This window comes from Telluria sp. ZB2R32 (assembly GCF_059685715.1).
In genome coordinates, this window is sequence record NZ_JCASIG010000002.1 from 1 (window position 1) to 57,387 (window position 57,387).

Genomic DNA, 57,387 nt, shown 5'->3' on the forward strand with positions numbered 1-57,387 from the left:
CGAGACCGGCGGCAGGCCGAAGGTGGCCGGCAGCAGCATGGCGATGGTGGCGACCGGACCCAGGCCCGGCAGCACGCCGACGGCGGTGCCGACGAACACGCCGATCAGGCAGTAGGCAAGGTTGGTGAGGGTGAAGGCGGTTTCGAGACCCAGCCCGAGATTAGCAAAGATTTCCATGATGTCTTCTTAAAAACCGAACCAGGGGCCGAGGATGGGCATCGGCAAGCCGAGCAGCTTGACGAACATGAGGACCGAGAACGCCGCCAGGCCGACGGCCAGCGCGATCGAGGCGCCCCAGCTGAACTTAGGGCTGGCATAGGCCGACAGCAGCACCAGCACCAGCGTGGCGGGAATCAGGCCGGCAGTGCGCATCAGGAACCCGAACAGCAGCACGGCCACCAGCACGATCACGAGTTCCTTGATGTGGAACTTGCCGATCGCTTCGCCATTGCGCAGGAAGGAGCGGATCACGCCGACCAGGCCGACCAGGCTCAGCATGGCGCCGAGGACGGCCGGGAAATAGGCCGGACCCATGCGGCCGGCCGAGCCCATCGGGTAATCGAGGCCGATGATGATGGCGGCCAGCCCGAAGAAAAGGAAGATGATGCCGGTCCAAAAATCTTTGGGGTGGCGGATGAAAGATGGCACGACGCGCTCCTCGATGAACGTGTGGAAGGACAAGGGCCTGCGCACAGGCCCCGACCTCCAGGCACTGGCGCAGGCCGGCAGTTCAGAAAGTGTGCCGGATGCCGAGCGCGATGCTGTCGCCGGCGTCGAATCCGGTCTGCTTGTCGCGCAAATAGATGGCGTAGACGTCGGTGCGCTTCGACAGGAAATGGTCGTAGCCGAAGGAGGCGGTCCTGCGCACGTTCTCCGGCAGCGGATCGCGCGTGCGTTTGGTGTGCGCGAACTCGGCCAGGAACGCGCCGCTCGCCGTGACGGGCACCTTGACGCCGAGGTCCCATGTCCTGGTTTCGTTGACGGTGCCGTCGGCATCCGAGCCCGATAGCGAGCCGAAGACTTTCACGACTTGCCAGTCGTAGGCCGCGCCGAGCATGTAGCCCTTCTGCTGGGTGAGCGGCGCGGTGACCGGCACGCGGAAGCGCTGCGCCGAGAACGCCGCGGTGAACGGACCGTTGACGTAGTTGGCATGCAGGCCGAGGTTGGCCGTTCCGGTGCTGCCGGGCGTCTCGCCCAGGCCGTAGATCAGGTTGCCCGCCAGGCCCTTGACGCGCGGCGTGCTGTACTGGACGGCGTTGTTCCAGACCGTGTCGCCGATCAGGGCGCCGTTGTAGCCCGCCACGAAGGAGTGCAGCGTCAGCGGCGAGAACACGACCGAATTGCCGAAGGGGCTGAGCAGGCTCATGTTCAGGTAGGTGGGATTGGTCTGGCGACCCACCGTCAGCTTGCCGAACCCGCCTTCGAAGCCGACATACGCATTGCGCGAAAACAGCGGATCGGTTGCGTTGCGGCCCTGCCCGCCGGTATCGGCCTGGAAAAAGCTGTCCAGCGCAAAGATGACCTTGTTGCCGCCGCCCAGTTCTTCCGCGCCGCGAATGCCCCAGAACGAGGTGGTCAGGCCGCCGTGGCCGATCTGGGTCACCGCTGCGGGGCCGCCGCTGCGCTCCATCTTGCCGGCATAGGCGCCGATCAGGCCATACAGTTGAATCGAGGAGCCGCCCTGGGCGCAGGCCCCGAACGATGCGGCGGCCATGGCCAGGCCTGCGCAGTAACGCGCACATGCAATGTGTCTCATTGTTTTATATTTGTGGTGAGGAATGGATGACCGGCGTTTCCACGCCGGCCCGCTTGCTGCGCTTTACTGCTTTTCGATCTTGGCCTTGGTGATCACGACGCCCCATTTGGCGATATCGTTGGCCAGCAGCTGTTTGGTCGACTCCGGCGTACCGCCTTGCGCGGCGATGCCGAGTTCGAGCAGGCGCGCCTTGATTTCCGGGCTGGCGACGGCGGCATTGATTTCCTTGTTCAGGCGATCGATGATGGGCCGCGGCGTCGCGGCCGGCGCGGCGAGCGCGTTCCAGCTGGTCGCCTGGTAGGTGGGCAGGCCGCTCTCGGCCACGGTCGGCACGTTCGGCAAGCCGGCGAAGCGCTTCGAGGACGTCACCGCCAGCGCGCGGAAATTGCCGGCCTTGATTTGCGGGAGCGCCGGGCTGAGGATTTCGACGGCGGCGTTGATTTCGCCCGTAGCGGCCGCGGTCAGCACTTCCGGCGAACCGCGGTAAGGGACGATCAGCGCGTCGATGCCCGCCATCGAGGTGAACAGCTCGGCCGCCAGGTTCTGCGTGCTGCCGCGGTTGATGGTGCCGATGCTGAGCTTGCCGGGATTGGCCTTGCCGTAGGCGATCAGCTCGCTTACCGACTTGACCGGCAGCTTGTTGTTCACCAGGACGGCCAGGTCGAAGTAGCCGAGCGTGGAAATGGGTGCGAAGTCCTTGATCGTATCGTAGGGCAGCTTCTTGAACAGGTTGGCGCTGACCGCGGTGCCGTTACTCATCAGGAACAAGGTATAGCCGTCGGGACGGGCCCGGGCGACCGTGCTGGCTGCGACAACGCCACCCGCGCCGGGACGATTCTCGACAATGATGGGCTGCTTCATCGAGACCGACATTTTCTGCGCCACCAGGCGCACGGTCAGGTCGGCAACACCACCGGCACCGAAGGGAACGACGATCGTGATCAGTTTGGCGGGATACTCCTGCGCGCCGACGGACATCGACACGGCCAGCGAACATGCCGCCACTGCGTACTGCAGACACTTCAATTTGTTGATAGTCATTCGGTTGCCTCGGTAATGTTCATCAGCGCTCGCGGCGGCGCCTGGAATGGAAAGAAGCCGGCCGCCAGTAAAACCGGCCAACGTGAACTGATTATCGAGGAGGGATTTCCGAACGGCTATCCCGTAACGCGCCTAGCAGGTATCGCAAAATGGCATAGCTTGTACATACCTGTACTCATTCTTCTACTTTGCGCAGTACCTCCTTGGTGATACGTTCGAGCAGCTCGCGCGTCGCCTGCTGCGTGCTGGTGGCGGGCCGGGCGGCGCCGGTGGCCACCGACAGCAATGGGAACAAACCAGGGTTGACGATCCTGCGGGTGCTAAAACGCTCCGGCTGCGCCGCCGTCAGTACTGCGTGGCGCGACAGGACCGCATTGCCGATGCCATTTGCGACCAGGTCGAGGATCGTGGCCACGCCATCGACCTCCATCGCGATGCGCGGCTGGACGCCGATATTGAGCAGGGCCGTCTCGACGTGCATGCGCACGGCATTCGGACGGCCCGGAATGATCAGGGGATAGTCGGCGATGGCCTTGAGGTCGACCGGTCCGGCTCCGACAGCGTCCGCCCTGCCCTGCACCAGCACGAGTTCGTCCTGCAGCAGCGGCAGCAGTTCGATGCCCGGCGCCGGAAACGCGTTATACAGCAGCGCTATGTCGAGCTGGCCGGTCAGCAGCGCTTCCTGCATGGTCTTCGACAGGCCCTCGGTGATCGACAGGGTGGCGTCGGGCATCAGCCGCTTGAATTCGCGCGTGAGCGGCACCGCCAGCATGCGCCCCAGGGTCGGCGGCAGCCCGATGGCGACGCTGCCGGCCAGCGAACCGCGCACCTTCGACAATTCCTCGCGCAGCCGCTCCATCTGGTGCAGCACGCCGCGGCTGTGCTCGAGCAAGGTCTTGCCGGCCTCGGTCAGGGTGATCCCGCGGCCGTTGCGCACCAGCAGGTTCTGGCGCAGCTCCACCTCCAGCAGGCGCACCTGGCGGCTCAGCGCCGGCTGTGCGATGTCCAGCACGATCGATGCGCGCGTAAAACTGCCGAGTTCGGCCACCCTGACAAAGTACGACAGCTGCCTGATGTCCATTCATCCTCCAAAAATAAGATGCGATCCGCGCATGATATAGCAACTTGCTATAGCTGCTAGCCGCCCGGCGCTCTGGCTAATGCGCCACAGGCGACGCACAATCGACGCCATGCAAACACCCATTCCTACCCTGTTCATGCGCGGCGGCACCTCGCGTGGCCCCTTCTTCCTCGAAGCGGACCTGCCGGCGGATACCGCCACGCGCGACCGCGTACTGCTGGCCATCCTCGGTTCGCCCGACCGCCGCCAGATCGATGGCCTGGGCGGCGCCCATCCGCTCACCAGCAAGGCCGGCATCGTGCGCAAGAGCGCGGTGCCGGGCGTCGACGTCGACTTCCTGTTCGTGCAAGTGCAGCCGGCCGGCGACAGTGTCGACAGCACCGCCAACTGCGGCAACATGCTGGCGGCGGTGGTGCCGTTCGCCCTGGAGAGAGGCCTGGCCGTGGCCGGCACGGGCACGACCACCCTGCGCGTGCTGACCCTGAACACCGGCATGCAGTGCGACATCACCGTGCAGACGCCGGACGGACGGGTGAGCTATGAAGGCGACGCCCGGATCGACGGCGTGCCCGGCACCTCGGCGCCGGTCGAGATCAGCTTTCTCGACACCGCGGGCTCGGTGTGCGCCGGCCTGCTGCCCACCGGGGCCGTCAAGGACGTGATCGACGGCGTGGAAGTCACCTGCATCGACAACGGCATGCCGCTGGTGCTGCTGCGCGCCGACGCGATGGGCCGCAGCGGCTACGAAAGCGTGGCCGAACTGAACGCCGACAGCGCGCTCAAGGCGCGCATCGAAACCTTGCGCATCGCCTGCGGCCACGCCATGGGACTGGGCGACGTCAGCACGAAAAACTATCCGAAGATGACCCTGGTCGCCGCGCCGCGCGCGGGCGGCAGCATCGCCACCCGCAGCTTCATTCCCCACGTCTGCCATGACGCGATCGGGGTGCTGGCCGCAGTGACGGTGGCCACCGCCTGCGTGCTCGACGGTTCGGTTGCCGCCGGCCTGGCTCTCACCCGGGAAGGCGACGGCAGGATATCGGTCGAGCACCCGACCGGCGAGTTTTCGGTGACGCTCGAACTCGACCCGGCGCAGCCACAGAAGGTGCTGCGGGCGGCGCTGCTGCGCACCGCGCGCCTCATCATGCGCGGCGAAGCGATGGTGCCGGCCGCAACATGGAACAACGCGAAAGACAACCTGAATATCAACGCGAACACCGGAGAAACCGCATGATCATCGACATCCACGGCCACTACACGACGGCGCCACCGGCACTGGAAGCATGGCGCAAGCGCCAGGTCGCCGCCTTCGACGACGGCGCTGCGGCGCCGCCGGTGGCCGACCTGCGTATCGGCGACGATGAACTGCGCGCCTCGATCGAATCGAACCAGCTGCGCCTGATGAAGGAACGCGGGCTGGACCTGACGGTGTTTTCGCCGCGCGCCAGCTTCATGGCGCACCACATCGGCGACTTCCAGACCAGCGCCACCTGGGCGGCGGTGTGCAACGAGCTGTGCTACCGCGTGTCGCAGCTGTTCCCCGATCATTTCATCGGCGCCGCCATGCTGCCGCAGTCGCCGGGCGTCGACCCGGCAAGCTGCATTCCCGAACTGGAACGGTGCGTGCGCGAATACGGCATGGTCGGCATCAACCTGAATCCGGACCCGTCGGGCGGACACTGGACCTCGCCTCCCCTGTCGGACCGCCACTGGTACCCGATCTACGAGAAGATGGTCGAATACGACATCCCGGCGATGATCCACGTGAGCACCAGCTGCAACGCCTGCTTCCACACGACCGGCGCCCATTACCTGAACGCCGACACCACGGCTTTCATGCAATGCTTGAGCAGCGACTTGTTCAAGGATTTCCCGACGCTGAAATTCGTGATCCCGCATGGCGGCGGCGCCGTGCCCTACCACTGGGGACGCTTCCGCGGCCTGGCCCAGGAACTGAAGAAGCCGCTGTTGTCCGAGTACCTGCTCAACAATATTTTCTTCGACACCTGCGTGTACCACCAGCCCGGCATCGACCTGCTCACCCGTGTCATGCCCGTAAAAAACGTGCTGTTTGCCTCCGAGATGATCGGCGCCGTGCGCGGCATCGACCCGGAGACCGGCCACTATTTCGACGACACCAAACGCTATCTCGAGGCCGCCAACCTGACCGACGGCGAGCGCCACCAGATTTTCGAAGGCAATGCGCGCCGCGTCTACCCGCGCCTCGACGCCGTCCTGAAACAGAAAGGCCTGTGACCCACATGACCAACACCCTGATGAACCAGCTCGGCGTCGTCAAGCGCAACATCGTGCGCGCCGACCGCGCCGCCGTCGACCAGCTCGGCGACTACGGCAGCGCCACCGTGCACGAGGCGATGGGCCGGATGGGCCTGATGAAGCCCTACATGCGGCCGATCCACCCGGCGCGCGTGTCCGGCACCGCGGTAACGGTGCTGCTGCATCCCGGCGACAACTGGATGATGCACGTCGTGGCCGAACAGATCCAGCCCGGCGACATCGTCGTGGCCGCCCTTACCGCCGAATGCAGCGACGGCTATTTCGGCGACCTGCTGGCAACGAGTTTCATGGCGCGCGGTGCGCGTGCCCTGGTCATCGACGCCGGCGTGCGCGACGTGCGCGAACTGGGCGCAATGAACTTCCCGGTATGGAGCAAGGCGATCAGCGCCAAGGGCACGATCAAGGCCACGCTCGGTTCGGTCAACGTGCCGGTGGTGTGCGCCGGCGCCTTCGTCGCACCGGGCGACGCCATCGTGGCCGACGACGACGGCGTGGTCGTGGTGCCTGCCGCGGACGTGGTGCGCGTCGCCCAGGCCGCCGCCAAACGCGAGGCGCTCGAAGCCGACAAGCGCGCGAAACTGGCGTCGGGCGTGCTTGGCCTCGACATGTACGACATGCGCGGCGCGCTCGAAAAAGCCGGCCTGGTCTACATCGACTGAGGACATCCATGACGACGACCAAAACCCCGGGTTGGCTCGACTGGCATCCGGCGCCCTCGACACCCCGCTTCCAGCTGCCGGCCGGCGCAGTGGATGCGCATTGCCACGTGTTCGGTCCGGCCGCCGACTTCCCGTTCGCGCCTGAGCGCAAGTACACGCCCTGCGACGCCGGCAAGGATGCGCTGTTCGCCCTGCGCGACCATCTCGGCTTTGCCCGCAACGTGATCGTGCAGGCCACCTGCCATGGCGCCGACAACCGCGCCATGGTCGATGCCTGCCTGGCATCGAACGGCCGCGCACGCGGCGTGGCGACGGTCCGGCGCGACGTCGGCGACGACGAGCTGCGGCGCCTGCATGCGGCCGGCGTGCGCGGTGTGCGCTTCAACTTCGTCAAGCGCCTGGTCGACTTCACGCCCAAGGAAGAACTGCTGGACATCGCCGGCCGCATCAAGGAACTGGGCTGGCACGTGGTGATCTATTTCGAGGCGCAGGACCTGCCTGAACTGTGGGACTTCTTCACCGCCCTGCCGACGGCCGTCGTGGTCGATCACATGGGCCGGCCGGACGTCGCCAAGCCGGTCGACGGCCCCGAGTTCACGCTCTTCCTCGATTTCATGCGCCAGCATGCGAATGTCTGGTGCAAGGTCAGCTGCCCGGAACGCCTGTCGGTGACGGGACCGCGCGCGCTCGACGGCGAAACGGATGCCTACCGGGACGTGGTGCCGTTCGCGCGCCGCGTGGTCGAAGAATTCCCGGACCGCGTTTTGTGGGGAACCGACTGGCCCCATCCCAACCTGAAGGACCACATGCCCGACGACGGCTTGCTGGTCGATTTCATTCCCCACATCGCGCCGACGCCGGCATTGCAGCACAAGCTGCTGGTCGCTAATCCGATGCGCCTGTACTGGCCCGAGGAACAGTAAGGTCGCCGGGCGCGGCGGCCAGGCAACCGTACAGGTCACGCCCCTGGTGGTCGTTGGCGCCGATCCGGCGCAGGACCTCCTTCCCGGCCGGATCGCGCACCATGCAGAAGCGCGCCGTGTAGCGCAGCGGCGCCGCCCCGTTCCTGCCGGGACGGGTGTCGAGTTGCACCGTGTAGACGGTCCCGCTCGCCAGCGGCGCGGCCGGCGTTTGCGGCAGCGCCTGCACCCGGCCGCCATACGGAATGCACATGCTGGCGGCAAGCGCGAAGGTGCGCTCGCGCGGCATCGCCATGCGCCACATCGTGCGCGCGCCGGCCGTGACCGTCACCGCCTGGAAATCGGGACTGCCGCCGCGTTCCTCTTCGCGCTCCGCGATGGTAAAGCACGGCAGGTTGTTTTTCCCCGTGCGCACCTCCGCTTCGCCGATGCGCCGCGCCGCCGCTGCCGGGAGGGAGAGGAGGCTGGCAAGGCACAGGGTCAGAAGCAGCTTCATGGGGTCGGAAAACTGGAAGTGGCGAGGAGGAGTAAGCCTAATATGTTGCTGCACAGCAGCATTGAGGAAAATCAAAGCTGCGGATGGTGTAGCAGGAACGCGGCAGCACTGTAGGGTGGACGGGTCACCCGTCCACGCGTTCAGCGGCTCAGCGGCAAGCGCACCAGCTTGCGCGCAAGGCCCCGATGCAGGTTGTCGGGGTTCGCCGGATCACGCAGAAAGCCACCCAGCACCCGCTCGTACAAGGCAAGATCGTTCTCGTAGCGCCGCTGGCGCATCGCTTGCGGCCGTCCCAAAAACTTCAATACGAAGTAATCGGCCAGCAGGTCGCCCTGCGCTTCCATGTTGTAGTCGGCCAGCGTCGCGCCTTCGTGCAAATCGTAGTGGTACGGCAGGCCGATGCGCACCGCCCCGCGCAGGCGCACCGGATAGCCGAGCTGGTGTTGCCAGACGTGGACCATCTCGTGCATGAACCAGTGCTGCCCGGTGAGGTTGGCCTGGGAATAATCGTCGAGGAAGCAGGAGCCGTGGAAGTACATGCTGCCGTTCGGCGTCATGCAGCAGTTCTTCGGCTGGAAGGGCATGTAGCGGCGGCTGTGGATACGCACGCGTGTGTAATCGATGGCATCGCGAAACAGCAGCGTGGCCATGGCGATTTCGCCTGCGGTGAGGGGGCGCCGGCGTTGCGAACGCGGGCGACGAACAGGTACGGAATCCATCGGTTACTTTGGGAGAGTGCGAAGCACAGGAATCTTAATTCAGATTGCTCGAATACCGTTTAACCAGGCGAGTGCGCTGCAGTGCGAGCACTGCAAGCAGACAAGGACCACCGCGGCAAGCGCCGGTTCTGGCAGCCAAAAGCACATTTATTTCTGGGCAAGTACTTGGTTATGCAAGCAGCTGACAAATCTTCTACCGCAGTGCCCGGGAAGAAGTTATCTGTGCTCCGATCGAGCGGCAGAATGAAGGCGCACATCGGCCTGAAAGTCCTGCCAAAGAACCGAAAGGGATTGGCGATATACCTTGAATAATGCTGATTCAAAGCTTTGGCCAGCTTCGATACTGCGGATCAAGTCCTCAAATGCTTTCGGATCTCGCATCTCCAGGTACGAAACCAGCAGAGAGGCCTGACGGTAATACATTGCGCCGCTCAGGTGAAAGTCACTGGCGCTCGTGGGTGACAACAGCGATTCGGTATTGCGCGGTGTGAAATGCCGGCCATGGACGAGCGCGAAGATCGCTTGCTCCTGGCTGACCCCTCCAGCCCCGCCACCCTGTGACGTAAGCGTTGCCCAGCCTTCCGTGAACCAGTTCGGCAAGCGCATCATCGTCATCGGGCCGACGCGCTGGACAAAATGTAAATGCGACAGTTCGTGCGCCAGGAGTGCCGCATATTGCCTGGGAACGGTTTGCATCCGCGGCGCCAGGTGCACCTCGCCAAACGACGTGACGCCTGCGCCTCCCCGTGTACCGGAGTACAACGCATAGGTATCCAGGCGACTGTAAACGTAGATCCTCACTGGCTCCAGAAATGCGCCGTACTGTCCCCGTTCGACCTGGGCGACAGCTGCAGGGAGCAGGTTTGCGATGGCGTGGGCAAACGGTTCGGAACCGGGCTTGCAGAAAATGCGCGGATCATCCGTACAGTGACCGAACCGCTCTGCGGGCCACGCATGCGCAACCGCTGCGCGCGCAAGGCCGCTCGATGAGAGTGTGATCCCGATAACCAGTACGATGGTCGCCAGCGCAATGTTAGAGAAACGGTGCATGTATCGCTTTCATGGGACAGATAATAAAACCTATGTTGGACGCCACGCATATCCAAAGCTCAAGCACGATAATAACCAATGTAGACATTATTGTCTACATTTGATGGAAATTTTTGCGAGAGTGGACTCGGGTTGCGACCATCCCCATACGAAAACCCGGAAATTTTTCCTCTTTACACGACAGTGACGTCCGCTGTTGGCTCATCCCGGACGGACAGAATGATTCCACGTATGGCGACGTTATTCACGGGACAAGCATGCGCGCGTAATCGATGGCATCGCGAAACAGCAGCGTGGCCATGGCGATTTCGCCTGCAGTGAGGAGGCGCGGGTCTTGTGAATTCAGGCGCCGGGAAGGTACGGCATTCATCCTGACCTTTGAAGAATAAAAGACTCGGCAATCTTAATGTGGGTTGCTCGAATACGCTTCAACAACTCTTCGAGAGCAGCGTCGACCGACAGCCCCTCCCCTCACGCCTGCTTAAAACCGCTCCTGAAGCCATCTCCCGGAACTGGATAAGCAATAATAATTGCGATTAATTAGCAATTTTTATGCTAATCTCATTCCAACTTATTACCTCGTCGATGATGTAAGCGTTACCCAATCACCCGCGTGCCAAACCCAGAGGAAAACATGAACAAAAAATGGCTGGTCATATCGTCTTTGCTGGTGCTGCCCCTGACAAGAGCAATCGCTGCTCCCCTACCGACAATAGAGGTGAATCGCGCGACCCAAATGGCGGTCGTCGATACGCTGGTTGCCAAGTTAAATACCAACTACGTCTTTCCAGACAAGGCCAAACAAATCGAGACAGTCCTGCGCCAGCGCCAGCGCGAGGGCAAGTACGATGGCATCACGGATGGCAAACAGCTGGCCAAACAACTGTCGGACGATATCCAGGGCGTTGTCCAGGACAAGCATATGTCGGTCGATTTCAGCGCGCGCCCGGTGCCGTCCGAAGATACGATGCCACCGCCACCCCAGACGCGGGCGGAGTGGGAAAAGCAGGTGCCGCCTGCAGTGCTCGAAAGAGTTCTCGCGTCAAACCTTGGCGTCGAAAAGGTCGATCGCGTGAGCCCCAATATCGGCTACCTGCAGATTTCCTCGTTCGCGCCGGTTTTTCTCGTCTCCGACAAGTTCGCGGCGGCGATGAATGCACTCGCCGACACGGATGGCCTGATCATTGACCTGCGCAACAATGGCGGCGGCGGCGGCGATTCGGGAGCGCTACTGATCAGCTATTTTTTTGACGAACGCACCCGCCTCAACGACACCTGGGAGCGTGCGACCGGCATCACCATGCAGTACTGGACACAGGATAAGCTCGACGGCAAACGCTATGGTGGCAAGAAGCCGGTCCTTATCCTGGCAGGCCCCAATACGAAGTCCGCCGCCGAAGCATTCGTGTACACGATGCAAGCACTGAAACGCGCTACGGTGATCGGTGAGCGCACTTGGGGTGGCGCCCACGGCCCGCGCCTCTATCGGCTCGGCGAGCACTTTTTTGCCGCGATACCCAGCCGGCGCACCATCAGTCCAATTACGGGTACCAACTGGGAGGGAGTCGGCGTCATCCCGGATATCGCGGCGACGCCGGACAACGCGCTTGCGGTCGCCAAGGACCTGCTGCAGCGTCGGCTTCAAGAAACGGCTCTGCGCGGCGCCACAGGACATTGATGTCGCCGCCGTCGGCAGTCGCCAACGGCGGTTCAACGCACCCTACTTGCGCAGCGCCGCCGCCGCACGCGCCAGTTCCGTAATGCGCTCCCAGTCGCCGGCCATGATCGCATCCTTCGGCGTCAGCCACGAGCCGCCGACGCAGGCCACGTTCTTGCAGGCCAAAAAGGCCGGTGCGCTGTCGATCGAGATGCCGCCGGTCGGGCAGAAGGTCACGTCGGACAAGGGGCCGGCGATCGCGTTGAGCATGCCGACGCCGCCCGCCGGCACCGCCGGGAACAGCTTCAGCTCGCGGTAGCCCGCTTCGCGCGCGGCCATCACTTCGGAGGGGGTCATCACGCCCGGCAGCAGCGGCAGGCCGCTCGTCTTCGCCGCGTCGATCAGGCTCGGGGTCAGGCCCGGCGAGACGCCGAACACGGCGCCGGCGTCGCGTGCGGCGGCGAATTCCGCCGGCTGCGTCAGGGTGCCGACGCCGATGATGGCGCCTTCGACCTGAGCCATGTCGCGGATGGCCTGCAGACCGTGCGCGGTGCGCAGGGTCACTTCCAGCACGCGGATGCCGCCGGCAACCAGGGCGCGGGCCAGGGGCACGGCGTGCGCCGGGTCGTCGATGGCGATGACGGGAATCACGCTCGCCGAGCGCATGATGTCGAGTACGGTCATGGTCGTAGTCATAGTCATATTATTTCTGAGTCCTGAACAGGAAGTCTTCGTCGGAGCCGGGCATGATTTCGCCGCTGTCGGCGCCTTCATGCAGCGGCGTGGTGGTGTGGCGTGGCGAGGGCAGCGGGAAGGTGGCGGCGCCCTCTTCCGCCGCGCTGCTGGAGTTGCGGAACATCGAGAACAGTTCGCGGCCCATGCCGATGTGGCTCGACGAGATGTCGGCCGTGACCTGCTTGCGCGCTTCCCAGACTTCGGCCGGTACCAGGGCCTCCAGGGTGCCGGTGGCGGCGCAGACGCGGATGATGTCGCCGTCGCGCACGCGGCCGAGCGGACCGCCGGCCAGGATCTCCGGCGAGACGTGAATCGCCGCCGGCACCTTGCCGGATGCGCCCGACATGCGGCCGTCGGTCACCATCGCCACGCGGTGGCCGGCATCCTGCAGGTTCGACAGCGCCGGGGTCAGCGCATGCAGTTCCGGCATGCCGTTGGCGCGCGGGCCCTGGAAGCGGATCACGGCCACGAAGTCGCGGTTCAGGTGGCCCGCTTTGTAGGCGTGCATAAAGTCTTCCTGCGAATTGAAGGTCAGTGCAGGCGCTTCCACGGTCTGGTGCTCGATCTTGACGGCCGAGACTTTCATCACCGCGCGGCCGAGGTTCCCCTTGACCAGCACCATGCCGCCGTTGCTGCTGAACGGATTGGTGTGCGGGCGCAGCACCGATTCGTCGCCGGATTGCGCCGGCACGTCGCGGAACACGGCATTGCCGGCGTCGTCCAGGAACGGCTCCTTGCAGTGCTTGCGCAAGCCGTGGCCGAGGATGGTGTTGACGTCTTCGTGCGCCAGGCCCGCATCCAGCAGTTCGCGGATGACGAAGCCGGGGCCGCCGGCGGCCTGGAAGTGGTTGATGTCGGCGTCGCCGTTGGGGTAGATGCGGGTCAGCAGCGGCACGACTTTCGACAGTTCGTCGAAGTCGTTCCAGTCGATGACGATGCCGGCGGCGCGCGCAATGGCTACCAGGTGCAGCGTGTGGTTGGTCGAGCCGCCGGTCGCATGCAGTGCGGCGATGGCGTTGACGATGCTTTTCTCGTTGACGATATGTCCGACCGGCAGGTAGTTGCCACCCTGCTGGGAGATCGCCACCGCCTGCTGCGAGGAGGCGCGCGTGAGTGCGTCGCGCAGCGGCGTGCCCGGCGTGATGAAGGCGGCGCCCGGCAGGTGCAGGCCCATCATCTCCATCAGCATCTGGTTGCTGTTGGCGGTGCCGTAGAAGGTGCAGGTGCCGGCGCCGTGATACGACGCCGATTCGCATTCGAGCAGTTCCTCGCGCGTGGCTTTACCTTGCGCGTAGAGCTGGCGCACGCGCGCCTTTTCCTTGTTCGACAGGCCGGACGTCATCGGGCCGCCGGGCACGAACACGGCCGGGATATGGCCGAAGTGGAGCGCGCCGATCAGGAGGCCCGGCACGATCTTGTCGCAGATGCCGAGGTAGAGCGCGGCGTCGAACATGTTGTGCGAGAGCGCGACGGCGGTCGCCATGGCGATGGTGTCGCGCGAGAACAAGGAGAGCTCCATGCCCGGCTGGCCTTGCGTCACGCCGTCGCACATGGCCGGCACGCCGCCCGCGAACTGGGCCACGGCGCCGATGTCGCGCACGGCGTCCTTGATCACTTTCGGGAAGTACTCGAAGGGCTGGTGCGCGGAGAGCATGTCGTTGTACGACGAGACGATCGCCACCGACGGCTTCTTCTGTTCGCGCAGCTTGAGTTTGTCGTTCTGGGGGAAGGCGGCGAAACCGTGGGCCAGGTTGGTGCACGACAGCGCGCCGCGCTGCACACCCTGGATGCGTGCCGCCTCGAGGTGCGCGAGGTAGGCCGCGCGCGAGACGCGGCTGCGCTCGATGATCCGGTTCGTTACCTGTTCAACTACGGGGTGCAGCGCCATGATCGTTCCTTCGAAATTGGATTCTGAAATTTTACTACGAAATGGGAATGGGGGGGGGGTGGGTGGGGGTTTGGTTTTTCGACCCGGTGCCGTGCGTAACGCGTGGACTCGGGAGTCCACCCTACGATGCGCCCCTATCAAGATCCAAAACAATACTGCTGACTGCTGTGCACCGTAGGGTGGGCTCTCGAGCCCACGCGGATCACCAGTGGATCAGCGACAGCGTTTCGCCCGGACCTGGGTACTGCGCACGCCTCATCGTGTAGTGAATTTACGTGCTATTCCCTGTATGATTCGATAACCTGATTAAAACGACATCGCACAAGCTTATTTCATTATTTTATGACCACGCCACTCACCAGCACACCCAGCTTCCAGGCCCTCGAAACCCATGCCGTCGAGGCGGAAGACTGGGAGATGCGGCACCTGTTTGGAGCCGATCCGCAGCGCTTCGCGCGCATGTCGATCGAGGCCGCCGGCCTGTTTCTAGACTATTCAAAAAACCGTCTTGACGGGCGCACGCTTGAACTGCTCGCAGCGCTGGCGCGCGAGCGCGGCGTGGAAAGCCGGCGCGACGCCATGTTCGCCGGCGAGAAGATCAATAACACCGAACAGCGCGCCGTCCTGCACACCGCCCTGCGCGCCCCGCGCGACGCGGCGCTCGTCGTCGACGGCCAGGACGTCCCGGCCGACGTGCATGCCGTGCTGGCCCGCGTCAAGACCTTCACCGATGCGGTGCGCAGCGGCGACTGGCGCGGCCATACCGGCAAACCGATCAGCGACATCGTCAACATCGGCATCGGCGGCTCCGACCTGGGCCCGAAAATGGTTTGCCTGGCGCTGCGCCAGTACAGCCACCCGAGCCTGAGCATGCACTTCGTCTCGAACGTGGACGGCCACGACATGGACGCGGCGCTGGAAACGCTGAACCCGGAAACCACCCTGTTCATCGTCGCCTCGAAAACGTTCACCACGGCCGAGACCATGATGAACGCGCAGACCGCGCGCATGTGGTTCCTGGCCCATGCACAGGAAGAGGCGTTGGCAAAACACTTCGTCGCGGTGTCGACCAACGTGGAAGCCATCAAAACCTTCGGCATCGATCCGGCCAACATGTTCCCGTTCTGGGACTGGGTCGGCGGGCGCTATTCGGTGTGGTCAGCGATCGGCTTGCCGGTGGCGCTGGCCGTCGGCTTCGGCTACTTCTCGGACTTCCTGGCCGGCGCCCACGCCATGGACCAGCATTTCCGGACCGCGCCGGTGGAAGAAAACATGCCGATGCTCCTGGGACTGATCGGCTTCTGGAACCGCCAGTTCCTCGGCTGCACCTCGGTCTCGATCGCGCCCTACCACCAGGACCTGAACCGCTTCCCGGCCTACCTGCAGCAGCTCGACATGGAGAGCAACGGCAAGCGCGTGACGCGCGACGGCGAGCCCGTCGACACCCCGACCTGCCCCGCCATCTGGGGCGAGCCGGGTACCAATGGCCAGCACGCCTATTTCCAGCTGCTGCACCAGGGCACCGACGTAACGCCGATCGATTTCATCGCCGCGCTGCGTCCGGCGCATGAGCTGCAGAACCACCACACCGCCCTGCTGGCGAACTGCTTCGCCCAGTCCGAAGCCTTCATGAAGGGCAAGACGATCGACGAAGTGCGGCAAGACCTCCAGGGCCAGGGCCTGTCGCTGAGCGAGATCGAACGCCTGGCGCCGCATAAAACCTTCCCCGGCAACCGGCCGAGCAACACGATCCTGATGGAATACCTGACGCCGGCCACGCTGGGCGCCCTGATCGCGCTCTACGAACACAAGACTTTCGTGCAGGGCGTGCTGTGGGACCTGAACAGCTTCGACCAGTGGGGCGTCGAACTGGGCAAGGTGCTGGCCAAGCAGGTCGAGGCGGAGCTGAAAGGCGAACCGCGTCCGGAAGCGCACGACAGCTCCACCAACGGCCTGATCGCGCGCGCCAGGGCCGCCGTATGACGATGAACCATGCAGGTAGCGATATGAAAACGCTGAAATTCGATGTCGTCCACAACGATCCGATGCTGGTCGGCGAGTGCCCGCTCTGGCACGACGTGGAGTCGGCCCTGTACTGGGTCGACATCAACGGCCTGACCGTCAACCGCGTGCACCCGGCCAGCGGCAAGTTCACCAGCTGGAAGATGGGGTCGGAACCGTCGGCGATTGCCGCCGACGGCAACAACAACCTGGTCGTGGCAACCCGCAAGGGCTTCATCCGCCTGAACACGACCAGCGGCGAAATCACCGACATCTGCCCCGCCCCCTACGACACGGCGATCACCCGCTTCAACGACGGCCGCGTCGATCCGCAGGGACGCTTCTGGGTCGGCACCATGTACGAGCCGCGCGACAAGCCGGCCGCCGAAATGTACGTGCTCGAGCGCGACAAACTGCGTCTGGCCTGGTCGGGCGGCATGACCAACTCGAACGGCCTGGCCTGGACCCCGGACGGCGCCACCATGTTCCACGCCGATACCACCAGCCACCGTATCGACCGCTACGATTTCGACGCCACTGGCGGCACGGTCGCCAACGGCCGCAACCTGGTCACCTTCCCGAGCGACAAGACCTCGGCCGACTATGGCGGCCGTCCGGACGGCGCCGCGGTCGACGCCGACGGCAATTACTGGATCGCGATGTTCGAAGGCGGCCGCCTGCTGAAACTGTCGCCCACGGGCGAACTGCTGCGCGAAGTGCAACTGCCGCTGCGCTGTCCGACGGCGGTGGTGTTCGGTGGCAGCGACCTGCGCACCTTATACGTTACCAGCGCCAGCCATGGGCGCTCGGCTGAGGAGCTGACGCGGTATCCATTGAGCGGCAAGGTGTTGTGCATCAAGGTCGACGTGGCGGGGCTGGTGCAGCCGGAGTATCGGCGTTGATGTAGGGTGGGCGCCCCGTGCCCACGCGTAAACGTCGCATTGTGTTGGCTTCGTTTTATGAAAAACCCTGCCACCCGGGTGCTGGCTTTACGCGTGGGCACAGGGCGCCCACCCTACGTCCCTCTGGCAAGCAGCCCGGCATGGCGCTGACCCGAACGGTCTCTCCCTCTCGCTTGTGGCACCATCAAACCCGCCCATTCCCACCCACGTAGTAGAGTTTCTTGCCAACCGCATATTCGTGTAGTAAATTTACACAATCAGCAACTCTCTCCATTTGCGACTCCGAACCATGGCCCTTTCCGATTTCGACCTCGTCCTCTTTGGCGGCAGCGGCGACCTTGCGATGCGTAAACTCCTGCCCGCGATGTATGCGCGCGACGTTTGCAGCGACCTTCCCGCCACGGCGCGCATCATCTGCGTCGGCCGCGACGAGAGCGCGCAGGACGCATTCCTGGACTTCGTCGACACGCATTCGAAGCAGCACATCAAGGACCAGGACAGCGTCGAGGAAAGCCGCTGGCAGCGCTTCCGCGAGCGCATCACCTACGTGGCGCTGGACGCCACCAACGTCGATACCTTCGCCCCGCTGGTCGAGGTCTTGCGCGAGGATGAGGCGATCACGCGCGTGTATTACCTGGCCACGCCACCGCACCTGTTCGCCCGCATCTGCGACAACCTGAAAGCCACCGGCCTGGCCACGCCGGCCTCGCGCGTGGTGCTGGAAAAGCCGCTCGGGCGCGACCTCGATTCGGCCAAGCAGATCAATGCCGACGTGGGCAAGGTGTTCGCCGAGTCCCAGATCTACCGCATCGACCACTACCTCGGCAAGGAGACCGTGCAGAACCTGCTGGCGCTGCGCTTCGGGAACGTGCTGTTCGAACCGCTGTGGCGGCGCGAGTGGATCTCCGACGTGCAGATTACCATCGCCGAAAAGATCGGCGTCGGCAACCGCCTCGGCTACTACGACAATTCGGGCGCCTTGCGCGACATGCTGCAGAACCACCTGCTGCAACTGCTGTGCATCGTCGCCATGGAGCCGCCGACCTCGATCGCGCCGGACGCGGTGCGCGACGCCAAGCTGCAGGTGCTGCGCTCGCTGAAGCGTTTTACGCCGACCACGCTCAGCCAGAACATCGTGCGCGGCCAGTACCGCGCCGGTTTCGTCGACGGCCAGGCCGTGCCGAGCTACCGCGAAGAACCGGACGCGCCGAAGCAGTCGAAGACCGAAACCTTTGTCGCCATGAAGGCCGAGATCGACACCTGGCGCTGGGCCGGCGTGCCGTTCTATCTGCGCACCGGCAAGCGCATGGCCGACCGCCTGGCCGAGATCGTGGTGCGCTTCAAGCAGATCCCGCATTCGATCTTTAATCAACCGACGTCGAGCTTCCAGCCCAACAGCCTGGTGATCCGCCTGCAGCCCGACGAAGGCTTGTCGCTGAACCTGATGGCGAAGACGCCGGGCGACTCCATGCGCCTGAAGCAGGCCGAACTCGAACTCGATTTCCGTGAACAGTTCAAGGCGCCGCGCATGGAAGCCTACGAACGGCTGCTGCTCGACGTGCTGCGCGGCCAGCTGACGCTGTTCATGCGCGGCGACGAACTGGAAGCGGCCTGGGAATGGGTCGAACCGATCCTCGACCATTGGGAGCAGGACGACACCGCGCCGGTACCCTACGCCTCCGGCACCTGGGGCCCGGCCGCCTCGTCGGCGCTGATCGGGCGCGACGGCCTGCAGTGGCGCGAAGAAGCCTTGCCTGAGGATTAACCGGATGCTGCTCGACTCGATCCGCACCCAGCTCGACTCGCTCTCGAAGTCGGAGCGCAAGGTCGCGCTGGCGGTGCTGGAAGCCCCGAATGCCACGGTCAGCCAGAACATCACGGCGCTGGCGAAGAACGCGCAAGTATCGGAACCGACCGTCGTGCGCTTTTGCCGCACGCTCGGCTACGACGGCTGGCACGAATTCAAGCTGAAACTGGCGCAGGGCCTGGCGCTGGCGCTGCCCGCCGCGAACGAGCAGCCGGCCCAGGACGACCTGGCGGCGGACCTGGTCAATAAAATCTGCAGCCGCTCGATCAACACCCTGCTCGACCTGCGCAACAACCTCAATGCCGAGTCGGTGCAAAAGGCGCTCGACATCCTGTCGCGGGCCAATAAAATCGAGTTCTACGGCCAGGGCACCTCGGGCATCGTCGCCGCCGACGCCCAGCACAAGTTCTTCCGCTCGGGCGTGCCGACGGTCGCCTATGCCGACCCGGCGATCCACTCGATCGCCGCCGCCCTGCTGCGCGAAGGCGACGCGGTGGTGGCGATCTCGCAGCGCGGCAACAACCCGACCCTGGTGCGCTCGGCCAAGCTCGCGCGCCGCGGCGGCGCCGACGTGATCGTGCTGGCGCCGTCGGGCACCCCGCTGGCGGACATGGCCAGTGTGCTGATTCCGATCGACCTGGTCTTCAACATCGACCCCTACACCCCGATCTCGGCGCGCCTTGCCTACCTGGTCGTGATCGACGTGCTGGCCGTCGGTCTCGCCTTGCAGCGCGGGCCGGAGTTCCGCAAGAAGATGCAGAATGCGCAGAAGGCGCTGGAGGAATTCGATATGCAGTTCGATTCGTTTATTGGCTGAGCGACTCTTCCCCTGCTTGGCGGGACGAGGTTTCCGGCGATGGTTGGACGCGTGGGCGGCCTCGCCACCGCGAACGACCATACTGCAGGGTATAGCCGCCCACCCTACGTCCCTGCGCATATGTATGTAGCCTTTGCAGCAGGACGTAGGGTGGGCGGCTCCACCCGGCAGTGTGCCCCGACGCAGCGCATGCGCCGCCCACGCGTTCAACGCCCGCCGGAGACTTCGATGAAGCTGCCGGTAGTATAGGACGCCGCTTCCGACAGCAGCCACAGCACGGCGCGCGCCACTTCCTCCGGTTCGCCGCCGCGCCCCATCGGCACCGACGACTGCAGCCGCTCCACCCGCCCCGGCTCGCCGCCGTCGGCATGCATCGTCGTGTGGATCAGCCCCGGACGCACGCCGTTGACGCGGATGCCCTCGCCCGCCACCTCTTTCGACAGCCCGATCGTCAGCGCATCGAGCGCCGCCTTCGAGGCCGCGTAGTCGACGTATTCGTGCGGCGAACCCAGCACGGCCGCGCGCGACGACACGTTGACGATGGCGCCGCCGCTGCCGCCGTGCGCCGTCGACATGCGCCGCACCGCTTCGCGCGCGCACAGGAAGGGGCCGACCACATTGGTGTCCATGATGCGCCGGATGCGCGGCGCATCCATCTGCGCCACGCGCATTTGCCGCGCCAGCACGCCGGCATTGTTGACCAGGGCATCGAGCCGGCCGCAGCGCGCGTCGACTTCGGCAAACAGGCGTTCGACCTCGGCCTCGACAGCGACGTCGGCCCGCAGCGCCAGCGCTGCGCCACCCGCCTCCTCGATCGCATGCACGACCTGTGCGGCGGCGGCGGCGTCGCTGCGGTAATTGATGCAGACCCGGTAACCCTGTGCGGCTGCCAGCAGCGCGCAGGCGGCGCCGATGCCGCGTCCGCCGCCGGTGATGAGGATGTTTTTTTTCATGATCGGTTCGCTGCGGTGAAGAAGGATGACCGGGCAAGCATAGCCGGTCCATGTTCAACGTTTCAACATATAATGCTTTTTTACCAAAAAGCCACGCCATGCGGTCGCCCATCGGTTTTACCCTCTCGCTGCGGCGATTGCTCATCCTGCTCAGCGGGATCGGCCTGCTGCCCCTGGCCTTGCTGGGGCTGTGGTCGGTCCATACGGCCAGCCAGCACCAGCAGCGCGAACAGGAGCGCGCCATGCTCGACCTGGCGCGGGCGCTGTCGAGCGCGGTCGACGCGGAGCTCGACGGGGCGATCGCCACCCTCGCCAGCCTGGCGCGCTCGCCGGCCATCGGCGCCGGCGACGTGCGCACCTTCTACGACATCGCGCGCAGCCAGGTACAGGGCCAGCCCGAATGGCTGGCGATCATCCTCACCGACGCCGCCGGCAAGATCCTGTTTCGCACCACCACGCCGTTCGGCGAACCGGCCGGCCGCATCACCGATCCGGAAAGCCTGCGCCAGCTGCTGGCCGTGCAACGGCCGCTGGTCGGTCATGTGTCGCGCGGCCAGCGCGGCAAGGTCGCCTTTCCGGTGCGCGTGCCGATCCGCGACGAAGCCGGGCGCCTGTACGCGCTTACCGCCGTCATCAAGCCCGACCGCATCCTGGGCGTCGTCAAGCGCCAGGGCGTGCCGCCCGATTCGGTGATTGCCGTCATCGATGCCGCCGGTTCGATCGTGGCGCGTTCGAAGGACCATGACAGGCGAGTCGCCCGCCCGACCGGCCCGGCGCTGCAGCAACTCATGCGCGGCGAGTCGCCCGAGGGCGTCGGCGCCAGCGTCAACTTCGAAGGCGACAACATCACCAGCGCCTTTACCAAAGTATCGCGCCATGGCTGGACGGTGGCGGTGGGCGTGCCCAAGCCTGGCATCGGTCCCGCTTCGCTCAAGGGCATCACCCTGTATGGCTGGGGCCTGGCCGCCTCGCTGCTGGCCTGCGTCGGCCTGGCCTCGCTGCTGTCGCTGCGTATCGCGAAAAGCTTCGCCACCCTGCAGCAGGGCGCGGCGGCGCTGGGCGCCGGCAAGCCGGTCGAGGTCATGCCCTCGCGTATCCGCGAACTGGACCAGATGGGCCGGGCGCTGGAAGCGGCGGCCACGCAGCAGGCCACCTACGAGCAGGAACGTTCGCTGTTGCTGGCGTCGCTCGAAGAAGCTCTGAAAACCAGCCGCGAGGCCAGCGTCGTAAAAGACGAATTCCTGGCCGTGCTCGGCCACGAGCTGCGCAATCCCCTGAGCCCGATCGTCGCCTCGCTCGACCTGATGGACCTGCGTGCCGACGACAGCAGCCTGCGCGAGCGCACCATCATGCGGCGCCAGGTGAATCATTTAAAACGCCTGGTGGATGACCTGCTCGACGTGGCGCGCATCACCTCGGGCAAGATGCAGCTCGAGCTGCGTCCGCTGGACTTCGCCGAGGTCGTGCGCCATACGGTGGCCAGCCGTCCCGGCACGGCGATCACGCTGGCGGCGCCGGCCACGGCCTGGGTCGAGGGCGACGAGAGCCGGCTGGCCCAGGTGCTCAACAACCTGCTGTCGAATGCCGAGCGCTTCGGCGACGGCGCCATCGGCGTCACCCTGAGCGCCGACACGCACACGGTGCGGCTGGAAGTGGCCGACAAGGGCATCGGCATGGACCGCGAACTGCTGGCGCGCGTGTTCGACCCGTTCTACCAGGCGCCGCAACAGGCTGCGCGCATCACGGGCGGCCTCGGCCTGGGCCTGGCGATCGTGCGCAAGATCGTCGAACTGCACCATGGACGCGTGTCGGCCCGGAGCGACGGACCGGGCACCGGCAGCAGTTTCGTGGTCGAACTGCCGCTGGCCGCCGCCCAGGCGCCGCTGCCCCAGGCCGCGGCGCCTGCGCGGACCGGCGGCAAGCAGGTGCTGGTCGTCGACGACAACGTCGATGCCGCCACCATGACGGCGCTGGTACTGGAACAGTTCGGGCACGAAGTACGCATCGCCCACAGCGGCGCCGATGCGCTGGCCCTGCTCGAAGGCTATCGGCCCGCGGTCGCCATCCTCGACATCGGCCTGCCCGACATGGACGGCTATGCACTGGCCGCCGCGATCCGGAGAATGGGCACGACGGCGCGGCTGGTGGCGCTGACCGGCTATGGCCAGAAGGCCGACGTCGAACGCGCCGGCGGGGCCGGTTTCGATTTACATCTGACCAAGCCGGCTTCGCTGGATGACCTCGAGCGGGCGGTCGCCGATACGGAAACGACCACACCATGAAGCGGAAAAAACTGACCTTCTGGGGTGCGAACGAGGACGACGACAGCTTGGTGCGCGACGTGATCGCCGGGCACAAGACCGTCACCGCCGACACGGTCGAGGATTACTACAAGGGTTACGGAGAACTGGGCGACGGCGGCTACGTGGCCGGCGACCTGATCGACGTGCACGACCTGAAGGGCCGCCTGCGCTGCACGATCCGCGCGCGCGAGGTGCGCGTGATTACCTTCGGCGACATTCCGGAAGACGTCTGGCGCGGCGAGACGTTTACCAGTGCCCAGGAATTTCGCGACGTGCACGTGCGCTGCCTGCCGCACCTGGACCTGCACGACGGGTTCGAGTTCGTGACGCTGCATTTCGAGCTGGTCGACGTGGCAGCCTGACGAGATTTCAGCCCTGCGCCTGCTTCCACGCGCTGTAGCGTTGCTCGATCACCGGCGCCAGCAGATCGTACGTGTCCCAGGTATCCGGCACGTGATAGATCGAGTCGAGACCCTGGGCCACGGCGTTTTCGTAATCGACCGGATACGGCGACTGCTCGGGCGCGTAATAGAAAGCGGCGAACGCATTGCCCTCGGCGTTCAAGTCTTCGTCGGTGAACTTGGCGTCGCAGGTGTTGATGAACCACTCTCCCGGCGTGACCTGGCGTGCGCGCAGGCGTTCGAAGTCGTCCGCGCAATCCTCGGCATGGAGGGCGCCGCCCAGGCCATGCAGGAGGCACCAGGCGCTGAACATGGCGATGTGCGTGGCGCCGGCCGCGTTCTTCAGGTCCTTGGGAAACTGTCCGCCGTAATGCCAGGACGCGTCATCGTATTTCATGTCTTCTCCGGTTGCAGGCTGTTTGTAGTATTGCCCAGTGTAACGGGTTTGTTGTTCTTGTCGCAATGGTCATCAACTTGTCATCTGCCTTTCCTAGAATGCACGTCTTTCAAGGAGATCATCGATGCAGGTATTCAGCGGACACAAGGGATCGATTACAGCGGCGGTGGCGACGATGTTGATGTTGCAGGGTTGCGGCGGCGGTAGCAGCGACGGGGCGCAGGGGCTGGCGCTGCATGGCGTCGTTGCCGTCGGCGCGCCACTGGTCGGCGCCAGCGTCGCCTTGCAGTGCGCCGCCGGCACGCCGGCCGCCGTCAAGACCGAAGCCGATGGCTCCTGGGCGGTTCCCACCTCCGCCGAACTGGCCCTGCCGTGCGCGATCGAAGTCAGCGGCGGGCGCGTCGGCAGCAGCAGCGGCGCCGAGAACACCGGGCGCCTGCATGCGGTGGCCGTCGCCAAGGGCGTGGCCAACGTCACCACGCTCACCAGCCTGCAGACCGCCGTACTGACCGGCCAGGAACCGGCCGCCTGGTATGCGCGCCTGAAAGCCGACCCGTCCGGCCTGCGCAGCATCGACGCCGCCGCGGCCGCCGGCGCTACCAGCCGCCTCGCCAGCCAGTTGCCCGCCAGCGTCGCGCTGCCAAGCGGCTTCGACCCGGTGACGACCGTGTTTGCGGCGCGCACCGACAATCCCTTCGACCAGTTGCTGGTCAAGCTGCAAACCGCCCTCGCCGACAACGACAGCACATTTGCCGACGCGCTGGCGCAGGCAGCCGCCAAGCTGCCCGTGATCGAAGGAACACCGACGACCCTGACCCTGGCCCGTATCGGCGGCTTCGGCGGCGACGTGGTCGACGGCAAGCTGGTCGACACCCACGAGATCCCGGCCTATGATGCACTGACCAGGCGCCTGTTCGTGGTAAACGGTTCCGGCACCGGCACGGTGGAGGTGTGGAACATCGCCGATCCGCGCAACCCGGTGCAGGTGGGCACGCTGCGCACCGAATCCTTTGGCGCCAATCTTGGCGGCGTGAACAGCGTGGCGGTGCGCAACGGCATCGTGGCGCTGGCGATCCAGGCCAATCCGAAAACGGCGAACGGCAGCGTAGTGTTCGTGAACGCGGCGGACCTGGCGACGCTCTCGCAAGTGCAGGTCGGCGCCCTGCCCGACATGCTCACCTTTACGCCCAATGGCAGCCATGTGATCGTCGCCAACGAAGGAGAACCGAACAGCTATGGATTGAGCGATTCGGTCGATCCGGAAGGTTCGGTCAGCATCATCGACGTCGCCGACATCCGCAAGCCGGTCGAACGCAAGGCCACCTTCACCGCCTTTAACGGCCAGGCCGACAGCCTGCGCGCGAGCGGCGTGCGCATCTACGGTCCGGGCGCCAGCGTGGCGCAAGACCTGGAACCGGAATACGTCACGGTCAGCCTCGACAACAAGACCGCCTACGTCACCCTGCAGGAAAACAATGCGATCGCCGTGGTCGACATCGCCGGCGCCAGCGTCAGCGCCATCCACCCGCTCGGCTACAAGGACCACAGCCTGGCCGGCTTCGGCATGGACGTCAGCAACGAGGATGGCGGCACGAATACCAACAGCGGCACACCCCTGGTGAAAATCGCACCGGCGCCGGTGAAGGGCATGTACCTGCCGGACGGGATCGCCAACTACACGGTCGGTGGCGTGACTTACCTGGTGACGGCCAACGAAGGCGACGCCCGCGCCGACTGGCCGGGCTTTAACGAAGAAACCCGGGTGCGCGACTATTGCGGCACCCTGGGCCTGGACCCGACCAGCTTCACTGGCGACATCGCCAACCTGACGCGCGATTCGAACCTGGGCCGCCTGCGCATCACCACCACGCCGAACGGCGGCAGCACCGGCAAGAACAGCGCCGGCCAGTGCACCGAGCTGGTTGCCTTCGGCGGTCGTTCGTTCTCGATCTGGAACGCCGCCACCGGCGCGCGCGTCCACGATTCGGGCGACGCCTTCGAGCGCACCACGGCGCAGCTGGCGGGCACGCCCGGCTTCGACTTCCCGTTCAACACCGGCCACGACGAAGCCGACGCGCTCGACGCGCGCAGCCCGAACAAGGGTCCGGAACCGGAAAGCGTGGTGGTGCAGCGCTTCGGCCGCAAGACCTTCGCCTTCATCGGGCTGGAACGGGTCGGCGGCGTGATGGTGTACGACGTGACGACGGCCGCGGCGCCCAAGTACGTCACCTACATCAACACCCGCAAAGGTAGCGGCACCGTAATCAAGAACACAAATGGCGACAACGGCATCGTCAACGGCGGCGACCGCGGTCCGGAAGGCATGGTCGTACTCCCGGCGTCCAAGTCGCCGAACGGCAAACCGATGCTGATCGTGGCGAACGAGATCAGCGGGACGACCGCGATGTTCGAGATCGGGCTGAACTGACCATCGAGGCGTACTGCCTTGTCAGCCCAGTGCCAGCTGTCGTGCCGGCACTGGTGCGCGTCTGGATGCAACGAGCGAACGCGTCGGTCCGCTGCCATGAGCAGGAGCGCCGCTGTCGAGCGTGAAGGTACTCACCAGCCGGGCCAGGCTCGCCGCCTGGTCCTCGAGCGAGGTTGCCGCAGCCGCGGCCTCCTCGACCAGTGCGGCATTCTGCTGCGTTACGTCGTCCATCTGCGTGATCGCCGCATTGATCTGCTCGATGCCCAGGGTCTGCTCGGCGCTCGCGCCAGCGATCTCGGACATGATATCGGTCACGCGGGAAATGCCCTGCACGATCTCCTGCATCGTGGCGCCAGCCTCCCCGACGAGCTGCCCGCCGGTTTCCACTTTGCCGACGGAATCGGTGATCAGGCCCCGGATCTCCTTGGCTGCGGCCGCCGAACGCTGCGCCAGGTTGCGTACCTCCGACGCGACGACGGCGAAGCCGCGCCCCTGCTCGCCGGCGCGTGCTGCTTCTACCGCGGCATTGAGCGCGAGGATGTTGGTCTGGAAAGCGATACCATCGATCACCGCGATGATGTCGGCAATTTTCTTTGACGATTCATTAATCGACGCCATCGTCTCGACCACCTGCGAGACCACTTTGCCGCCACGCGTCGCCATCCCCGACGCGCTCTGCGCCAGCATATTTGCCTGGCGTGCATTGTCGGCATTCTGACGTACGGTACTGGTCAGCTCTTCCATCGACGAAGCGGTTTCTTCCAGTGAACTGGCTTGCTGTTCCGTGCGGGCCGACAAGTCCAGGTTGCCGGCAGCAATTTGCTGGGACGCCGTGACAATCGTATCGGTACCGGAACGCACTTCGGAAACGGTCTTCAGCAGGCTTGCATTCATGTCTTTCAGCGCGGAGAGCAGCATGCCGACCTCGTCGTGCGACGCAACTTGAATATTGGTGGACAGATCGCCGGAAGCAACCTGCTGCGCCAGGGTCACTGCGCGTGCCAGTGGGCGGGTGATGCTCCGCGTGAGCATCAGCCCCAGCACGATCCCGCAGGCCAGGGCGGCCAGGCCGAGTGCGAGCAATAATGTGCGCGAACTGGCGTAGACATTATCAATACGTTTATTTGCCGCTTGGAACAACGAGTCCTGATAAATCGCGACCTCGTCCACCAAAGCGAGGTATTTCTTTAATTCCGGCACCATCTTCTGGGCCACCGCAACCTTGAACTCGTCGCTTATACCCTGTTCGGCCTTGCGCTTGAATAGCTCCGCACGCACGTCGCTGTACACCTTGCGCTGCGCGATGACTGCCTGCAGGTTCGCCTTTCCTTGTGCGCTCGATACCAGGCTTTCCAGTTCCTCCTGCACCTTACTCACTTGCAAGCTAACGATCTTCATTTCGTTATCGAGCGCCTGCTCATCGGCCGGGTCTGTGCTTTTTGCCTTGGCCAGTGTGCGTACACTGTTGGTTGCGATTCCTTCCCGCCATGCGGCGGCAAGTTTAGCTTTGTGATTCGCCTGCGCCATCTCCGCCTTGGCTTCATCGATGCGATGGAGCTGCCACAAGGCGCTGAACAGCATGATGCCGATCAGAAGAAGAAGGATGGCAAAAGCGCCGCTGAGACGGGTACCGATCTTGAGGTTCGCTAATTTCATGAGTATATTCAACTGGTTATGGATAAGCCTGGCCTATATGCCGACCTGTCGAGGTTACACATAGCAGAAAGTTTCCGTAAGATAACCCCTACAATTCCTGACCGGTAAGTTAGTTACGTTAAACCGTATTTACCATATGAAACATATAAGTAACGGTGGCTGATCCACAACGGTTTGATAACAGTTTTATAGGCACCGTGGTCGAATGCACAATGATCCGCATGCGTGCATGGATCTGTCGTGCTGGCTGTAAAATAGCGCTTTTCGCCTAGCTTCCGAGCCCTCATGCACATCAATCCAGAACGCAGCACCCGCCCCGATTACGACCTGCTGGTACGCCAGGTGGTCAGCGTGTTGGAAGGCGAACGCGACCTGACCGCGAACGCGGCGCAGTTTTCCGCACTCGTGTACGACACGCTTGCCGACCTGAACTGGGCCGGCTTTTATTTCACCGTGCCTTCCAGGAAGGGCGAAGGCCAGGACCTGCTGGTCGGGCCGTTCCAGGGCAAGCCGGCCTGCGCGCGCATTCCGTTCGGGCGCGGCGTCTGCGGAACTACCGCGGTCGAGCGCAAGACCATCGTGGTGCCGGACGTGCATGCGTTTCCGGGACATATCGCCTGCGATTCGGCCTCGAATGCCGAGATCGTGCTGCCGGTGATCAAGGATGGCAAGCTGGTGGGCGTGTTCGACATCGACAGCCCGGTGCTGGAGCGCTTTACCGAGGAAGACCGGGTTGGATTGGAAGCGATGGTGCAGGCGTTTGTTAATGCGACGGATTGCTGATTTGGCGCTGCGCGGTTTCACGTAGTCGCAAATCAAGCGCCGTACCGCGTGGGCACAAGTGCCCACCCTACGATGCAAAGAATGTTTGGCAATATTAAAATTTAGGCAAATTATATGAACCAACTTGAACAGCTGAAGCAATTTACGACCGTCGTTGCCGATACCGGCGATTTCCAGTCCATCAAGGCCTATGCGCCGCAGGATGCGACCACGAATCCGTCGCTGATCCTGAAAGCCGTGCAGAAGCCGGACTACCTGCCGCTGCTGCAAAAAGCGGTGGCCGAATCGAATGGCGGCTCGACCGAGGAGATCGTCGACCGCCTGCTGATCGCGTTCGGCGTCGAGATCCTGAAGTTCGTGCCGGGCCGCGTGTCGACCGAGATCGATGCGGCGCTGTCGTTCGATACCGAAGCGACCGTCGCCAAGGGCCGCGAACTGATCGCCCTGTACGAAGCGGCCGGCGTGTCGCGCGAGCGCGTGCTGATCAAGATCGCTTCGACCTGGGAAGGCATCCGCGCCGCCGAGATCCTGGAAAAGGACGGTATCCACTGCAACCTGACCCTGCTGTTCTCGCTGTGCCAGGCGGTGGCCTGCGCCGAAGCGGGCGTCAAGCTGATTTCGCCTTTCGTCGGCCGTATCTACGACTGGTACAAGAAGTCGACCGGCACCGAGTACACCGGCGCCGACGATCCGGGCGTGCAGTCGGTCAAGCGCATTTACCAGTACTACCGCACCTTCGGCTACAACACCGAAGTCATGGGCGCGAGCTTCCGCAATACCTCGCAGATCCTGGAACTGGCCGGCTGCGACCTGCTGACCATTTCGCCGGACCTGCTGCAACAGCTGGCCGACAGCGACGCGCCGGTCGAGCGCAAGCTGACGCAGGAAGCCGATGCGGCGGTCGAGAAGATCGCGGTCGACGAGAAATCGTTCCGCTTCATGCTCAATGAAGATGCGATGGGAACCGAGAAGCTGGCGGAAGGAATTCGCGCGTTCGTGGCGGATTCGAAGAAGCTCAAGAAGATGATCGAAGAGATGCGTTGATAGGATTATCCGGTGCGCGGTGGTTGCGTGCGGAATAAACAATGGATACGAACGCCGGCGTGATGCCGGCGTTTTGTTTTCCATGATAGCAAATGGCGATGTTCGAGCTGTCGCACATGAACGTGCACATATGTGCACATCCATAACTTATGGCTCTACTTAGATTTGACTGCCGAAGCAAAATATTCAATTTACCGGAACCTCGATAAAAACTCTATGGCAGCGCTGCGACATTGATTTACATGGAAATTGGAGTTACCATAACTAATTTTAGTCAATAACATTAATTACCAATAGCCAGTCGCTATCAATATATGCCTGAAGTATCATCGTTTACTATATCAATAGTTGTCGATTTTTCTCGCGATATTATTCTCGATTTTTATCTCTTATTGATATAAATGGAGAGATTTAAGTCCTGTTGTCAGTTTATAATATTGTTTCGCTAGACTTCATACATAGAGATCTTGATCGGCAAGCAATACGAATTTCCCTAGCGCTTAATTATTTCAATGAAAGCCTATCTTGAATAATAAAAAAAGACTTGAACATTTTATTAGCGAGGGTTTTTTTGCCGCCCAAATTCCGCCTTGTTTTACTTCTCATTCCTTTGGGTCGAAAATACATATTCTTGCGTCAAAATGGGATCTAATTAAGCCTGAACGATGCACCGAAGAGAGCGCATACGAACGGTATTCTGTCGCGCGCGTAGGACACAATCGACGTCCAATTGCGATTTCGAATCCAGTTGCTCAGTTTTATCTCTCTCGATATATTGCGGACGAGTGGCTACAAATCTCAAAAAAGCTAAGGAAAAGTAGAATTTCCCTTAGCACGCCAAAGCTATCAAAAAGCCTTGGGCGTGCAATCGAGATAACCCCTATAAAGAAATTACAAGAGGAACGTTTGCTCCGCGCTGCTGGTGCACGTTTCGTTCTTATAAGCGACATATCTCAGTTTTTTCCTAGTATTTACACTCATGCTATAGCCTGGGCTGTTGAAGGGAAAGAAACGGCAAAAAAGAAATCGGTTCGAAACAATAAATCACTTTTGGGAAATCGATTAGACGAGTTATGCCGTTACACCCAGCAAAATCAGACCATCGGCATCCCGATTGGGCCGGATACATCACATGTGATCTCGGAGTTGATCGGAGTTGGGATCGATCAGATATTGCATGAAAAATTAGGGAAGTGGCCTGCTGGTTACCGGCATGTTGACGACTTCTGTCTATATTTTGACACCGAAGTGGAAGCGTCACGTGCTCTAGCTGTTCTCTTTGAAGCATTAGCGGTTTTTGAATTAAAACCCAATACACAAAAAACAAAGATTTTAAGGGTATCACATTCGCCAATTGAATCCTGGGTTCATAAATTTGACTCTTTTGAATTTTCGCAGAATAGGGCATCACAACGGCGTGATTTACACCGCTTTTTCGATTTATCCTTTTCCTTAGCTGAAAGATTCGACGACGAGAACGTGATGCAATATGCGCTTCGGAGAGTGGAAACAGAGATCGTGAAATCAGCAAACTGGGAGGTCTTCGCCGCATACTTAATGAGATGCATGGATGCGTTTCCTAACACAATCCCTGAATGCGTTACGATTGTAGATACTTACAAAAGGTATTTACGTCCGGGCGCATTTCCAACTAAAAACTGGCAAAAGGTGACCTCTTCACTTTTACAACAACATGCCCCTCTCGAAAAGCATAGCGAAGTAGCATGGCTTCTGTGGCTAGCACTTAGACTTGATATAAACATCGAAAAAAAAGCTGTTCAGGCACTCGAACAAATGAAAAGCTCGGTGTGCCTCTGCATATGTCTTGAGCTTGAGCGTCGTAAGCTTTTGAAAAAGCAGTTAGCAAAAGCAAAGCTTCCGGATCATGTTAATTCTGATTCACTTTACAAATCGCAATGGTTACTGATGTATGAAGGTGCCGTACAGAATTGGCTCCCCAACTCCATTGCAATAGTGTCTCAAGATAAGTATTTTAAAGAGATGCTTAAGGCTGGAGTAAAGTTTTTTGATCCTAATGCTGCACCAACTCCGATTTTCAAACTAAAGGAAACCGATAAGGGAATAACGAGCCCAGATCGAGTCGCCTCACTCCTTGACAGCGATGATGATCTTTACGAATATTTCGATTTCGTCGACTTAAACAGAGACTATCTTGGCCGTCGGATTCGAGAGGATCACGATGAAGATGACGATGAGGACGACGCGCAAACCTTAAAAGGATCTAATGAAAAGGATGAAATGGACTGGATGCTTTCGACGAAAAATGAGGTTGATGACGATTTCCCTTGGTAGAGACATTGATAGACTGAAATGCCAAAATTTCCATAATGCTCACCAAGCCATTGTGACTAGGGACTATCCTCCGGTGTGACCGCAAAAACCAAACGAAAATTAGGTTTGTGAGAAGAAATTCCGCTTACCCCTAAAGGCTCGACGTTTTCAACCAATAATAATAATAATAATACAACTATCTTAAAATTATTTAATTTCATTCCATCGCCTCATGAAAACTAAAAAGAATATCTTAGCTGCCGTTTTTAAGAGTTTTGGAATCCCTGCTCTAATCGCTCTTACAATAGTCTTATTAGAATTTTTCTCCCCATGGGATGTGCCTAAGGAAATATCAGAAGGAATAGGATCTTTTTTTGCAATTATTTTTTTCCTAATGTACTTTTATGGACAATATAAGCGTGTAGAAAAGCATACTGAAGACAAAGAGTCATTTAAAGGTGTGAGCGAAAAACTCAGTTCGCTTGAGGACTTGGTGCGCCAACTTGGTAGTACTACTGCACCAAATTCAGACTGGCAAAATGAACCAATTTTTACTTCAGCAGGCTACTTAATAGTACAAGCCAAAGAAATTTTAAGTCAAGGATATACCCTCGCCGCACTGCTTCAGGCAGGCGTTGCATTCGAGCAAGCCATTAGAAATTTTGCACAAGGCCTGGACATCGAGCGGGCGAAGGTGATGCCGCTCAATCGAATTTTCCAAAGCTTATCGGGAACCTTACCCAAGGATCTATTACAAGAATTTGACGGACTGCGGGAAATTAGAAATAAGTTAGTTCATATTAGCGAGGATGAGCTAGACGATCTGTCAGATGCTAAAGCTATCCTTTATCACTATGAATCAGCAATCAGCAAGTTATCACTGTATGTTCGACTTGTATCTATTCCATTCGCTTCCATGTATCAGAAACCGTCTACAATAACATCAAGCATGCCAATTCAAAATGATTAAGGCCATAAAAAGTATATTGAGATAACGCCAATGATTGTTCCGTTACGACTTTACAAATATGAAGCAGTTACGCTTCAAACCTTACTAAACCTTAAAGGTCAAGTTATCTATTTTGGCTCCCCTTTAGCCTTTAACGATCCGTATGACTGTGCGCTAACGCCAAATTTTAAAGATTTAAATGACGAGGCGGTTGAAGAACTGCGTGGACTATATCTGAAATCTAAAAATTTAACTGCTGCAGCGCGGAGAGAGCTTACGGCTAGCTCAATCGAAAAATTAAAGGACAATTTTACTCGAGCAGCAATAAGTGCTCTTACTTCTAACATCGATAATTTTTTAAAAAATCGAGGAGTCGCTTGCTTTTCCGAAAAAACGACGATTTACTCATGTGGTCACACTATGGCGGGAAATACCGCGGGATATGCCTCGAATTTAACACTCAACTCCCGCCGTTTGAAAAAGTCAAACAAGTACAATATGTAGAAACTTTACCTCAACTCGATGTTGCGGAAATCCTTTTAGAAGCGGGGACCTTTGACCATATACGTGACCTCTATTGTACAAAGTCAAAATCGTGGTCTTATGAGTCGGAATGGAGAGCTATACATCAAGTGGCGGGAACCGAGTACATCTACCCTACACAAGCTTTAACGGCGGTTTATTTTGGGCCAGATATTGACAAGAAATCACTCGAAATCGTTTGCTTGATTTTAAAAGGACAAAACGAAAGTGTCCGACTTTTTCAGGGAATGAGAAGCACTTCTAAATTTCGCGTAGAATTCAACGAATTTAATTATGTCTCGTATGTAGAAGCTAAAAAATTCGAATTGTTGGATTAAGGTTTTTCTTTGTGACGCCTTATGTAAACGCATATTAAGAAAACCAATCCTCCTTGAATATGATACGCCGACGATCCGGGCGTGCAGTCGGTCAAGCGCATTTACCAGTACTACCGCACCTTCGGCTACAACACCGAAGTCATGGGCGCGAGCTTCCGCAATACCTCGCAGATCCTGGAACTGGCCGGCTGCGACCTGCTGACCATTTCGCCGGACCTGCTGCAACAGCTGGCCGACAGCGACGCGCCGGTCGAGCGCAAGCTGACGCAGGAAGCCGATGCGGCGGTCGAGAAGATCGCGGTCGACGAGAAATCGTTCCGCTTCATGCTCAATGAAGATGCGATGGGGACCGAGAAGCTGGCGGAAGGGATTCGCGCGTTCGTGGCGGATTCGAAGAAGCTCAAGAAGATGATTGAAGAGATGCGTTGATGCGTTAATACGCATTGAAAGAACGACGCCGGCGTGATGCCGGCGTTTGTTTTTCGGGCCAGGTTACACGTGTGCCATGTGCAAGCGCCGTATTGGCGGGCATGCCCGCCCTACGTTGTGTTTGTAGGGCGGGCATGCCCGCGCAAAACGCCAGCGTCGAGTTAGCGCGCCCGAATCCCCTCGAGCATCGTCCCGATCATCTTGTCGCCCAGGTCGATCAGGCTGAACGCCGTCGGTTCGAACATCCAGTTGCGGATCAGCCCATCCATCAGCGCCCACAGGCCCGCCGCCAGCAGCTGCGGTTCGACGTCCGGCTTGATGAGCCCGGCGGCCTGGGCCAGCGTCAGGCGCTCGACCACCTGTTCCGTCAGTTCGCACTTGCTCTGGCGGCGGCGCACGCGCACGGCCTCCATTTCGCTGACGAATTCCACCTTCAGCGACGCGATCTCGAGCACGCGGCGCGCCTGCGGGTTGGTCTCGGTCACACGGAAAATCTCGACGAAGAACTGGCGTACGTCGGATAGCACCGTCGTCGCGTCCGACTTGCCGAGCGAGCTCAATGCGCACTCGAACGGCAGCGTCACCCGCTCCATCATCGCGTTGAACAGTGCGCCTTTGTCGTCAAAATGCCAATAGATCGCACCGCGCGTCACGCCGGCTTCGGTTGCGATATGCTGCAAGGTCGTTCTCGAGACACCTTGTTCAACAAACAATTTCTCCGCAGCATCCAAGATGCTGTCGCGTGTGGCCGCTGCTTCTTCTTTTGTCCTGCGGGCCATGTCTCTTCTCCAGTTTTGAGTGGGTCCTGCACGTTAAACATACACCCATGATAGTATATATAAAATTTCGACAAAGCCAGTGATGTAACCGTGCACAGGACCGAGAGGTACCTGAGGGCGGTTGCATCTTTTCCAAAAATCCAGAAGGAAGCACGTTAATGCGCTCTGCCCACTCCTCACCCCTGTCGCTCACGCGAATCGCTGCCTGCACGCTGATGGCCGTGACCCTGCTCTCGGCCTGCGGCAAGAAAGACGCCGCCCAGGCCGGCCCCGGCGCCGGCGGCCAGATGCCGGCGCCCGAAGTCGGCGTCGTCACCACCAAATTCGAACAGGTCGCCCTCCAGACCGAACTGCCGGCCCGCGCCGAACCGGTGCGCGTGGCGCAGGTACGCGCGCGCGTCAACGGCGTCGTCCTGAAACGCCTGTTCACCGAGGGCAGCGAGGTCAAGGAAGGCCAGTCGCTGTACCAGATCGATCCGGCTCCCTACCAGGCGCAGCTGGCCGCCGCCCAGGCCGACCTCGGCCGCGCCCAGGCGACGCTGACCCAGGCCGCGGCCCAGGCCGAGCGCTACAAGCCGCTGGTCGAAGCGAATGCGATCAGCAAGCAGGAATACACCAACGCCGTCGCCGCCCAGAAGCAGGCCGAAGCCGCCGTCGCCGCCTCGCGCGCCCAGGTGCGCATCTCCCAGATCAACGCCGGCTACGCCAGCGTCAACGCGCCGATCTCGGGCCGCATCGGCCGCGCGCTGGTCACCGAAGGCGCGCTGGTCTCGGCCACCGAGGGCACCGAACTGGCCGTCATCCAGCAGACCAATTCGATGTACCTGAACATCACCCAGTCGGCGTCCGAAGTGCAGCGCCTGCGCAAGCAGGCCGGCGCGAACGGCAACGCTGCGAAAGATGCTTCCGTCACCGTGATCCTCGACGACGGCACCGAACTGCCGACCCGCGGCAAGCTGCTGTTCTCGGACGTCACCGTCGATCCGGGCACCGCCCAGGTCACGCTGCGCGCCACCGTGCCGAACCCGGACAACGCCCTGCTGCCGGGCCAGTACGTGCGCGTGCGCCTGGCCCAGGCCGAAGTGCCGAACGGGATCGTCGTGCCGCAGCAGGCCGTCACCCGCGGCGGCGCCCAGGGCGACACCCTGATGGTCGTCGGCCCGGACAACAAGCCGACCCCGCGCACCATCAAGATCGCGTCGCAGCAGGGTTCGAGCTGGGTCGTCACCGAAGGCCTGAAGGAAGGCGAACGCGTGATGGTCGACGGCTTCCAGAAGCTGCAGATGCTGCCGCCGGGTACCGCGGTCAAGGCAGTGCCATGGCAGGCGACCGCGCAAGCCGGCGCCGCTCCGGCCGGCCCGCAGAACGCGTCCGCCAACGCCGGCCAGGCCGCCGCCGCGACCAACCGCCAGCTGCCTGCCTCGGCGCCATCGGGTTCGACCGCCGGCGCCGCGCCGGCCGCCGCCTCGACCGGCCGCTAAGCCGCAGTAACAGAACAGGACTATTGCAATGGCACGTTTCTTTATTGACCGCCCTATTTTCGCCTGGGTGATCGCGCTGTTTATCATGGTGGTCGGCGCGGTCTCGATCACCCAGCTGCCGATCGCCCAGTACCCGAACGTGGCTCCGCCATCGATCGTGGTGAATGCCGCCTATCCGGGCGCATCGGCCCAGACCCTGGAAGACTCGGTCATCTCCGTCATCGAACGCGAGATGAACGGCTCGCCGGGTCTGGTCTACATGGAGTCGAGCAGCACCGCCAACGGCAGCGGCTCGATCACCCTGACCTTTGAAACCGGCACCGATCCGGAACTGGCCCAGGTCGACGTCCAGAACCGCCTGTCGCGCGCGGCCCCGCGCCTGCCGGCGGCGGTGAACCAGCAGGGTGTGCGCGTCGACAAGGTGCGCGCCAACTTCCTGCTGTTCACCATCCTGTCGTCGGACGATCCGAAGTGGGACCCGATCGCGCTGGGCGACTACGCCTCGCGCACGGTCCTGCCCGAAATTCAGCGTATCAAGGGCGTCGGTACCGCGCAGCTGTTCGGTACCGAACGCGCCATGCGCGTCTGGATCGACCCGGCCAAGCTGGTGGGCTTCCGCCTGTCGCCGGCCGACGTCAACAACGCGATCCGCAGCCAGAACGCCCAGGTGGCGTCGGGCACGATCGGCGAACTGCCGCTGGCGCAAGGCCAGGAAATCACCGCAACGGTCGTCGTGACCGGCCAGCTGTCGACTGTCGAACAGTTCGGCAACATCGTGCTGCGCGCGAATCCGGACGGCTCGACCGTGCGCCTGAAGGACGTCGCCCGCATCGAAATCGGCGCGCAAGCCTACGGCACCTCGGCACGCCTGAACGGCAAGCCATCGACCGGTATCGGCGTGCAGCTGGCGCCATCGGGCAATGCACTGGAAACGGCGCGCCTGGTGCGCGAACGCATGGACGAACTGTCGAAATTCTTCCCGGCCGGGATGAAGGCGACGGTGCCGTTCGACAGCTCGAAGTTCATCGACATCTCGATCGAGCAGGTGCTGCATACCCTGGTCGAAGCGCTGGTGCTGGTGTTCCTGGTGATGTACCTGTTCCTGCAGAACTTCCGCTATACGATCATCCCGACCATCGTGGTTCCGGTCGCCCTGCTGGGCTCCCTGGGTACGCTGCTGGCGCTGGGCTATTCGATCAACGTGCTGACCATGTTCGGCATGGTGCTGGTCATCGGTATCGTCGTCGACGATGCGATCGTGGTCGTCGAGAACGTCGAACGCATCATGAGCGAAGAAGGCTTGCCGCCGCTGCAGGCGACCCGTAAAGCCATGGGCCAGATCTCGGGCGCCATCATCGGCGTGACCGTGGTCCTGATGTCGGTGTTCGTGCCGCTGGCCTTCTTCGCCGGCGCGGTAGGTAACATTTACCGCCAGTTCTCGGTCGTCATGGTGTCCTCGATCGCCTTCTCGGCTTTCCTGGCGCTGTCGCTGACCCCTGCCCTGTGCGCGCACTTGCTCAAACCGGTCGAAGCCGGCCACCACCACGAGAAGAAGGGTTTCTTCGGCTGGTTCAACCGCCGCTTCGCACGCACCGCCAAGGGCTACGAAAGCTGGGTCGGCAAGCTGGCGCGTTACGCCGGCCGCGCCCTGGTCGCCTTTGTACTGGTCTGCGGCCTGGTCACGCTGCTGTTCGTGCGCATGCCGAACTCGTTCCTGCCGAACGAAGACCAGGGCTACGTCATCGCCAACATCCAGCTGCCGCCAGGCGCAACCCTGGAGCGCACCAGCGAAGTGATGCACACCGCCGAGCAATTCATCATGAAGCAGCCGGAAGTGGCGAACATGGTCAGCGTGCTGGGCTTCTCGTTCGCGGGCGCCGGCCAGAACATGGCGCTGGCATTCATCCCGCTGAAGGACTGGGACGAGCGCAAGGGCGCCGATTCGAGCGCCGGCGCGGTGGCCAACCGCATCATCGGCGGCCTGTCGGGCGTGCGCGATGCGTTCATCTTCGCGCTGTCGCCACCGCCGATCCCGGAACTGGGCCGCGGCACCGGCTTCAGCTTCCGCCTGCAGGACCGCGGCGGCAACGGCCACAACGCCCTGCTCGCTGCCCGTAACCAGCTGCTCGGCATGGCGTCGCAAAGCCCGATCCTGGCCGGCGTGCGTCCGGAAGGCCTGGAAGATGCACCGCAGGTCAGCCTCGAGATCGACCGCGACAAGGCGCAAGCCTTGGGCGTCACTTTCGATGCGATCAACACCGCGATCTCGACATCGCTCGGTTCGTCGTACGTGAACGACTTCCCGAACGCCGGCCGCCTGCAGCGCGTGGTGGTCCAGGCCGATGCGAAAGACCGCATGCAGCCGGACGACCTGCTGCGCCTGAACGCACTGAACGTGCAAGGCCAGCCAGTGCCGCTGTCGTCGTTCGCGACCACCAAGTGGATCACCGGTCCGATGCAGACCCTGCGCTACAACGGCTATCCGGCGATGAGCATTTCGGGCGACGCCAAGCCGGGCTATTCGACCGGCGACGCGCTGGCCGAGATGGAAGCGCTGGCAGCCAAGCTGCCGCCCGGCTTCGCCTTCGAGTGGACCGGCCAGTCGCGCGAGGAACAGCTTTCCAGCGGCACGATGGGCATCCTGATGGCCTTCTCGCTGCTGGCGATCTTCCTGGCCCTGGCGGCCCTGTATGAAAGCTGGTCGATCCCGGTGGCGGTGCTGCTGGTGGTGCCATTCGGTATCCTCGGCGCGGTGCTGGCAGCCCTGCTGCGCGGCTACCCGAACGACGTGTACTTCAAGATCGGGCTGGTGACGATTGTCGGCCTGGCGGCGAAGAACGCGGTGCTGATCATCGAGTTCGCGAAAGACCTGCAGGCGCAGGGACGCTCGCCGATGGAAGCGGCGATCGAGGCGGCGCACCTGCGCTTCCGTCCGATCATCATGACCTCGCTGGCATTCATCCTCGGCGTGCTGCCGCTGGTGATCGCAGGCGGCGCCGGTTCGGCATCGCAGCGCGCCATCGGTACCGGCGTGATGGGCGGCATGATCACGGCATCGACCCTGGGCGTGCTGTTCGTGCCGATGTTCTTCGTGGTGGTGCGCAAGCTGTTCAAGGGCAGCGAGCGCCAGCGCAAGAAGTATGCGCATGAAGACGACACGAAAGCTGACACCAGCAAGGTAATCGAGGAAAAAATCTAAATGAACTCGTTGAAAAAATCGTTCAAACTCATCGTTACTCCCCTGGCCCTGGCCATGGCGCTGAGCGGCTGCATGTCGCTGGCGCCGAAGTACGAGCGTCCGGCAGCGCCGGTTGCCCCGGCCTTCCCGGAGCTGCCGAAGACCGGCGGCACCACGCTGCCGACCGCCACCAGCGAGGCCCCGGCCAACCTGGAATGGCAGCGCTTCTTCGCCGATGCGCGCTTGCGCCAGCTGATCGAGCTGTCGCTGGCGAACAACCGCGACCTGCGCGTGGCGATCCTGAACATCGAGCAGGCCCGCGCCCAGTACCGCATCACGCGCGCCGACCGCCTGCCGACGGTGTCGGCGATCGTGTCCGGCAACCGCCAGACGACGGGCGAAGACGCGCCGATTTCGAGCATCTACCAGGGCGGCTTCGGCGTGTCGAACTTCGAGCTCGACCTGTTCGGCCGCGTGCGCAACCTGTCGGAAGCGGCGCTGGCGCAATACCTCGCCACCGAGGAAGCGCGCAAGACGACGCAGATCAGCCTGATCGCGTCGGTTGCCAATACCTACCTGACGATGCTGGCCGACGACGAACTACTGGCCATCACCGAGCAGACGCTGAAAACGCGCGAAGAGTCTGACCGCCTGACGCGCCTGCGTTTCGAGAACGGCGTCGTCTCGAAGCTGGAACTGCAGCAGTCAGTCTCGCTGGTCGAGACCGCGCGCGCCGAGCTGGCCCGCTTCCAGCGCCAGCGCCTCCAGGACGTCAACCTGCTGACCCTGCTGGTGGGCCAGACGATTCCCGACAACCTGGCGCCCGGCGCCACGCTGGCAACGACCGAACTGCCTGACCTGCCGGCCGGCCTGCCGTCCGACCTCCTGATCGCCCGTCCGGACATCCGTGCGGCCGAGCAGCAGCTGATCGCGGCCAACGCCAACATCGGCGCTGCGCGCGCGAACTACTTCCCGCGCATCTCGCTGACCGGTTCCGTCGGCAGCGCCAGCACGGAACTGTCCGGCCTGTTCAAGAGCGGTTCCTACGGCTGGACCTTCGCACCGCAGGCGGTGCTGCCGATCTTCGACCTCGGCCGCATCCGCGCCGGCGTCGACTCGGCCCGTGCCGGCCGCGACATCGCGGTGGCCCAGTACGAGCAGTCGATCCAGACCGCGTTCCGCGAAGTGGCGGACGCGCTGGCCGGCCAGTCCACCCTCAGCGAACAGCTGCGCGCCCAGCGCGCGGTGGCCTTGGCCGAGCAGGACCGCTTCAACCTGTCCGACCTGCGCTACCGCAGCGGCGCGGCCAGCTACCTGGACCTGCTGGACGCCCAGCGTTCGCTGTTCCAGGCGCAGCAGCTGGCGGTGCAGGCGAATTTGCAGCGGTTGCAGAACCAGGTCACGCTGTATCGCGTGCTGGGTGGGGGATGGAGCGAGCCGGCGTCGCCGGCACAGGCGGCGCGCTGATATCAGCGCGCATGCGTAGTAAGACGAACGGGGCCTTGGCCCCGTTTTTTATGGATGAGACGGATTCAATCAGACAGTGGAAGTACTTGTCAGCGCCGATTTTGTTCGGAGTTTGCGTGTCGTCGTAAGTGCAGGTGAATTACCGCCAGCCGGCTGTTACCACCGCCAGAACCATTTAGGGCGCCACCCCGAAAGATATATTGCAAGCATTAAACAAAATGCCCCCAATACTTTAGGTATCTCATCGAGTGAAACAAATATCTTGATTGAACAGCTAACCAAATAGCGCTACCAAAAACAATGACGGTACCGATCCAGTTCGCAGAATAGCTATAGCGCGGGAGTTCGCTCTCTAGCTGTTCCCGATGAGTGTAATGCCAAATTATCCGTCCCACCGCATAGCCAGCCAGCGTTAGAAGCCCAACGAAAATAAATGCATGCATGGTTTATGTTCTCATCGTTCATTTCGAGCAGCGGCATCCCAATTCCCCGGACGTAGCTTATTATTTCTGCACCTGTTAATTGTCCAACTTCTTCATACCACACGCTATTGGATCAAAATTGGGTGGGAAGCGCGTATCAGAATCATATTCAGCGCCTGCAAAATCAGCACCTTCAACGAGAGACGTAGAAAGATTCGCACCCTGCAACTCTGTGGCTCCGCCAAGGTTATCCACGCTTAAGTTTGCGCCTCTCAAGTCTGCACCTGATAAATCCGCCAATTTTAGATCTGCCCCGCGGAGCAGGGCACATCGCAACACGGCATTTTTAAGGTTCGCCCTAAAAAAAATTGCCCAGTATAGATCACAGGATTCCAAATTTGCGAAGGACAAGTCCGCGTCACAAAATATTGCTCCCTCCATTATCTTGCCGCTTAGGTCAATACCAGAAAGATCAACGGAGTCGAAATTTGCTCCGTTCAAATTTCCAGCAAGCGAGATGACATCACCATCTTTATCTTGAACGGTTCGCAAATTTTCTCCGATAACAAGTCACTGAATTATTTGGCTTCGTGGAATTGCAACAAGATTCCGAGGAGGAAATATGATTCACAAGCTGCGCCAGATACAAGTCGTCGAGTACGGGAACGCTTCCTCCGAATGTATTCCGGAGGGCCAGCCGGCTACGGTCGTTGTCGATCCAGTTCACTAGATGATCGTTCATGGCTTCCTTCATCGTCAGGCACCTTCCGTTACACGTGACAAGCCTTTTGCAGGCAGGGGCAGATGCTCGAGTATAGCTGGGCGGCAGCACCAGCCACCATCGTCATTGCCTATTCGATACGTGCGTCTCTTACGGGTGAACTTGGCTAGACTGGACCGGTCTATCAGTTGATGGCCTCAACCGACGCCGAAAGACTGCCATGCGGAACTTTTTTCACTCACACTGGAAAGCCATTGTTGCGCTCATCGTGCTTATCATCTTGGCGGTGCTGACCGTGACGCCGACTTCCACCGCCGCTGTCCCGGCGCCGGCGCTGGCCGAGCGCTTGCGCGGCCATGTGGTCGCGATCGCCTCGCGCGAGCACAACACGCGCACGCCCGCCGAGCTGGAGAAAGCCGCGGCCTACATCGAAACCGCGCTGGTGCAGGCCGGCTACCGGCCCACGCGTCAGGAGTACGCGGCCGGCGGCCAGAAGGTGCGCAATATCGAGGTGTCGGTCAGCAATGTGGCGGCGGGCAAGCGGCCCGAGCGCATCTTCATCGTCGGGGCGCACTACGATTCGGCGCAGGGTGCGCCTGGGGCCAATGACAATGGCAGCGGCACCGCGGCCGTGCTGGAATTGGCGCGGCTGCTGAAAACCATGCGTCCGGCCGCCGGCACCGAGGTGCGTTTTGTCTTGTTCGTGAACGAGGAACCGCCGTACTTCATGGGCGAAGAGATGGGCAGCATGGTACATGCGGCCGAGATGAAGCGGCAGGGGCAGAACGTCAAGGCGGCGCTGGTACTGGAAACGATGGGCTATTACACCGACAAGCCGAACACGCAGCAGTTGCCGCCGGGGCTGGAGGGGCGGTATCCGTCGACCGGCAATTTCATCGCCTTTGTCGGCACGCTGGAATCGTCAGCGCTGGTGCGCGAGGCACTGGCGGCGTTCCGCGCTTCGACCGACTTCCCGGCGCACGGCCTGGCCGCGCCGGCGCATACGACCGGGGTGACGCTGTCGGACCATGCTTCCTACAACCGCCATGGCTATCCGGCGCTGATGATCACCGACACGGCGTTCATGCGTTATCCCTACTATCACACGGCGGAGGATACGCCGGACAAGCTCGATTACGAGAGCATGGCGCGGGTGGTGAATGGATTGGCGAAGACGATCGTGGCGTTGGCGGGGGCGGCGCAGGGGTAGCGTTTGTTTGAGACGTTCCGTGGTGCGGTACGTTTACGCGTGGACGGAGTCCACCCTACGATCCGCGGACATTCGAAGGTATCGACGACGGTGACGAGTCCGCTCTTGTAGGGTGGGCTTTGCCCACGCGGTACGGCGGTTCCGCAGCCACCAACGCCGCCCTCGCCCGCACCCGACGCGCCCTACTTCCCCTCGCCCAAAAACATCTCTTGCAAGTCGTTGAGAAAACGCTGCCCCAGCTCCGTCGGCCGAATCAGTTTGAAATCGCGGTAGAGCAAGCCCTTGGCTTCGGCCGCATCGAGCGCTTCCCGGATCGCGGTGATGCTCATGCCGGTGCGCTCGTTGAACAGGTTCGGATCGAAACCTTCGGTCAGGCGCAGGGTGTTGAGCATGAACTCGAAGCCCATGTCGGCGCGGGCGATTTCGTGTTCTTCCTGTACCGGGTTGCCCCGTTTGGCCGCTTCCATGAACGAGGCCGGCTGCTTGAAGCGCGCCTGGCGCAGGATGCGGTGCGGGAACGAGATCTTCGAATGGGCGCCGGCGCCGATGCCGAGGTAGTCGCCGAAATGCCAGTAGTTCAGGTTGTGCGCCGCGCGCCGGCCCGGCCGCGCATAGGCCGAGACTTCGTAGTGGTCGAAGCCGGCGGCCGTCATCGTCTCCGCGATCATGTCCTGCATGTCGGCGCTGGTGTCGTCGTCCGGCAGCGCTGGCGGGTACTTGGCGAAGACCGTGTTCGGTTCCATCGTCAGGTGGTACAGCGACAGGTGCGGCGGAGAAAACGACAGCGCAGTCCTGATGTCGTGCTCGGCCTGCGCCAGCGTCTGCGACGGCAGCGCGTACATCAGGTCGAGGTTGAAATTGTCGAAGGTGGAGGTTGCGATCTCGACTGCGCGCAGCGCTTCGCGCTCGTCGTGGATGCGGCCCAGCGATTTCAGGTGTTCGCCATTGAAACTCTGGATGCCGATCGAGAGGCGGTTCACGCCACTGTCGCGGTAGTGGCGGAATTTTTCGATCTCGAAGGTGCCGGGATTGGCTTCCATCGTGATCTCGGCATTGATTTCCAGCGGCAGCAGCGTGCGCACGTCCGACAGCAGGCGATCGAGCCCGGCCGCCGACATCAGGCTCGGCGTGCCGCCGCCGATGAACACCGTGTGGATCTTGCGGCCCCAGATCAGGGGCAGCGACTGCTCCAGGTCGAGGCGCACGGCGTCGAGGTATTCCTGCTCCGGCAGTTCGCCCTTGGCTTCGTGCGAATTGAAGTCGCAATACGGGCACTTGCGCACGCACCACGGGAAGTGGATGTAGAGCGACAGCGGCGGCAAGGCGGTCAGGTTCAATGCGCCCGGCTGCAGGTATTGCAGCGCAGCGGTGGCGGGATTACGCGGCTCGTTTGAAACGGCGCCGGCTACCTTAATCGGGATCATCGCAGTTTCTCGACCAGTGCGCGCAGGGCCTGGCCACGGTGCGACTGCGCGTTCTTTTCAACGGGCGTCAGCTCGGCCGTGGTCTTGCCCAGCGCCGGAATCAGGAAGTGCGGATCGTAGCCGAAGCCGTTGTCGCCGCGCGCTTCGGCGATGATTTCACCATCCCAGCGGCCATCTGCGATCACCGGTTGCGGGTCGTCGGCGTGGCGCACGTAGACCAGCACGCAGTAGTAATAGGCCGACTTGTCGGCTTTGTCCGCCAGGTCCGCCACCAGCTTGGCGCTGTTGCGCGCATCCGATTTCGGTTCGCCGGCGAAGCGCGCCGAGTACACGCCGGGTGCGCCGCCGAGGGCGTTGACGCACACGCCGGAATCGTCGGCCAGCGCCGGCAGGCCGGTCAGGCGCGACGCGTGGCGTGCCTTTTCCAGCGCGTTTTCGACGAAGGTAGCGTGCGGTTCTTCCGCTTCCGGGACGTCGAATTCGCCTTGCGGATGCAGGGTGAAACCGATGGGGCCGAGGATTTGCTGGAATTCCTTCAGTTTGCCGGCGTTGTTGGAGGCGAGGATGAGGCGTTGGGTCATGGTGGGGGTCAAAACGAAAATCGAGGCGGAGGAACAGAAGCGGGTATTTTACAGCCGTTGGCGGTAGTGCACCGTAGGGTGGGCTCTCCGAGCCCACGCGGTACGCCGCATGTGTATCGAAACGCGACGCGTGGTCGCGGTATACGAACGGAGAGGTTCTTGTAAAGCGTTTAGTACGCAACGGTACGACCGCGTGGGCTCGGAGAGCCCACCCTACGTTACACAACGGCCATCGGTATTAAATGCCGAGTGCGCTCTTCTGCATCCGCACTAATTCCTTGATCCCGCCCTCGGCCAGGTCCAGCAAACGATTCATGCCCGCGCGATCGAAGGCGGCGCCTTCCGCCGTCCCCTGCACTTCAATGAAATGCCCCGCCTCCGTCATCACCACGTTCATGTCGGTGTCGCAGCCCGAATCTTCCACGTAATCGAGGTCCAGCACCGGCTCGCCCTGGTAGACGCCGACCGAGATCGCGGCGACGAAATGCCTGACCGGCACCGACGAAATGGCGCCACGTGCGACCAGTGCGTTGAAGGCGTCGTAGGCGGCGACCATGGCGCCGGTGATCGAGGCGGTGCGGGTGCCGCCGTCGGCCTGGATCACGTCGCAGTCGAGGTGCAGGGTGCGTTCGCCAAAGGCCTGCAAGTCGAAGGCGGCGCGCAGCGAGCGGCCGATCAGGCGCTGGATCTCTTGCGTACGGCCGGACTGCTTGCCGCGCGCGGCTTCGCGGTCCATGCGCGTGTGGGTCGAACGCGGCAGCATGCCGTATTCGGCCGTCAGCCAGCCCTGCCCTTTGCCCTTCAGGAAGCCCGGCACCTTGTCTTCGATGCTGGCGGTGCAGATCACCTTGGTGTCGCCGCATTCGATCAAGACCGAACCCTCGGCGTGCTTGGTGTACTGGCGGGTGATGCGGATGCTGCGCAACTGGTCGACGGCGCGGCCGCTGGGGCGGGATTCGAATGGCATTGATAAACCTTTTTATTTAAGTAAGTGGGACGACTTCTCGATCGCCTGGTTGATCTCGGCGATCGCCTTTTCGATGGCGTCTTCGTCGAAAGGGTCGGCATCGAGCGCGGCGACGTTATTGATCGTGCTGCCGACCCCGTCTTCCGGCAGCATCTGGGTCGAGATCACGTTCGGGCCGGCGCCGGCGGCATTGTCGGCGCCCTGCCAGTTGATCGCCAGCGCGGTCGTGTTGTCGGCGCGCGGGCCGCCGATGGCAACGGCCATCGACACCAGCTCGGGCACCGCCTGCACCACCGTGCGTGTGGCGAGTTTTTGCACGATCTCGGCATCCGGCACCATCGACCACAGGCCGTCGGAGCACAGCAGCAGCACGTCGCCCGGCGCCAGGCCGGCCTGGCGCGACAGTTCGATGCGCGGCGCGTTGCCGCCGCCGAGGCAGTTGTAGAGCTTGTTGCGGTCGGGGTGGCTGGCGCGCTCGGCGGGACTGGCCAGGCCCTTGGCGATCAGGTATTCGAGGTGTGAGTGGTCGCGCGTCTGTGCCAGCACCTGATTAGCGCGCACCCAGTACAGGCGCGAATCGCCGCAGTGCGCCCAGACGGCGCAATTGTGCTGCACCAGGCAGGCGACCACCGTCGTGCGCGGACTCTCGTCCAGCTTGTGGCGCGCCATGTAGGCCAGGATGTCGCGGTGCGCCTGCTGCATCGCGTCTTCCAGGAAGCGCTCGGGCTTCTTGATATACGGCTTGGCCGCCATCTGGAACAGCATCGACAGCGTCTGCATGGCGATCGTCGCGGCGATCTCGCCGTGCTGGTGGCCGCCCATGCCGTCGGCCAGCACCAGCAGTAGCGCATCGCGCGTGAAGCAGTAGCCCATGCGGTCCTGATTGACCTTGCGGCCGCCGATATGGCTGTGCTGGTAGACGGAAAACTGCATGCCGGGACTCCCGAAGATTGTGATTATTGGCGGCCGCGGCCGAAGCCGCCGATGCGCCCCAGCAGGCCGCGCAATCCGCTCGCGGACGGCTCGGCGGCCACCGGCTCGGCAGCCAGCGGCACGCGTGGCGCCGCCTGCAGCACCTTGTGTACGGCGAATACGCTTTGCGGACGCGCCAGCGGGTCGAGCGCGAGGCAGGCGCGCACCATGGCTACCAGCTCGGGCGAATAGCTGCCCGCCATGCGCTCGAAGTGCGCTTTGAGCTTATCCTCGAGCTTGTCGTCCAGCTTGCGCGCATCGGCCGCTTGCGGCGGCGCGCCGGCCATGCAGGCGAACATGGCCGCGCCCAGGCTGTAGATGTCGGACCAGGGGCCGAGCGGCGCGCCCCGGGTGTAGAGCTCGGGCGGCGCGAAGCCTGGCGTATACATCGGCGCGAGCATCGGCGCATCGAACCCCACTGCCTGGCGCGCCGCGCCGAAGTCGAGCAGGATCGGCGCGCCGTCGCTGCGCAGGTAGATGTTGGCCGGTTTCAGGTCCAGGTGCAACAGCTTGTTGGCGTGGGTTTCGCGCAGGCCGCGGCAAACGCCGTCGAAGGTCTTGCGCACGAAACCTTCGCCGAGGCGACTACCCTTGCCATTGCTGCGGGCGATATGTTCCTGCAGCGACTGGCCGGACTCGTAGGCCATCACCATGTACACGGTGTCGTTGGCGCGGAAAAAGTTCAGGATGCGCACGACGTTCGGATGGTTTACGCGCGCCAGCGCCCGTCCCTCTTCGAAAAAGCACTTCAGGCCGATGCGGAACAGGGGCTGGTTCGGCCGGGGGATGATCGGCGCCAGTTCGCCCGGCTGGCGCAGCGCCAGCGCGCTCGGCAGGTATTCCTTGATGGCGACGGCGCTGCCCTCGGCATCATATGCAAGATAGACAATACTGAACCCGCCCGACGCGATTTTCTTTACAATGCGATATCCCGCGATCTCCAGCCCTTCCGGCAAGGGTGCGTTATTTTGTGCGGCCATACTGAAGAGTTCCTTGCATAACACGGCGATTGTGTGGATAAATGTCGGTCTTGTAAAGAATAATGAACGACCGGCAAAAGTAAATACGCGTGTACAACGCACGTCGTGTTGTTTTGGACGGACGCTCTAAAAACCGGGGACTCCATTGAGTATTTCAAGCATGACAGGTTATGCGGTGGCCACCAGCGAAGGCGCTGCGGGCACCCTCACAATCGAGATCAAGAGCGTCAATTCGCGCTTCCTCGATCTTCAGTTCCGCATCAACGACGAATTGCGCGCGCTGGAACCGGACCTGCGCGCCGCCATCATGGCCGCCATCACGCGCGGCAAGGTCGAGGCACGCCTGTCCTTTGGCCGCAAGGTCGCCGGCGGCGCCCAGGCGCTGAACCAGGAATTGCTGGCCGACCTGGCGCGCCTGCAAGGCGAGATCGCACAGCACTTCGCGCAGGCGCAGCCGATGACGGTCGCCGAACTGCTGCGCTGGCCGGGCGTGGTCGAGGAAGCGCACATTGGCCAGGAGTCGCTCCAGGCCGACGTCGCCGCCCTCACGGCGAAAACCATCGCCGCCTTCGTCGACAGCCGCAAGCGCGAAGGCGCGGCGCTGGAAACGATGCTGCAGTCGCGCATCGATTCCATGGAAGCGATCGTCAAGCGCATCACGCCGCTGATCCCGCAAGTGATCGCCGGCTTCCAGCAAAAGGCGGTCGAACGCATGCAGGATGCGCTGGGCCTGGCCGGGCACGGCAACCCATCGACGCTGACGCGCCAGGAAGTGTTCGAGCGCATCCGCCAGGAAGTGACGTTATATGGCATCCGTATCGATGTCTCGGAAGAGTTGTCGCGCCTGAGCGCGCACCTGAACGAGACGCGCCATATCCTGAAAAAGGGTGGGCAGGTCGGCAAGCGGCTCGACTTCATGATGCAGGAACTCAATCGCGAGGCGAATACGCTGGGCGCCAAGGCGTCGGTCAAGGAACTGGCGGATGCGTCGATGGAGCTGAAACTGCTGATCGAGCAGATGCGGGAGCAGGTGCAGAACCTGGAGTAAATAGACGAAAATTCGCGGTCGCGTGCATTTTCCGACCGCACGACGTGCAAACGTCGTACCGCGTGGGCACAAGTGCCCACCCTACGGGAAGTGGTAGGGTGGGCATTCGCATTTCTGGCATTTAGCCAGAAATGCTGCCCACGCGGACTTGTACAGCCGAATAATCGAAACAAAGGAATACCCATGATCACCCCCGCTTTTTCCGGCAGCCTGTTCGTCGTCGCCGCCCCGTCCGGCGCCGGCAAATCGACCCTGGTCAATGCGCTGCTGGCGCAGGAGCCAGGCATCCAGCTGTCGATCTCGACCACCACGCGCCAGCCGCGCGTCGGCGAAGAAGATGGCGTCCACTACCACTTCACGACGGCCGAGGATTTCGTCGAGCGCGCCGACCGCGGCGAATTCCTGGAATGGGCGGAAGTGCACGGTAATTTCTACGGCACCAGCCGCGCCAGCGTCGAAGAAAAAATGAAGAGCGGTACCGATATCCTGCTGGAAATCGACTGGCAGGGTGCGCGCCAGGTAAAGAAGCAATTCCCCGATGCGGCCGGCATCTTCATCCTGCCGCCGTCGATCGAAGCGCTGGAAGAACGCCTGCACAAGCGCGGCACCGACGAACCGCACATCATCACGCGCCGTTTGCTGGCCGCAGGGGGCGAGATCGCTCACGCTCCCGAGTTCGAATATGCTATCATCAACGAAGAGTTCAATGTCGCCCTGTCCGAGCTGCGGGCGATTGTCCAGGCGACACGTTGCCGCTTCGCCCAACAGGCCGCCCGCAACGCCTCGCTGTTTGCCCAATTGGGAATCCACGTACTGCAACCCACGTAAACTGCTAGCGTCGTCTGCGCCGCTGCACTATTGTCCATTTCAGGAGCTACAAACATGGCCCGTATTACTATCGAAGATTGCCTCAAAAACGTCCCGAACCGCTTCCAGCTGACCCTGGCCGCGACCTATCGCGCACGCCAGCTGCTCCAGGGCCACACCCCGAAAGTCGAAGCCAAGGACAAGCCGACCGTCGTCGCCCTGCGCGAGATCGCCGCCGGCAAAGTCGGCCTGGAAATGCTGAAAAAAGTGCCGATGTAAATACCGTTGCCGGTACGCCGGCACGCCTGGCTGTATCGATTCCTAATTCTGTTATTCTGTCACCACACTGCGGCTGATCGACATAACGTATGAACCTCGTATGAACCTGTTCCCCCCGGACTCGACCCACTCAGGCAACACCACCACCCGGGCCCGGCGCCCGGGCAAGCCGCAAGAAGTCCCTGAACCCCACGCCATCGGCGTCGCTTCGGTCACCCAGCTGATCGACAAGCTCTCGGACTACCTCACGCCCGTCGAACTCAAGAAAGTCCGCGAAGCCTACCGCTTCTCCGACGAGATGCACCTCGGCCAGGTGCGCAAGTCGGGCGAACCCTATATTTCGCATCCGATCGCCGTCGCCGAGATCTGCGCCGAGTGGAAGCTCGACGCGCAAGCCATCATGGCCGCCTTGCTGCACGACGTCATCGAAGACCAGGACGTCAAGAAGGAAGAGCTGCTCGAACGCTTCGGCCCGCAGGTGGCGAACCTCGTCGACGGCCTCTCGAAACTGGAAAAGATCGAGTTCCAGAGCCTGGTCGAAGCGCAGGCGGAAAACTTCCGCAAGATGCTGCTGGCCATGGCTTCCGACGTGCGCGTCATCCTCATCAAGCTGGCCGACCGCCTGCACAACATGCGCACGCTGGGCGTGATGACGCCGGCGAAAAAACGCCGCATCGCCGGCGAGACGATGGAAGTGTACGTGCCCATCGCGCACCGCCTCGGCCTGAACAACATCTACCGCGAACTGCAGGACCTCGCCTTTTCGCACCTGTACCCGCTGCGCTACCGCACGCTGTCGAAAGCGGTGAAAGCGGCGCGCGGCAACCGGCGCGAAGTGGTCAAGAAGATCCTCGAAGCGGTCAAGAACACGCTGGCCCTGGGCGGCATCCACGCCGAAGTCTACGGCCGCGAAAAGACCCTGTTCGGCATCTATAAAAAGATGCGCAACAAGCACCTGTCGTTCTCGCAGGTGCTCGACGTGTATGGTTTCCGCATCGTGGTCGACACCGTGCCGAACTGTTACGTCACGCTGGGTACCCTGCACGCCCTGTACAAGCCGATGCCGGGCAAGTTCAAGGATTACATCGCGATCCGCAAACTGAACGGCTACCAGTCGCTGCACACGACCCTGATCGGCCCTTACGGCACCCCGGTCGAATTCCAGATCCGCACCCAGGACATGCACCGCACCGCCGAGAGCGGCGTGGCCGCGCACTGGCTGTACAAGACGGGCGACCAGAACATGTCGGACCTGCAGCAGCGTACCCACGCCTGGCTGCAGTCGCTGCTCGACATCCAGCAGCAGACCGGCGACTCGGCCGAATTCCTCGAGCACGTCAAGGTCGACCTGTTCCCCGATTCGGTCTACGTGTTCACGCCGAAATCGAAGATCATCGCCCTGCCGCGCGGCGCCACGGCGCTCGACTTCGCCTATTCGATCCACACCGGCATCGGCGACCACACGGTAGCGGTCAAGATCAACAACGAAACCCAGCCGCTGCGCACCGAGCTGCACAACGGCGACATCGTCGAGATCGTCACCGACCCGGATTCGCGCCCGAGCCCGGTCTGGCTCAGCTATGTCCGCACCGGCAAGGCGCGCTCGGCGATCCGGCATTACCTGCGCACGATCAACGTCAACGAGTCGGTGGAACTGGGCCAGGAATTGCTGGCGCAGGCACTGGCCGCGCGCAACATCGAGCCGGAGCTGGCGCCGGGCACGATCGACAAGCTGCTGGCCGAATCCTCGGCCAAGTCGATGGACGAGCTGTACGCCGACATCGGCATCGGCAAGCGCATGCCGGCGCTCGTCGCCCGCCACATCTTCGGCCTGATCGAAGGCGAAGCGGTGACGGTACCGTCGAACATGCCGCCGGCCGCCGACATCGACCCGGTCACGATCTACGGCAGCGAAGGCGTCTCGGTGCAGCTGGCGCCGTGCTGCCTGCCGATCCCGGGCGACCAGATCACCGGGCAATTGCGACGCGACCAGGGCCTGGTCGTGCACACCTGCGACTGCCTGCCGGCGAAACGCCTGCGCGTAAAAGAGCCGGACCGCTGGATCGCGGTGCAGTGGGGAGAAGAACTAAACCGCCGCTTCGACTGTCGCATCCGCCTGCTGATCAACAACGAAAAAGGCATCCTGGCGCGCGTGGCGGCCGAGATCGGCGAGTCCGACGGCAACATCACCTATGTCGGCATGGACGAAGACGACGAAAACATGATGACGCAGCTGCGCTTCACGATCCAGGTCAAGGACCGGGTGCACCTGGCGCATTTGATTCGCAACCTGAGAAGAGTCGCGGGGGTGAACCGGGTGGAGCGCGAGCGCGCCTGACCGCTTTGTGTACGCTCAAGACCGTTTGAGCGCGCTCCACGTTCTTTGGTATTTATGGCATAGTAGCTTCATGAAAGCACTCAAAAGCAAACTGGCGACGCAACTCCTCGCTGACCCGGCCGCGAGCGACCAACTGCGCGATTTCCTGGTGAACAGGAAGCCGAGCGGCGTACGGCCGCAGCAAGCTGGTGCGCACCCATTCCTGATTCGTAGTGCGGATGGTGCGCTGACGGTGCAGGCCACCGTCGTTCCGAAGGCTGCCAAGGCAGCTTGACCCTGTAACGATGAATGTCGCGTTGCCGACGCTCATCCTGTTTGTCATCCTGCTGCCAGGCTTCATCTTCCGAAGTGGCCTGAAACGCGCAGAACGTACCTCCATCGATTTTTCACCCTTCGGCCGCGTCGTGGCTGAGGCTGTGCTGTGGGCTGTCCTGCTTCACCTGGCATGGCTGACATTGTCCTATTTCTTGTTCTCACGGCATTTTGAGCCAGTCGTGTTCATGAACTTGCTGTCCTCCGTGCCTGCTAACCAAGCCAGCGCAGCGCAGCAGGTGGGCATCGAATTTCAACCGATTGCCATGTATTGTATTTCGCTGTTGATCGCTTCGTTTCTGATTCCAGTAGTGGTGCGGAGCGCAATCTCGTGCTTCAGGCTGGATCGCGATGGTGCACCGTTGAGTACGGTATTTCGCTTCCACGATGCGCCTTGGTATTACCTCCTCACTGGAGCCGACTTCAGCGAGGATGAGCAGCCGGACCTGGTGTTCATTTCGGCGATTGTTGAAGTGGCGAAGGAGGCCATGCTTTACGTTGGAATCCTGGACGACTTTTATTTCGATTCGGAAGGACAGCTGGACCGCTTGATCCTTCAGCAAGTATTACGTCGCCCGTTATCGAAAGATAAATCGATCGAGCAAAATGGAGCCATTCCAGGAAACGAACGTTTTTATCCGGTCGATGGCGATAATTTCGTGCTTCGCTATAGTGAAGCGATTACCTTGAACGTCCAATATGTGAAGCTGACCGCCGCAATACCACTGGAAGCAGGCTCCCCAGGTGGCGCGGCGCCATAGGGCGACCAGATACCCGGGTGGAGCCGGGCTACTCTAGGCCTGATCGAACGCCAGCCCCAGTATCCGGTCGAACGCATCGCACGCCCCCGCACAGGCATCGGCTACCTGCGCCTCATCCTGCACCTGCTCGCGCAGCGCCAGCATGAAGGCGCGCCAGCGCGGGCCGGGGCCGCCTTCGCCGGCGCCGCGCAGGTAGCGCAGCGGGTGCGGCGCCAGTTGGTCGGCGAGGCGTTTATGGAGCACCGCGCCGCCCAGTTGCGAGCCTTCGACGACGTAGGCGACGCCCCAGCGGTAGGCGGCGCTGGCGGCCGTCGGCCAGGGTGCGGCGTCAAGCTGCGGCGCGCGTGCGAAGGCGGCCAGGGATGGCTCGGCCAGGTCGGCCTCGATCAGTTCCAGGTGCGGGGCGGCGGCGATGCCGGCCGGGCCTTGCGGGCCGTCGCTGTAGCCCTGCTGCCAGGCGGTGAGCGGGATCAGCCAGGCGCGCAGCAGTTGCAGGTGCCGGGCGTAGTCGGCCAGGGTGGCGTCGGGCCGCGATAACGGCAAGCCGCTGTCGAGGCGTTCGTGGCGCGAAGCCGTGGCTTGGCGCAGCGCGGCCAGGACGTCGGACTCGCGTGCGGTGTCGGTGGAACGGTTCATGAAGGGGATCAGATGCGGCCAGATACGCCAAATCCGCATCTTACCACCCGCCCGATCAGTCCGTGATCGGCTCCGGATACGCGACCGAGACGATTTCGAGCTCCTCGCTGCCCTGCGGCGTTTCCAGGGTAGCAACGTCGCCTTCGCGGCACTTGGTCAGCGCGCGCGCCACCGGCGACACCCAGCTGATGCGTCCGCGCAACGGGTCGAGCTCGTCGATGCCGACGATGGTAACGGTGTGCTCGTCGCCCGCCTTGTTGACGTAGGTAACGGTGGCGCCGAAAAAGACCTGGTCATTGCCGTGGTGCACGCTGGGGTCGACGATGAAGGCCGAGTCCATGCGCTTGGTAAGAAAACGGATGCGGCGGTCGATTTCGCGCAGGCGGCGCTTGCCGTAGATGTAGTCGCCGTTTTCCGAGCGGTCGCCGTTGGAGGCGGCCCAGTGCACGATGCGCACCACTTCCGGACGGTCGACGTCGATCAGCTGCAACAGCTCGTCCTTGATGGCTTTATAGCCGCCAGGGGTGATGTAGTTCTTGGCGCCGGCGGGAATTGCCTGCGCCAGGGCGATGGCGTCTTCATCGCCGTCGTCGTTGTCGGACTCTTTTACGAATGCCTTGTTCATTCGTCCATTGTAGCGCCAGATCGAAAGCGCTGAAGGACAGTAGCGCAGCACGCCGCAACCCGGCTCAGCGTCGCCTAAGGATCGGCGCCGCGAATGCCGTATCATGCGCAAAATGACAAGCCCACATCCGACCCGCGGTCTGCTGCTGGCGCCACTCGTGAACCTGGTGGCGCTGTTGCTGCTGGCCGAGCAATGGTTGTGGGCGGCCGGCAGCCGCTGCGCCGGCGCGCTGGCCGCCTGGCCGCCGCTGCGCGCGCTCGAGAACGGCATCCGGCGGCTGCCGCCGTGGGCCGCGCTGCTGGCCTTTGCCCTGCCCGGCCTGCTGCTGTTGCCGGTCAAATTGCTGGCGCTGCTGGCGATCGCCCACGGCCACGCGGTTACCGGCTTGCTGGTGTTCATCCTCGCCAAGGTCGGCGGGGCGATGGTGGTGGCGCGCATCTATCTGCTGACCCTGCCGTCCTTGCTGGCGCTGGTCTGGTTTGCGCGGTGGCACAATCGCTTCATGATCTTCAAGGACCAGCTCATTGCCCGCTTCCGGGCCAGCCCGATGTACAGCAGCGCGCGCCGCTCGCTGTCGACGCTGCGCCGCACCCTGCGCCGGCTGCGCTATCAACTGAAGCCCTCGGTGCCCTTCGGCAGCCGCCATGCCACGCGCAGCGCGCGCGCCCTGCGCCGCTTCGTCTCGCTCTGGCGCCGGCGCCGCAAACCGGGGAGCGACGAACCATGACGCCCGACACCGCTGCCCTGCCCGCGCCGATGCACGCGGCCCCGGCCGAAGTCTTCCTGATCGATCCCGCCACGCTGGCCCTGGTCGACGTCAACCCGAGCGCACGCGCCAATCTCGGCTACAACGCCGCCGCCTTGGTAGCCATGCGCGCGCCCGACATCGCCCCCAGCCTGGACGAGGCTACGCTGAGCGCGCTGGTAGCCAGCCTGGACGCCGACATCACCGAACAGCGCTGCCTGCGCACCGAACTGCGCCGCGCCGACGGCAGCAGCTATCCCGTCAAGCTGACTTTTCTGCGTACGCGCCAGGATGGGCGCGCGCTGCTGCTGGCGGTTGGCGACGACCTGTCGCTGGAACTGGCCGCGTCGACCGCGCTGGCCCAGTACCAATCGCGCTTCAATGCGATCGTCAACCACACGCCGGGCCTGGTCTACCAGTTCGTGCTCGACGCCGACGGGCGCCACAGCTACCCCTACCTGAGCGACGGCTGCGCGCCCTTGCTTGGGGTAGCGCCGGACGAACTGCAGCGCGACCCCGACCTGTTCCTGCGCCTGCTGCTGCCGGAAGACCGCAAGGGCTACCTGGAAGCGATGGCGGTCTCGAAGATTGCGCTCTCGGGCTGGAACTGGGAAGGCAGGATCTGGATCGACGCCTGGAAAGACGTCAAGTGGATCAACCTGCGGGCCACCCCACATGCCGGCCCCGCGGGTGCTGTGCAGTGGGACGGCATCATGACCAACATCACCGACAGCAAGATCGAACAGCAGGATGCGCTGCGTTCGCGCGCGCGGCTGGCCGAACTGACCGACCACATCGAGCAGGTGAAGGAACAGGAACGGGCGCGCATCGCCCGCGAGATCCACGACGACCTGGGCGGCAACCTCACCGCCATCAAGATGGCGCTGTCGATGCTCGCAAGCCGCCTGCCGCCCGAGCAGCCGGCCCTGCTGGAAAAGGCGAGCTACCTCGACGACCTGGTCGACCGCACCATCGATGCCGTGCACCGCATCTCGCTCGACCTGCGACCCTCGACGCTCGACCTCGGGATCGTCGCCGCGCTCGAATGGCAGGCGCGCGAATTCGAAAAGGGGTCCGGCATCGCCTGCGTCTTCCGCAGCGCCGAGCGCGAGATCGAACTGGACCCGGACCATGCGGCGGCGCTGTTCCGCGTGTTCCAGGAAGCGCTGACGAATGTCGCGAAGCACGCCGGCGCCACCCGCGTCACGGTGACGCTGCGGCGCCAGCGCCAGCGCCAGCACCTGACCCTGGCCATTTGCGACAACGGCCGCGGCATCGCCCCGGCCGACCGCCTGAAGCCGGCTTCGTTCGGCCTGCGCGGCATGAGCGAAC

General features: G+C 62.5%; 52 protein-coding genes and 1 pseudogene (1 of these 53 only partly in view). 31 read left to right on the top strand and 22 right to left on the bottom strand.

Features of this window, described 5'->3' with window-relative positions:
• From AC56LG_RS04990 to AC56LG_RS05010, 5 genes are all read right to left on the bottom strand, one after another.
• The coding region (locus AC56LG_RS04990) for a tripartite tricarboxylate transporter permease (protein ID WP_497165811.1) at nt 1-177 on the bottom strand (177 nt) is incomplete at its 3' end.
• 9 nt (nt 178-186) lie between these two features.
• Nucleotides 187-648 (bottom strand): tripartite tricarboxylate transporter TctB family protein, encoded by a 462-nt coding sequence (locus AC56LG_RS04995; protein WP_497165027.1) that lies wholly within the window; start codon nt 646-648, stop codon nt 187-189.
• An 82-nt stretch (nt 649-730) separates the two neighbouring features.
• Entirely contained in the window at nt 731-1,714 is a 984-nt protein-coding gene (locus tag AC56LG_RS05000; RefSeq protein WP_497165028.1) for a porin, read from the bottom strand.
• A gap of 105 nt (nt 1,715-1,819) precedes the next feature.
• Nucleotides 1,820-2,791, bottom strand: coding sequence for a Bug family tripartite tricarboxylate transporter substrate binding protein (locus AC56LG_RS05005; RefSeq protein WP_497165812.1), 972 nt, complete (start codon nt 2,789-2,791; stop codon nt 1,820-1,822).
• A 181-nt stretch (nt 2,792-2,972) separates the two neighbouring features.
• The gene (locus tag AC56LG_RS05010) at nt 2,973-3,878 is read right to left on the bottom strand and encodes a LysR substrate-binding domain-containing protein (RefSeq protein ID WP_497165029.1); all 906 of its coding nucleotides are present in this window, start codon (nt 3,876-3,878) and stop codon (nt 2,973-2,975) included.
• Between the two features lie 109 nt (nt 3,879-3,987).
• Here AC56LG_RS05010 and AC56LG_RS05015 point away from each other — a divergent pair, with 109 nt between their 5' ends.
• The 4 genes from AC56LG_RS05015 to AC56LG_RS05030 are packed head-to-tail and all read left to right on the top strand — an operon-like array spanning nt 3,988 to nt 7,758.
• Nucleotides 3,988-5,112, top strand: a complete 1,125-nt coding sequence (locus AC56LG_RS05015; protein WP_497165030.1) for a 4-oxalomesaconate tautomerase — start codon at nt 3,988-3,990, stop codon at nt 5,110-5,112.
• Complete coding sequence (locus tag AC56LG_RS05020) at nt 5,109-6,134, top strand: amidohydrolase family protein (RefSeq protein ID WP_497165031.1); 1,026 nt, start codon at nt 5,109-5,111, stop codon at nt 6,132-6,134. The genes AC56LG_RS05015 and AC56LG_RS05020 overlap by 4 nt, the downstream gene beginning before the upstream one ends.
• Before the next feature lie 20 nt (nt 6,135-6,154).
• The gene (gene ligK, locus AC56LG_RS05025; RefSeq protein ID WP_497165813.1) at nt 6,155-6,835 is read left to right on the top strand and encodes a 4-carboxy-4-hydroxy-2-oxoadipate aldolase/oxaloacetate decarboxylase; all 681 of its coding nucleotides are present in this window, start codon (nt 6,155-6,157) and stop codon (nt 6,833-6,835) included.
• 8 nt (nt 6,836-6,843) lie between these two features.
• Nucleotides 6,844-7,758, top strand: a complete 915-nt coding sequence (locus AC56LG_RS05030; RefSeq protein WP_497165032.1) for an amidohydrolase family protein — start codon at nt 6,844-6,846, stop codon at nt 7,756-7,758.
• Here the strand turns inward: AC56LG_RS05030 and AC56LG_RS05035 are convergent.
• The 3 genes from AC56LG_RS05035 to AC56LG_RS05045 form a co-directional block, all read right to left on the bottom strand.
• On the bottom strand, nt 7,721-8,251 hold the full coding sequence (locus AC56LG_RS05035; protein WP_497165033.1) for a hypothetical protein: 531 nt from the start codon (nt 8,249-8,251) through the stop codon (nt 7,721-7,723). The genes AC56LG_RS05030 and AC56LG_RS05035 overlap by 38 nt on opposite strands.
• 140 nt (nt 8,252-8,391) lie before the next feature.
• Complete coding sequence (locus AC56LG_RS05040; RefSeq protein ID WP_497165034.1) at nt 8,392-8,901, bottom strand: Rhs element Vgr protein; 510 nt, start codon at nt 8,899-8,901, stop codon at nt 8,392-8,394.
• Between the two features lie 285 nt (nt 8,902-9,186).
• A complete protein-coding gene (locus AC56LG_RS05045) occupies nt 9,187-10,020 on the bottom strand; it encodes a hypothetical protein (protein ID WP_497165035.1) in 834 nt (277 codons plus the stop codon).
• A 634-nt stretch (nt 10,021-10,654) separates the two neighbouring features.
• Between AC56LG_RS05045 and AC56LG_RS05050 the strand changes: the two genes are divergently transcribed.
• Nucleotides 10,655-11,698: a S41 family peptidase gene (locus tag AC56LG_RS05050; RefSeq protein ID WP_497165036.1), complete on the top strand. Its 1,044-nt coding sequence runs from the start codon at nt 10,655-10,657 to the stop codon at nt 11,696-11,698.
• A gap of 42 nt (nt 11,699-11,740) precedes the next feature.
• Here the strand turns inward: AC56LG_RS05050 and eda are convergent, their stop codons facing one another.
• Both eda and edd read right to left on the bottom strand, forming a co-directional pair.
• A complete protein-coding gene (gene eda / locus AC56LG_RS05055) occupies nt 11,741-12,361 on the bottom strand; it encodes a bifunctional 4-hydroxy-2-oxoglutarate aldolase/2-dehydro-3-deoxy-phosphogluconate aldolase (RefSeq protein WP_497165814.1) in 621 nt (206 codons plus the stop codon).
• Nucleotides 12,362-12,380: 19 nt separating this feature from the next.
• Nucleotides 12,381-14,300, bottom strand: coding sequence for a phosphogluconate dehydratase (gene edd, locus AC56LG_RS05060; RefSeq protein WP_497165037.1), 1,920 nt, complete (start codon nt 14,298-14,300; stop codon nt 12,381-12,383).
• 342 nt (nt 14,301-14,642) lie between these two features.
• Between edd and pgi the strand changes: the two genes are divergently transcribed.
• The 4 genes from pgi to AC56LG_RS05080 all read left to right on the top strand — a co-directional run bounded on the left by pgi (nt 14,643) and on the right by AC56LG_RS05080 (nt 19,827).
• On the top strand, nt 14,643-16,283 hold the full coding sequence (gene pgi, locus AC56LG_RS05065) for a glucose-6-phosphate isomerase (protein WP_497165038.1): 1,641 nt from the start codon (nt 14,643-14,645) through the stop codon (nt 16,281-16,283).
• A gap of 23 nt (nt 16,284-16,306) precedes the next feature.
• Nucleotides 16,307-17,203 (top strand): SMP-30/gluconolactonase/LRE family protein, encoded by an 897-nt coding sequence (locus tag AC56LG_RS05070; RefSeq protein ID WP_497165039.1) that lies wholly within the window; start codon nt 16,307-16,309, stop codon nt 17,201-17,203.
• Nucleotides 17,204-17,492: 289 nt separating this feature from the next.
• Nucleotides 17,493-18,968 carry a glucose-6-phosphate dehydrogenase gene (gene zwf / locus AC56LG_RS05075; RefSeq protein ID WP_497165040.1) on the top strand — a complete coding sequence of 492 codons (1,476 nt, stop codon included), beginning with the start codon at nt 17,493-17,495 and terminating at the stop codon, nt 18,966-18,968.
• Nucleotides 18,969-18,972: 4 nt separating this feature from the next.
• Nucleotides 18,973-19,827, top strand: a complete 855-nt coding sequence (locus AC56LG_RS05080) for an SIS domain-containing protein (protein WP_497165041.1) — start codon at nt 18,973-18,975, stop codon at nt 19,825-19,827.
• A 206-nt stretch (nt 19,828-20,033) separates the two neighbouring features.
• On the opposite strand, the gene AC56LG_RS05085 is transcribed toward AC56LG_RS05080, so the two are convergent.
• Complete coding sequence (locus AC56LG_RS05085) at nt 20,034-20,780, bottom strand: SDR family oxidoreductase (protein WP_497165042.1); 747 nt, start codon at nt 20,778-20,780, stop codon at nt 20,034-20,036.
• A gap of 98 nt (nt 20,781-20,878) precedes the next feature.
• Between AC56LG_RS05085 and AC56LG_RS05090 the strand changes: the two genes are divergently transcribed.
• Together AC56LG_RS05090 and AC56LG_RS05095 are read left to right on the top strand one after the other, a co-directional pair.
• Complete coding sequence (locus AC56LG_RS05090; RefSeq protein ID WP_497165043.1) at nt 20,879-23,062, top strand: hybrid sensor histidine kinase/response regulator; 2,184 nt, start codon at nt 20,879-20,881, stop codon at nt 23,060-23,062.
• Nucleotides 23,059-23,445 (top strand): ASCH domain-containing protein, encoded by a 387-nt coding sequence (locus tag AC56LG_RS05095; RefSeq protein WP_497165044.1) that lies wholly within the window; start codon nt 23,059-23,061, stop codon nt 23,443-23,445. Before AC56LG_RS05090 ends, AC56LG_RS05095 begins: the two co-directional genes overlap by 4 nt.
• Nucleotides 23,446-23,452: 7 nt before the next feature.
• On the opposite strand, the gene AC56LG_RS05100 is transcribed toward AC56LG_RS05095, so the two are convergent.
• Nucleotides 23,453-23,881 (bottom strand): DUF7832 domain-containing protein, encoded by a 429-nt coding sequence (locus AC56LG_RS05100; RefSeq protein WP_497165045.1) that lies wholly within the window; start codon nt 23,879-23,881, stop codon nt 23,453-23,455.
• A 124-nt stretch (nt 23,882-24,005) separates the two neighbouring features.
• Between AC56LG_RS05100 and AC56LG_RS05105 the strand changes: the two genes are divergently transcribed.
• The gene (locus AC56LG_RS05105; protein ID WP_497165046.1) at nt 24,006-26,309 is read left to right on the top strand and encodes a choice-of-anchor I family protein; all 2,304 of its coding nucleotides are present in this window, start codon (nt 24,006-24,008) and stop codon (nt 26,307-26,309) included.
• A 21-nt stretch (nt 26,310-26,330) separates the two neighbouring features.
• Here AC56LG_RS05105 and AC56LG_RS05110 read toward each other — a convergent pair whose 3' ends face one another.
• On the bottom strand, nt 26,331-27,965 hold the full coding sequence (locus tag AC56LG_RS05110; protein WP_497165047.1) for a methyl-accepting chemotaxis protein: 1,635 nt from the start codon (nt 27,963-27,965) through the stop codon (nt 26,331-26,333).
• Nucleotides 27,966-28,250: 285 nt separating this feature from the next.
• On the opposite strand from AC56LG_RS05110, the gene AC56LG_RS05115 reads away from it, so the two are divergent.
• The 7 genes and pseudogenes from AC56LG_RS05115 to AC56LG_RS05145 form a co-directional block, all read left to right on the top strand.
• Nucleotides 28,251-28,748, top strand: a complete 498-nt coding sequence (locus tag AC56LG_RS05115) for a GAF domain-containing protein (RefSeq protein ID WP_497165048.1) — start codon at nt 28,251-28,253, stop codon at nt 28,746-28,748.
• A 114-nt stretch (nt 28,749-28,862) separates the two neighbouring features.
• Entirely contained in the window at nt 28,863-29,792 is a 930-nt protein-coding gene (gene tal, locus AC56LG_RS05120) for a transaldolase (RefSeq protein WP_497165049.1), read from the top strand.
• Nucleotides 29,793-30,317: 525 nt separating this feature from the next.
• Entirely contained in the window at nt 30,318-32,105 is a 1,788-nt protein-coding gene (locus tag AC56LG_RS05125; RefSeq protein ID WP_497165050.1) for an RNA-directed DNA polymerase, read from the top strand.
• Between the two features lie 211 nt (nt 32,106-32,316).
• The gene (locus AC56LG_RS05130) at nt 32,317-33,054 is read left to right on the top strand and encodes a hypothetical protein (protein WP_497165051.1); all 738 of its coding nucleotides are present in this window, start codon (nt 32,317-32,319) and stop codon (nt 33,052-33,054) included.
• 30 nt (nt 33,055-33,084) lie between these two features.
• Nucleotides 33,085-33,537: a hypothetical protein gene (locus AC56LG_RS05135; protein ID WP_497165843.1), complete on the top strand. Its 453-nt coding sequence runs from the start codon at nt 33,085-33,087 to the stop codon at nt 33,535-33,537.
• Nucleotides 33,441-33,893, top strand: coding sequence for a DUF2971 domain-containing protein (locus AC56LG_RS05140; protein ID WP_497165052.1), 453 nt, complete (start codon nt 33,441-33,443; stop codon nt 33,891-33,893). Before AC56LG_RS05135 ends, AC56LG_RS05140 begins: the two co-directional genes overlap by 97 nt.
• A gap of 66 nt (nt 33,894-33,959) precedes the next feature.
• Nucleotides 33,960-34,322: pseudogene (locus AC56LG_RS05145) on the top strand (transaldolase family protein); the annotation flags it as partial.
• A gap of 161 nt (nt 34,323-34,483) precedes the next feature.
• On the opposite strand, the gene AC56LG_RS05150 reads toward AC56LG_RS05145, so the two are convergent.
• A complete protein-coding gene (locus AC56LG_RS05150; RefSeq protein WP_497165053.1) occupies nt 34,484-35,002 on the bottom strand; it encodes a TetR family transcriptional regulator in 519 nt (172 codons plus the stop codon).
• 257 nt (nt 35,003-35,259) lie between these two features.
• Here AC56LG_RS05150 and AC56LG_RS05155 point away from each other — a divergent pair, with 257 nt between their 5' ends.
• From AC56LG_RS05155 to AC56LG_RS05165, 3 genes are read left to right on the top strand one after another with little or no spacing between them, the layout of a single operon-like run.
• Nucleotides 35,260-36,582 (top strand): efflux RND transporter periplasmic adaptor subunit, encoded by a 1,323-nt coding sequence (locus AC56LG_RS05155; RefSeq protein WP_497165054.1) that lies wholly within the window; start codon nt 35,260-35,262, stop codon nt 36,580-36,582.
• A 28-nt stretch (nt 36,583-36,610) separates the two neighbouring features.
• A complete protein-coding gene (locus AC56LG_RS05160) occupies nt 36,611-39,781 on the top strand; it encodes an efflux RND transporter permease subunit (protein ID WP_497165055.1) in 3,171 nt (1,056 codons plus the stop codon).
• Complete coding sequence (locus AC56LG_RS05165; protein WP_497165056.1) at nt 39,782-41,227, top strand: efflux transporter outer membrane subunit; 1,446 nt, start codon at nt 39,782-39,784, stop codon at nt 41,225-41,227.
• A gap of 518 nt (nt 41,228-41,745) precedes the next feature.
• Here AC56LG_RS05165 and AC56LG_RS05170 read toward each other — a convergent pair.
• Nucleotides 41,746-42,201 carry a pentapeptide repeat-containing protein gene (locus tag AC56LG_RS05170; RefSeq protein ID WP_497165057.1) on the bottom strand — a complete coding sequence of 152 codons (456 nt, stop codon included), beginning with the start codon at nt 42,199-42,201 and terminating at the stop codon, nt 41,746-41,748.
• 437 nt (nt 42,202-42,638) lie between these two features.
• On the opposite strand from AC56LG_RS05170, the gene AC56LG_RS05175 reads away from it, so the two are divergent.
• On the top strand, nt 42,639-43,580 hold the full coding sequence (locus AC56LG_RS05175) for a M28 family peptidase (RefSeq protein ID WP_497165058.1): 942 nt from the start codon (nt 42,639-42,641) through the stop codon (nt 43,578-43,580).
• 182 nt (nt 43,581-43,762) lie between these two features.
• Here AC56LG_RS05175 and hemW read toward each other — a convergent pair whose 3' ends face one another.
• The 5 genes from hemW to AC56LG_RS05200 form a co-directional block, all read right to left on the bottom strand.
• A complete protein-coding gene (gene hemW, locus AC56LG_RS05180; RefSeq protein ID WP_497165059.1) occupies nt 43,763-45,004 on the bottom strand; it encodes a radical SAM family heme chaperone HemW in 1,242 nt (413 codons plus the stop codon).
• Entirely contained in the window at nt 45,001-45,585 is a 585-nt protein-coding gene (gene rdgB, locus AC56LG_RS05185; protein ID WP_497165060.1) for an RdgB/HAM1 family non-canonical purine NTP pyrophosphatase, read from the bottom strand. Before rdgB ends, hemW begins: the two co-directional genes overlap by 4 nt.
• Nucleotides 45,586-45,823: 238 nt before the next feature.
• Nucleotides 45,824-46,552: a ribonuclease PH gene (rph, locus tag AC56LG_RS05190; RefSeq protein ID WP_497165061.1), complete on the bottom strand. Its 729-nt coding sequence runs from the start codon at nt 46,550-46,552 to the stop codon at nt 45,824-45,826.
• Between the two features lie 12 nt (nt 46,553-46,564).
• Nucleotides 46,565-47,485, bottom strand: a complete 921-nt coding sequence (locus AC56LG_RS05195) for a PP2C family protein-serine/threonine phosphatase (RefSeq protein ID WP_497165062.1) — start codon at nt 47,483-47,485, stop codon at nt 46,565-46,567.
• 23 nt (nt 47,486-47,508) lie between these two features.
• Nucleotides 47,509-48,504 carry a serine/threonine protein kinase gene (locus AC56LG_RS05200; RefSeq protein WP_497165063.1) on the bottom strand — a complete coding sequence of 332 codons (996 nt, stop codon included), beginning with the start codon at nt 48,502-48,504 and terminating at the stop codon, nt 47,509-47,511.
• A 160-nt stretch (nt 48,505-48,664) separates the two neighbouring features.
• Between AC56LG_RS05200 and AC56LG_RS05205 the strand changes: the two genes are divergently transcribed.
• The 6 genes from AC56LG_RS05205 to AC56LG_RS05230 all read left to right on the top strand — a co-directional run bounded on the left by AC56LG_RS05205 (nt 48,665) and on the right by AC56LG_RS05230 (nt 54,049).
• The gene (locus tag AC56LG_RS05205) at nt 48,665-49,552 is read left to right on the top strand and encodes a YicC/YloC family endoribonuclease (protein ID WP_497165064.1); all 888 of its coding nucleotides are present in this window, start codon (nt 48,665-48,667) and stop codon (nt 49,550-49,552) included.
• 183 nt (nt 49,553-49,735) lie between these two features.
• On the top strand, nt 49,736-50,380 hold the full coding sequence (gmk, locus tag AC56LG_RS05210; RefSeq protein WP_497165065.1) for a guanylate kinase: 645 nt from the start codon (nt 49,736-49,738) through the stop codon (nt 50,378-50,380).
• 54 nt (nt 50,381-50,434) lie between these two features.
• Entirely contained in the window at nt 50,435-50,638 is a 204-nt protein-coding gene (rpoZ, locus tag AC56LG_RS05215; protein WP_005665923.1) for a DNA-directed RNA polymerase subunit omega, read from the top strand.
• Nucleotides 50,639-50,738: 100 nt separating this feature from the next.
• On the top strand, nt 50,739-52,976 hold the full coding sequence (locus AC56LG_RS05220; RefSeq protein ID WP_497165066.1) for a RelA/SpoT family protein: 2,238 nt from the start codon (nt 50,739-50,741) through the stop codon (nt 52,974-52,976).
• Nucleotides 52,977-53,046: 70 nt separating this feature from the next.
• Entirely contained in the window at nt 53,047-53,250 is a 204-nt protein-coding gene (locus AC56LG_RS05225) for a hypothetical protein (RefSeq protein ID WP_497165067.1), read from the top strand.
• Nucleotides 53,251-53,260: 10 nt separating this feature from the next.
• Nucleotides 53,261-54,049, top strand: a complete 789-nt coding sequence (locus AC56LG_RS05230; RefSeq protein WP_497165068.1) for a hypothetical protein — start codon at nt 53,261-53,263, stop codon at nt 54,047-54,049.
• A 33-nt stretch (nt 54,050-54,082) separates the two neighbouring features.
• Here AC56LG_RS05230 and AC56LG_RS05235 read toward each other — a convergent pair whose 3' ends face one another.
• Entirely contained in the window at nt 54,083-54,685 is a 603-nt protein-coding gene (locus tag AC56LG_RS05235) for a biliverdin-producing heme oxygenase (RefSeq protein WP_497165069.1), read from the bottom strand.
• 55 nt (nt 54,686-54,740) lie between these two features.
• Nucleotides 54,741-55,310 carry a transcription elongation factor GreB gene (gene greB, locus AC56LG_RS05240; RefSeq protein WP_497165070.1) on the bottom strand — a complete coding sequence of 190 codons (570 nt, stop codon included), beginning with the start codon at nt 55,308-55,310 and terminating at the stop codon, nt 54,741-54,743.
• Nucleotides 55,311-55,422: 112 nt separating this feature from the next.
• Between greB and AC56LG_RS05245 the strand changes: the two genes are divergently transcribed.
• Together AC56LG_RS05245 and AC56LG_RS05250 are read left to right on the top strand one after the other, a co-directional pair.
• The gene (locus tag AC56LG_RS05245; protein WP_497165071.1) at nt 55,423-56,037 is read left to right on the top strand and encodes a hypothetical protein; all 615 of its coding nucleotides are present in this window, start codon (nt 55,423-55,425) and stop codon (nt 56,035-56,037) included.
• On the top strand, nt 56,034-57,387 hold the 5' portion of the coding sequence (locus AC56LG_RS05250; protein WP_497165072.1) for a PAS domain-containing sensor histidine kinase. Its footprint extends 116 nt past the window's final position; the window shows 1,354 of its 1,470 coding nt (coding positions 1-1,354); the start codon lies at nt 56,034-56,036; the stop codon falls past the right edge of the window. Before AC56LG_RS05245 ends, AC56LG_RS05250 begins: the two co-directional genes overlap by 4 nt.

Coding starts and splice junctions, on each gene's coding strand:
- pgi (WP_497165038.1), top strand. CDS start 14,643: ATGACCACGCCACTCACCAGCACACCCAGCTTCCAGGCCCTCGAAACC.
- edd (WP_497165037.1), bottom strand. CDS start 14,300: ATGGCGCTGCACCCCGTAGTTGAACAGGTAACGAACCGGATCATCGAG.
- AC56LG_RS05070 (WP_497165039.1), top strand. CDS start 16,307: ATGAAAACGCTGAAATTCGATGTCGTCCACAACGATCCGATGCTGGTC.
- rdgB (WP_497165060.1), bottom strand. CDS start 45,585: ATGACCCAACGCCTCATCCTCGCCTCCAACAACGCCGGCAAACTGAAG.
- AC56LG_RS05220 (WP_497165066.1), top strand. CDS start 50,739: ATGAACCTGTTCCCCCCGGACTCGACCCACTCAGGCAACACCACCACC.
- AC56LG_RS05130 (WP_497165051.1), top strand. CDS start 32,317: ATGAAAACTAAAAAGAATATCTTAGCTGCCGTTTTTAAGAGTTTTGGA.
- AC56LG_RS05115 (WP_497165048.1), top strand. CDS start 28,251: ATGCACATCAATCCAGAACGCAGCACCCGCCCCGATTACGACCTGCTG.
- AC56LG_RS05100 (WP_497165045.1), bottom strand. CDS start 23,881: ATGAAATACGATGACGCGTCCTGGCATTACGGCGGACAGTTTCCCAAG.
- greB (WP_497165070.1), bottom strand. CDS start 55,310: ATGAACAAGGCATTCGTAAAAGAGTCCGACAACGACGACGGCGATGAA.
- AC56LG_RS05155 (WP_497165054.1), top strand. CDS start 35,260: ATGCGCTCTGCCCACTCCTCACCCCTGTCGCTCACGCGAATCGCTGCC.
- AC56LG_RS05230 (WP_497165068.1), top strand. CDS start 53,261: ATGAATGTCGCGTTGCCGACGCTCATCCTGTTTGTCATCCTGCTGCCA.
- AC56LG_RS05205 (WP_497165064.1), top strand. CDS start 48,665: ATGACAGGTTATGCGGTGGCCACCAGCGAAGGCGCTGCGGGCACCCTC.
- hemW (WP_497165059.1), bottom strand. CDS start 45,004: ATGATCCCGATTAAGGTAGCCGGCGCCGTTTCAAACGAGCCGCGTAAT.
- AC56LG_RS05080 (WP_497165041.1), top strand. CDS start 18,973: ATGCTGCTCGACTCGATCCGCACCCAGCTCGACTCGCTCTCGAAGTCG.
- tal (WP_497165049.1), top strand. CDS start 28,863: ATGAACCAACTTGAACAGCTGAAGCAATTTACGACCGTCGTTGCCGAT.
- AC56LG_RS05165 (WP_497165056.1), top strand. CDS start 39,782: ATGAACTCGTTGAAAAAATCGTTCAAACTCATCGTTACTCCCCTGGCC.
- AC56LG_RS05020 (WP_497165031.1), top strand. CDS start 5,109: ATGATCATCGACATCCACGGCCACTACACGACGGCGCCACCGGCACTG.
- AC56LG_RS05015 (WP_497165030.1), top strand. CDS start 3,988: ATGCAAACACCCATTCCTACCCTGTTCATGCGCGGCGGCACCTCGCGT.
- AC56LG_RS05110 (WP_497165047.1), bottom strand. CDS start 27,965: ATGAAATTAGCGAACCTCAAGATCGGTACCCGTCTCAGCGGCGCTTTT.
- AC56LG_RS05035 (WP_497165033.1), bottom strand. CDS start 8,251: ATGAAGCTGCTTCTGACCCTGTGCCTTGCCAGCCTCCTCTCCCTCCCG.
- AC56LG_RS05135 (WP_497165843.1), top strand. CDS start 33,085: ATGATTGTTCCGTTACGACTTTACAAATATGAAGCAGTTACGCTTCAA.
- AC56LG_RS05085 (WP_497165042.1), bottom strand. CDS start 20,780: ATGAAAAAAAACATCCTCATCACCGGCGGCGGACGCGGCATCGGCGCC.
- AC56LG_RS05040 (WP_497165034.1), bottom strand. CDS start 8,901: ATGGCCACGCTGCTGTTTCGCGATGCCATCGATTACACACGCGTGCGT.
- AC56LG_RS05105 (WP_497165046.1), top strand. CDS start 24,006: ATGCAGGTATTCAGCGGACACAAGGGATCGATTACAGCGGCGGTGGCG.
- gmk (WP_497165065.1), top strand. CDS start 49,736: ATGATCACCCCCGCTTTTTCCGGCAGCCTGTTCGTCGTCGCCGCCCCG.
- rph (WP_497165061.1), bottom strand. CDS start 46,552: ATGCCATTCGAATCCCGCCCCAGCGGCCGCGCCGTCGACCAGTTGCGC.
- AC56LG_RS05140 (WP_497165052.1), top strand. CDS start 33,441: ATGTGGTCACACTATGGCGGGAAATACCGCGGGATATGCCTCGAATTT.
- AC56LG_RS05195 (WP_497165062.1), bottom strand. CDS start 47,485: ATGCAGTTTTCCGTCTACCAGCACAGCCATATCGGCGGCCGCAAGGTC.
- AC56LG_RS05090 (WP_497165043.1), top strand. CDS start 20,879: ATGCGGTCGCCCATCGGTTTTACCCTCTCGCTGCGGCGATTGCTCATC.
- ligK (WP_497165813.1), top strand. CDS start 6,155: ATGAACCAGCTCGGCGTCGTCAAGCGCAACATCGTGCGCGCCGACCGC.
- AC56LG_RS05045 (WP_497165035.1), bottom strand. CDS start 10,020: ATGCACCGTTTCTCTAACATTGCGCTGGCGACCATCGTACTGGTTATC.
- AC56LG_RS05225 (WP_497165067.1), top strand. CDS start 53,047: ATGAAAGCACTCAAAAGCAAACTGGCGACGCAACTCCTCGCTGACCCG.
- AC56LG_RS05030 (WP_497165032.1), top strand. CDS start 6,844: ATGACGACGACCAAAACCCCGGGTTGGCTCGACTGGCATCCGGCGCCC.
- zwf (WP_497165040.1), top strand. CDS start 17,493: ATGGCCCTTTCCGATTTCGACCTCGTCCTCTTTGGCGGCAGCGGCGAC.
- AC56LG_RS05235 (WP_497165069.1), bottom strand. CDS start 54,685: ATGAACCGTTCCACCGACACCGCACGCGAGTCCGACGTCCTGGCCGCG.
- AC56LG_RS05050 (WP_497165036.1), top strand. CDS start 10,655: ATGAACAAAAAATGGCTGGTCATATCGTCTTTGCTGGTGCTGCCCCTG.
- eda (WP_497165814.1), bottom strand. CDS start 12,361: ATGACCGTACTCGACATCATGCGCTCGGCGAGCGTGATTCCCGTCATC.
- rpoZ (WP_005665923.1), top strand. CDS start 50,435: ATGGCCCGTATTACTATCGAAGATTGCCTCAAAAACGTCCCGAACCGC.
- AC56LG_RS05200 (WP_497165063.1), bottom strand. CDS start 48,504: ATGGCCGCACAAAATAACGCACCCTTGCCGGAAGGGCTGGAGATCGCG.
- AC56LG_RS05245 (WP_497165071.1), top strand. CDS start 55,423: ATGACAAGCCCACATCCGACCCGCGGTCTGCTGCTGGCGCCACTCGTG.
- AC56LG_RS05000 (WP_497165028.1), bottom strand. CDS start 1,714: ATGGCCGCCGCATCGTTCGGGGCCTGCGCCCAGGGCGGCTCCTCGATT.
- AC56LG_RS05095 (WP_497165044.1), top strand. CDS start 23,059: ATGAAGCGGAAAAAACTGACCTTCTGGGGTGCGAACGAGGACGACGAC.
- AC56LG_RS05010 (WP_497165029.1), bottom strand. CDS start 3,878: ATGGACATCAGGCAGCTGTCGTACTTTGTCAGGGTGGCCGAACTCGGC.
- AC56LG_RS05160 (WP_497165055.1), top strand. CDS start 36,611: ATGGCACGTTTCTTTATTGACCGCCCTATTTTCGCCTGGGTGATCGCG.